This is a genomic window from Mycolicibacterium parafortuitum (assembly GCF_002086815.1).
Classification (GTDB): Bacteria; Actinomycetota; Actinomycetes; order Mycobacteriales; family Mycobacteriaceae; genus Mycobacterium; species Mycobacterium parafortuitum.
On the sequence record NZ_MVID01000007.1, the window covers coordinates 1 to 57,671 of the forward strand.

At 68.2% G+C, this 57,671-nt stretch carries 36 protein-coding genes (1 of these 36 running past the window's edge); 22 read left to right on the plus strand and 14 right to left on the minus strand.

Going from position 1 to position 57,671, the window contains the following annotated elements:
* Nucleotides 1–223: 223 nt before the first annotated feature.
* Nucleotides 224–1,048 carry an alpha/beta fold hydrolase gene (locus BST38_RS10385; RefSeq protein WP_083143217.1) on the minus strand — a complete coding sequence of 275 codons (825 nt, stop codon included), beginning with the start codon at nt 1,046–1,048 and terminating at the stop codon, nt 224–226.
* Between the two features lie 37 nt (nt 1,049–1,085).
* Nucleotides 1,086–2,261 carry an ankyrin repeat domain-containing protein gene (locus BST38_RS10390; protein WP_083143218.1) on the minus strand — a complete coding sequence of 392 codons (1,176 nt, stop codon included), beginning with the start codon at nt 2,259–2,261 and terminating at the stop codon, nt 1,086–1,088.
* Between the two features lie 169 nt (nt 2,262–2,430).
* On the opposite strand from BST38_RS10390, the gene BST38_RS10395 reads away from it, so the two are divergent.
* The 5 genes from BST38_RS10395 to BST38_RS10415 are packed head-to-tail and all read left to right on the plus strand — an operon-like array spanning nt 2,431 to nt 6,494.
* Complete coding sequence (locus BST38_RS10395) at nt 2,431–2,739, plus strand: hypothetical protein (protein ID WP_083143219.1); 309 nt, start codon at nt 2,431–2,433, stop codon at nt 2,737–2,739.
* 15 nt (nt 2,740–2,754) lie between these two features.
* Nucleotides 2,755–3,567 carry a siderophore-interacting protein gene (locus BST38_RS10400; RefSeq protein WP_083143220.1) on the plus strand — a complete coding sequence of 271 codons (813 nt, stop codon included), beginning with the start codon at nt 2,755–2,757 and terminating at the stop codon, nt 3,565–3,567.
* 4 nt (nt 3,568–3,571) lie between these two features.
* Complete coding sequence (locus BST38_RS10405; protein ID WP_083143221.1) at nt 3,572–4,621, plus strand: iron chelate uptake ABC transporter family permease subunit; 1,050 nt, start codon at nt 3,572–3,574, stop codon at nt 4,619–4,621.
* On the plus strand, nt 4,618–5,670 hold the full coding sequence (locus tag BST38_RS10410) for a FecCD family ABC transporter permease (RefSeq protein WP_083143222.1): 1,053 nt from the start codon (nt 4,618–4,620) through the stop codon (nt 5,668–5,670). The genes BST38_RS10405 and BST38_RS10410 overlap by 4 nt, the downstream gene beginning before the upstream one ends.
* Nucleotides 5,671–5,687: 17 nt before the next feature.
* Nucleotides 5,688–6,494 (plus strand): ABC transporter ATP-binding protein, encoded by an 807-nt coding sequence (locus tag BST38_RS10415; RefSeq protein ID WP_110781717.1) that lies wholly within the window; start codon nt 5,688–5,690, stop codon nt 6,492–6,494.
* Here BST38_RS10415 and BST38_RS10420 read toward each other — a convergent pair.
* On the minus strand, nt 6,478–7,422 hold the full coding sequence (locus BST38_RS10420; RefSeq protein WP_083143224.1) for a methionyl-tRNA formyltransferase: 945 nt from the start codon (nt 7,420–7,422) through the stop codon (nt 6,478–6,480). The two genes, BST38_RS10415 and BST38_RS10420, sit on opposite strands and share 17 nt — an antisense overlap.
* 137 nt (nt 7,423–7,559) lie before the next feature.
* On the opposite strand from BST38_RS10420, the gene BST38_RS10425 reads away from it, so the two are divergent.
* The 4 genes from BST38_RS10425 to BST38_RS10440 are packed head-to-tail and all read left to right on the plus strand — an operon-like array spanning nt 7,560 to nt 34,006.
* Nucleotides 7,560–7,808, plus strand: a complete 249-nt coding sequence (locus BST38_RS10425) for an MbtH family protein (RefSeq protein ID WP_083143225.1) — start codon at nt 7,560–7,562, stop codon at nt 7,806–7,808.
* Nucleotides 7,805–9,526: an ABC transporter ATP-binding protein gene (locus BST38_RS10430; protein WP_083143226.1), complete on the plus strand. Its 1,722-nt coding sequence runs from the start codon at nt 7,805–7,807 to the stop codon at nt 9,524–9,526. Before BST38_RS10425 ends, BST38_RS10430 begins: the two co-directional genes overlap by 4 nt.
* Nucleotides 9,523–11,307 carry an ABC transporter ATP-binding protein gene (locus BST38_RS10435; protein ID WP_083143227.1) on the plus strand — a complete coding sequence of 595 codons (1,785 nt, stop codon included), beginning with the start codon at nt 9,523–9,525 and terminating at the stop codon, nt 11,305–11,307. Before BST38_RS10430 ends, BST38_RS10435 begins: the two co-directional genes overlap by 4 nt.
* A 34-nt stretch (nt 11,308–11,341) precedes the next feature.
* The gene (locus tag BST38_RS10440) at nt 11,342–34,006 is read left to right on the plus strand and encodes a non-ribosomal peptide synthase/polyketide synthase (protein WP_083143228.1); all 22,665 of its coding nucleotides are present in this window, start codon (nt 11,342–11,344) and stop codon (nt 34,004–34,006) included.
* 59 nt (nt 34,007–34,065) lie between these two features.
* Here the strand turns inward: BST38_RS10440 and BST38_RS10445 are convergent, their stop codons facing one another.
* Nucleotides 34,066–34,926: an iron-siderophore ABC transporter substrate-binding protein gene (locus BST38_RS10445; RefSeq protein ID WP_237160735.1), complete on the minus strand. Its 861-nt coding sequence runs from the start codon at nt 34,924–34,926 to the stop codon at nt 34,066–34,068.
* Nucleotides 34,927–35,371: 445 nt separating this feature from the next.
* Between BST38_RS10445 and panD the strand changes: the two genes are divergently transcribed.
* A complete protein-coding gene (gene panD / locus BST38_RS10450; RefSeq protein ID WP_083143229.1) occupies nt 35,372–35,779 on the plus strand; it encodes an aspartate 1-decarboxylase in 408 nt (135 codons plus the stop codon).
* The gene (locus tag BST38_RS10455; RefSeq protein WP_083143230.1) at nt 35,779–37,077 is read left to right on the plus strand and encodes a lysine N(6)-hydroxylase/L-ornithine N(5)-oxygenase family protein; all 1,299 of its coding nucleotides are present in this window, start codon (nt 35,779–35,781) and stop codon (nt 37,075–37,077) included. Before panD ends, BST38_RS10455 begins: the two co-directional genes overlap by 1 nt.
* A 17-nt stretch (nt 37,078–37,094) precedes the next feature.
* On the opposite strand, the gene BST38_RS10460 is transcribed toward BST38_RS10455, so the two are convergent.
* Both BST38_RS10460 and BST38_RS10465 read right to left on the minus strand, forming a co-directional pair.
* Nucleotides 37,095–37,931: an acyl-CoA thioesterase domain-containing protein gene (locus BST38_RS10460; protein ID WP_083143231.1), complete on the minus strand. Its 837-nt coding sequence runs from the start codon at nt 37,929–37,931 to the stop codon at nt 37,095–37,097.
* A gap of 42 nt (nt 37,932–37,973) precedes the next feature.
* Nucleotides 37,974–38,456 carry a TspO/MBR family protein gene (locus BST38_RS10465; RefSeq protein WP_083143232.1) on the minus strand — a complete coding sequence of 161 codons (483 nt, stop codon included), beginning with the start codon at nt 38,454–38,456 and terminating at the stop codon, nt 37,974–37,976.
* 131 nt (nt 38,457–38,587) lie between these two features.
* Here BST38_RS10465 and BST38_RS10470 point away from each other — a divergent pair, with 131 nt between their 5' ends.
* Entirely contained in the window at nt 38,588–39,763 is a 1,176-nt protein-coding gene (locus BST38_RS10470) for a DmpA family aminopeptidase (RefSeq protein ID WP_083143233.1), read from the plus strand.
* Nucleotides 39,764–39,802: 39 nt separating this feature from the next.
* Nucleotides 39,803–41,242, plus strand: a complete 1,440-nt coding sequence (locus BST38_RS10475; RefSeq protein ID WP_083143234.1) for an MFS transporter — start codon at nt 39,803–39,805, stop codon at nt 41,240–41,242.
* 15 nt (nt 41,243–41,257) lie between these two features.
* On the opposite strand, the gene BST38_RS10480 is transcribed toward BST38_RS10475, so the two are convergent.
* Nucleotides 41,258–41,689 carry a type II toxin-antitoxin system Rv0910 family toxin gene (locus BST38_RS10480; protein WP_083143235.1) on the minus strand — a complete coding sequence of 144 codons (432 nt, stop codon included), beginning with the start codon at nt 41,687–41,689 and terminating at the stop codon, nt 41,258–41,260.
* A 439-nt stretch (nt 41,690–42,128) separates the two neighbouring features.
* On the opposite strand from BST38_RS10480, the gene BST38_RS10485 reads away from it, so the two are divergent.
* The 4 genes from BST38_RS10485 (at nt 42,129) to BST38_RS10500 (ending at nt 46,147) form a co-directional block, all read left to right on the plus strand.
* Nucleotides 42,129–43,157: an ABC transporter ATP-binding protein gene (locus tag BST38_RS10485; RefSeq protein ID WP_420872572.1), complete on the plus strand. Its 1,029-nt coding sequence runs from the start codon at nt 42,129–42,131 to the stop codon at nt 43,155–43,157.
* Nucleotides 43,158–43,231: 74 nt separating this feature from the next.
* The gene (locus tag BST38_RS10490) at nt 43,232–44,413 is read left to right on the plus strand and encodes a polyamine ABC transporter substrate-binding protein (RefSeq protein ID WP_083143236.1); all 1,182 of its coding nucleotides are present in this window, start codon (nt 43,232–43,234) and stop codon (nt 44,411–44,413) included.
* Nucleotides 44,414–44,417: 4 nt separating this feature from the next.
* Nucleotides 44,418–45,293 carry an ABC transporter permease gene (locus BST38_RS10495; protein ID WP_083143237.1) on the plus strand — a complete coding sequence of 292 codons (876 nt, stop codon included), beginning with the start codon at nt 44,418–44,420 and terminating at the stop codon, nt 45,291–45,293.
* Nucleotides 45,290–46,147 (plus strand): ABC transporter permease, encoded by an 858-nt coding sequence (locus BST38_RS10500; protein WP_083143238.1) that lies wholly within the window; start codon nt 45,290–45,292, stop codon nt 46,145–46,147. The genes BST38_RS10495 and BST38_RS10500 overlap by 4 nt, the downstream gene beginning before the upstream one ends.
* A gap of 72 nt (nt 46,148–46,219) precedes the next feature.
* On the opposite strand, the gene BST38_RS10505 is transcribed toward BST38_RS10500, so the two are convergent.
* Nucleotides 46,220–46,567, minus strand: a complete 348-nt coding sequence (locus BST38_RS10505) for a nitroreductase/quinone reductase family protein (RefSeq protein WP_083143239.1) — start codon at nt 46,565–46,567, stop codon at nt 46,220–46,222.
* A gap of 9 nt (nt 46,568–46,576) precedes the next feature.
* Nucleotides 46,577–47,440, minus strand: coding sequence for an EamA family transporter (locus BST38_RS10510; protein ID WP_083143240.1), 864 nt, complete (start codon nt 47,438–47,440; stop codon nt 46,577–46,579).
* A 141-nt stretch (nt 47,441–47,581) separates the two neighbouring features.
* Between BST38_RS10510 and BST38_RS10515 the strand changes: the two genes are divergently transcribed.
* The 5 genes from BST38_RS10515 to BST38_RS10535 all read left to right on the plus strand — a co-directional run bounded on the left by BST38_RS10515 (nt 47,582) and on the right by BST38_RS10535 (nt 52,992).
* Complete coding sequence (locus BST38_RS10515) at nt 47,582–48,775, plus strand: phosphotransferase (protein WP_113971654.1); 1,194 nt, start codon at nt 47,582–47,584, stop codon at nt 48,773–48,775.
* 3 nt (nt 48,776–48,778) lie between these two features.
* Complete coding sequence (locus tag BST38_RS10520; protein ID WP_083143242.1) at nt 48,779–49,423, plus strand: TetR/AcrR family transcriptional regulator; 645 nt, start codon at nt 48,779–48,781, stop codon at nt 49,421–49,423.
* A 39-nt stretch (nt 49,424–49,462) separates the two neighbouring features.
* Nucleotides 49,463–50,614, plus strand: coding sequence for an acyl-CoA dehydrogenase family protein (locus tag BST38_RS10525; protein ID WP_083143243.1), 1,152 nt, complete (start codon nt 49,463–49,465; stop codon nt 50,612–50,614).
* A 73-nt stretch (nt 50,615–50,687) separates the two neighbouring features.
* On the plus strand, nt 50,688–51,839 hold the full coding sequence (locus BST38_RS10530) for an acetyl-CoA C-acetyltransferase (protein WP_083143244.1): 1,152 nt from the start codon (nt 50,688–50,690) through the stop codon (nt 51,837–51,839).
* Nucleotides 51,840–51,843: 4 nt separating this feature from the next.
* Nucleotides 51,844–52,992: an acyl-CoA dehydrogenase family protein gene (locus tag BST38_RS10535; RefSeq protein WP_083143245.1), complete on the plus strand. Its 1,149-nt coding sequence runs from the start codon at nt 51,844–51,846 to the stop codon at nt 52,990–52,992.
* A gap of 75 nt (nt 52,993–53,067) precedes the next feature.
* On the opposite strand, the gene BST38_RS10540 is transcribed toward BST38_RS10535, so the two are convergent.
* The 5 genes in view from BST38_RS10540 to BST38_RS10560 are tightly spaced (at most 15 nt apart) and all read right to left on the minus strand, a layout consistent with a single transcriptional unit that may run on beyond the window.
* Nucleotides 53,068–54,633 carry an FAD-dependent oxidoreductase gene (locus BST38_RS10540; RefSeq protein WP_083143246.1) on the minus strand — a complete coding sequence of 522 codons (1,566 nt, stop codon included), beginning with the start codon at nt 54,631–54,633 and terminating at the stop codon, nt 53,068–53,070.
* 15 nt (nt 54,634–54,648) lie between these two features.
* Complete coding sequence (locus tag BST38_RS10545; RefSeq protein ID WP_083143247.1) at nt 54,649–54,840, minus strand: ferredoxin; 192 nt, start codon at nt 54,838–54,840, stop codon at nt 54,649–54,651.
* A complete protein-coding gene (locus BST38_RS10550) occupies nt 54,840–56,228 on the minus strand; it encodes an aldehyde dehydrogenase family protein (protein WP_083143248.1) in 1,389 nt (462 codons plus the stop codon). Before BST38_RS10550 ends, BST38_RS10545 begins: the two co-directional genes overlap by 1 nt.
* Nucleotides 56,229–56,231: 3 nt before the next feature.
* Nucleotides 56,232–57,023, minus strand: a complete 792-nt coding sequence (locus tag BST38_RS10555) for a coniferyl-alcohol dehydrogenase (RefSeq protein ID WP_083143249.1) — start codon at nt 57,021–57,023, stop codon at nt 56,232–56,234.
* Between the two features lie 13 nt (nt 57,024–57,036).
* Nucleotides 57,037–57,671, minus strand: partial view of a cytochrome P450 gene (locus BST38_RS10560; protein WP_083143250.1) — the 3' portion only. Its footprint extends 628 nt past the window's final position; 635 of the gene's 1,263 nt are visible here — the last part of the coding sequence; its start codon lies beyond the right edge, outside the window — the gene reads right to left on this strand; its stop codon occupies nt 57,037–57,039.

A 57,671-nucleotide genomic window follows, 5' to 3' on the forward strand; every position in this document is an offset into this window, starting at 1 on the left:
CGGTCACTACCGAAATCGTTGAGCCTCACCCAAAACACCCTCTGAGCAGGCAAAAACGCCCACTAAAACCCTAGGAGCGCCACACTAGTTCGAACCACCGACAAGCGCTGACTACGCAATGGGACAGCTGAGACACACCGAGACCCGAGAAACCCAAGTGGCAGAAGAAAATTCAGAGGCCCGCTGCCATCTCCGCGAGTTCGCGTCTGTTCGCCAGCGAACGTCAGGAGCGCAGGAACTCGAGGATGTCGGCATTGATCACGTCGGCGTGCGTCGTCGGCATTCCGTGCGGGAAGCCCTTGTAGGTCTTGAGGATTCCGTTCGGCAGCAGCTCGGCGGACCGCGGACCGGCGGCCGCGTAGGGCACGATCTGATCGTCGTCTCCGTGCATCACCAACACCGGCAACTGGATGTTCTTCAGATCCTCGGTGAAGTCGGTTTGCGAGAACGCGACGATCCCGTCGTAGTGCGCCTTCGCTCCACCCTGCATACCCTGCCGCCACCAGTTCGCGATGATCCCCTCGACTGGTTCGACGCCGTCGCGGTTGAACCCGTAGAACGGCCCTTCGGGAAGCTCGCGGAAGAACCCGGCGCGGTTGGTCGCTACCGATTCCTGGAAACCGTCGAACACCGACTTCGGCAGCCCGCCCGGATTGCTCTCGGTCTGGACCATCAACGGCGGCACCGCGGCGATCAGCACCGCCTTGGCTACGCGACTCTCACCGTGCCGCGCCAGGTACCGCACCACCTCCCCACCGCCGGTGGAGTGCCCGATGTGGACGGCGTCGCGGAGGTCGAGGTGCTCTACCACCGCGGCGAGATCGTCTGCGTAATGGTCCATGTCGTGTCCGTCGGCGACCTGACTGGACCGGCCGTGACCCCTGCGATCGGGCGCCACGACGCGGTACCCCTGCGCAAGGAAGAACATCAGCTGGGCGTCCCAGTCGTCAGACGACAGTGGCCAGCCGTGGCTGAAGACGATCGGCTGTCCCGATCCCCAGTCCTTGTAGAAGATCTCGACGCCGTCTTTGGTGATGATGGTGGGCATGGCCGGAGAGTACTCCGAAACCGGCGCCCCGGCTGGCTCAACGGATCACAGACCTCAACAGCTCGGCCGCTTCGGTCTGATACGCATATTCGGCCCAACCCTGGGCTGTTGCATGGAATCTCATATCGACGAGCGACGGGTTCGCACCGCGGTCGAGTAACCGCCGGATCAGCTCGAGGTCGCCGTCCCACGCCGCGTGGTGCAACGGGGTTGCACCCTGCTCGTCGAAAGCGTTGACGTCATCGGGGATTCGTGGCAGCACCGGCGTGACCCCCGACGTGTCGACTCCGTTTCGGGCCAGCAGATCCAGACGCCGCACGAAGCCGTGTTCGGCCGCCCAGTCCACCTGCCGCCGCCACATCTGCGCCCTGGATTCCATGGCTTCGGCGAGCTTGCGCTCCCAGGGACTCGGTCCGGCGTCGGCCAGCCCGTACGCGAACAGCAGCTCTAGATGAGAGTCATCGGGGCGGAACATTCGGTTGTACAGCCCCTGGTGGTCGACGGGGTGGGCGCCGCGGCGCAGCAGCAACTCAGCCAGCTTGTTCGCCGCCGGATGCCGAGGTTGCCGACGCGGCCCCAGCTCGCCCTCCCCCAACACTCCGGTCAGCGCGGTGAACGGCGTCGCCATGCCCCGCCACAGATAGCCGGCATTCGGGTCGGCGCCGGCGTCGAGCAGAACCGTTGCCGCAGCGCACATCTGACCGGTTGTTGATTCGCTCCGCAAGCGTCGCTCAGCCGCGGCCGGCGCAACCCGCGTGTAGCACAGATAGAGCAGGGGCGGCCACCCGTACGGGCCGCCCGTCGCATTCGCCGTGATGCCGCGATCGAGGTGACGTGCCAACGCTTCTGGATCGCCGGCGGCCGCGGCGGCCCATATGTGCGCGTCGACCAGATCCGGCTCTTCCTCCAGGCTCTGCGCGGCCGACTCCCACCGTGGTGGTGCATCGCGGTCGGTGTACTGCAGCACGGCCAGCGCGCAGAACCGGTCCGCGTCGGCAAGTCTCGTCTCGGGTACGGCCGACGGGTCGACCGCGAGGTCCGCGACGAGATCCAGATACCGCACCAGTGCGGGCCATCCGGGGAACCCGTACTGCCGCGCGATCCTCAGCTGAGCGACGTGCAGCGGGAGCCGTTCGGTGGATGCGCGCTGAAGGGCTCGCGCTTCCCTCCGCAGGTGCTCCAAGGACGGATTGTCGGGCAGGGTGCTGGCCATGACGGCCTCCTCTCGTACGCCCGGCGTCCGCGGATCGGGCCGAGAAGAGGTCGGCGGCGAGGATCGAGCACAGGGAGGCTGAGCCTCTTCGAGCGGACGTCGGGCGGTCCTGCGCGCCCGCGGTGAGTCTAGCGCTTTTTCCCGCCCACCCAGCGGTACGATCCCGATCGTGTGGACCGTTCGAGTGGTGGCGTCTGGCGGGTTGGCCCTGTTGACCCTGGGCCTGGCCGCCCTGCCTCAGTCCCAGGAGGCCTCGGCCGATGTGTGCGGCTCCGTCGGCGGGCGCCACGTCTCGGTGAACGCGTGCGGCAACGTCGCCGACGCCATCGCCCCCTGGGTTCCGCCGCCTGCCGCGTACGCGCCGCTGCCGGAGGACTACGAAGCTGCTCCTCCTCCACCGCCTCCGCCTCCCCCGCCACCGAATGTCAGCGTGTGCGCGAACGTCGGAAGAAGGATCTCCGTCAGCGGGTGTGTTTAGGCTAACCTCGCCCAGGTGTCGTTCTCGTATGCCTCTGTCGTCGAGACCACCCACCTCAGCCGCCGTCTGAAACGGATCGTGCTCGACGTCGAAGCGCCGGATGTGCTGAACGTCAGGGTCGCGGGTGATTCCGCGGTAGGGGTGTATTTCGAGGCAGATGACCATCCCGAGGGCGAGGGCCGGAACTATTCGGTGCGTCACCAGGACGGGGCGCGGGTCACGCTCGACGTGGTGCTGCACTCTCGTGGCCCCGGAACCGACTGGGCCGCGACTGCCGCCGCCGGCGATCGGGTCGTGCTCGACCACGCACGCTCGTGGTACCGGCCTCCGGCTGACAGCGACTGGCAGCTACTCGTCAGCGACCTCTCAGGTTTGCCCGCGACCGCCCGCATCATCGAGGAGCTCCCCGCCGAGGCCACCGCGACGGTGATCGTCGAGGTCGCCGCGCCGGAGGATCTCGGCTATCTTCCCCGCCGTCCGAACGCCACGGTTCACGGCATCGTGGGTAGCGGAAACGGCCATGCCCCAAGCACACTCATGCACGCCGTACGCGAACTCGACCTCCCGGTCGGCCGCGGCTATTGCTGGTTCGCCGGTGAGGCCGCCGAATCCAGGGCCATACGCAAGTACCTGCGCAGCCTCGGCTGGACGATCGACCAGTACGACGTCACCGGTTACTGGCGGTTCGACTCGGAAACCTGGGACGCGCGGTTCGCCGAGGTCGAAGACGACGTGCTCGCGGTCTACGAAAGCGCGCTGACCGAAGGCAAGAGCGACAAGCTGGCCTTCGAGGAGTTCGACGAGGCCTGCGAGCGGATGGGTCTCTGACTCGGTGACGACCCAGACCCCACTCTCGCCGAGCCCCGAGTCGTCGGCGCGGTATCCGGTGCATCGCGGCAAGCTGATCGGGCTCGTCACGGCGACGGGCTTGCTGGCGGTGGTGTGCATCGCCAGCCTCGCCGTCGGAACCGAGAACGTCTCGCTGGGCACGGTGTGGTCGGCGGTGACCGATTACCGCGACGTGGGCGATGAGTGGATCGTGCACGAACTCCGTATCCCGCGAACGGTGCTCGGACTGCTGGTGGGCCTCGCACTCGGGTTGTCCGGAACCCTGATCCAGGCTGTCGGGCGCAACCCCCTCGCCGACGCGGAGATCCTCGGGATCAACTCCGGCGCTTCACTGTTCGTGGTCAGCGCGATCGCGTTGCTCGGGCTCACCGGGATCTGGACCTACATCTGGTTCGCGTTCGCCGGTGCGCTGTTCGCCATGGCCGTCGTGTACCTCGTGGGAATGTCGGGGCGAGCGGCAGTCACCCCGGTGCGGGTCCTGCTCGCCGGCGTGGCAGTCGGGGCGGTGCTGGAGGGTATCGGCTTCGCGATCCGGCTGCGCCATCCCCGCGCGTTCGACAACATGCGGTTCTGGGAGGCCGGGGCGCTTGACGGCCGGCCGCTCGATGTGGCGCTGGCGATCGGGCCGTTCATCGCGGTGGGCGCGGTGCTCTGCCTGGTGGTGTCGCGATCGCTGAACATCACCTCGTTCGGGGACGACCTGGCGAAGAGTCTCGGTGGCAACGTGGTCCGGACCCAGCTGTTGAGCCTGGTCGCGGTGACGCTGCTGGCCGGTGCGGCGACCGCGGGCGCGGGGCCGATCGGGTTCATCGGACTGATGGTGCCGCACGCGGTACGGCGCTTCACCGGGCCGGACTGGCGGTGGATTCTCGGCTACGCGGTGGTGGTGTCGCCCGCACTGCTGCTGGCGGCCGACATCGTCGGACGTGTCGTCATCCGGCCATCCGAGCTGCCCGCCGGCATCGTCACAGCCTTCATCGGCGCCCCCGTGCTGGTTTGGCTCATCCGCCGCCGCGGAACGGACCGCACATGAGCGCGCCCACGGTCCGGTTCGGTCAGCGGCAGTGCGTCATACGCTTCGGCGGGGTGGCGGTGCGCGCATCCCTGCGCGCGGTCGTCGTGGTGGCCGGGCTGACCGCCTCAGCCGCCGTCCTTGCCGTCCTGGCAATAGGTTTCGGCAAGTACCACGTCGTACCGAGAGATGTCCTGGGAGTGCTGGCGGGGGTCAACACGTCGTTCGACCGCGTGGTGATCCTTGAGTGGCGGATGCCGCGGATGCTGATGGCACTGCTCGTCGGGGCGGCGTTCGGGGTATCCGGGGCGATCTTCCAGGCGCTGACCCGCAACCCCCTGGGCAGCCCCGACATCATCGGGATCAATGCCGGCGCCTACACCGGGGCCTTGGCGATCATGGCGACCGTCGGGGGCGGCTACTACGCCGTCGCGGGCGGTGCGCTGGCGGGCGGGCTGGTGACCGCCGTCCTGGTCTACGCATTGTCCTATCGCAACGGGATCGCCGGTTACCGGCTCATCGTGGTCGGTATCGCGGTCAGCGCGGTGCTGAACTCGGTCAACCAGTGGATCGTCATCAAACTCGACCACCACACGGCCGTCACCGCCGCGGTGTGGCAGCAGGGGTCGCTGTCCGGAATGACGTGGTCGCAGGTGGTTCCAATGGCGATCTGCCTGGTGGCGCTGGCCGCCGCGCTACTCGCACTGGGCCCGCAGCTGCCGGTCCTGCAGCTCGGTGACGACGCGGCGGGGGCCCTCGGTGTGCACCCCGACCGGGCGCGGCTGGGCTATCTGGTCGTCGGCGTCGGACTCGTCGCGCTGGCGTGCGCGGCCGCCGGACCGATCGCATTCATCGCGCTGGCCGCACCGCAGCTCGCCCGCCGATTGACCGCGAGTCCAGGTGTCGCCCTGGTACCCGCCGCGGTGATGGGTGCGGTGCTGCTACTGGTCTGCGATGTCCTCGCCGCGAGAATGTTCGGCGACAACGCGATCCCTGTCGGTCCGGTGACGGTGTCGCTGGGCGGCAGCTACCTCGTCTACCTGTTGGTCACCCAGGCGCGCCGCCGCTGATGCACAGAGAGCAACCGATGCCCACCACCCGTCTGCAGGCCTCCTCGTTGTCCATCGCCTATGACGACACGACTATCGTCAAAGAGCTTTCCGTCGCCGTCGCGGACGGACGCATCACCGTAATCGTCGGCCCCAACGCGTGCGGGAAGTCGACGTTGCTGCGCGGCCTGGCCCGGTTACTGAAACCCATTGCCGGGCAGGTGATTCTCGACGGCACCGACATCGCCACACTTCACACGAAGGAGGTGGCACGGCGGCTGGGGCTGCTCCCCCAGACCTCGATCGCCCCAGAGGGCATCAGTGTGGCCGATCTGATCTCGCGCGGACGCTTCCCGCACCAGAAGCTGTTGCGGCAGTGGTCGACCGACGACCAGGCGGCGGTGGCCGAGGCGATGGCGTGCACCGGGGTCACCGAGCTGGCGGACCGGCTCGTCGACGAGCTGTCCGGTGGCCAGCGCCAACGGGTCTGGGTCGCGATGGTGCTGGCGCAGCAGACCCCGCTGCTGCTGCTCGACGAACCGACGACCTATCTCGACATCGCGCACCAGGTCGAGCTCCTCGACCTGTTCGCGATGCTCAATCGCGAACGCGGTCACACCGTGGTCGCGGTGCTCCACGACCTCAACCACGCCTGCCGCTACGCCGACGAGATCGTCGTGATGAAGTCAGGACACATTGTCGCGCAGGGCAATCCGGATGACGTCGTCACCGCCGAGCTGATCGAGGACGTGTACGGGCTGCGCTGCCAGATCATCGACGACCCCGAAACGGGAACTCCGCTGATCATCCCGCGCGCCTCGCCACACCTCACGGTTCGGCGGTGAGGTAGCCGCCGCCGCGGCCGAAGAAGTCCATCGCGCGGTGATCCACACCATCCTCGGTGCGCACGACGTCGAGCACCAGGCCGTGCGACCGACCCCGGTACGCATCGGCGCCGGCGACGATCACCATGCCGCCGTCTTCCTCGATGAACACCCGACCCGGCGTGCCTCCGTACCGGCAGCGTGAGACGTGAGCCGAGATCAACCGCAGTTTCTCGCCGCGGAAGTAGGTGTACGCATTCGGATACGGGTCCGACAACGCCCGGATGAACCGCTCGATGTCGGCGGCGGGCCAGTTCCAGTCGACGACGCCGTCCCGGTCGGATCGCTTGTGAAAAAATGTCCGCTTGGTCAGATCCTGCGGTACCGGTCGCGCCGTCCCGTACTCCAACCCGTCGAGAGCCTGCTCCAGCACCTCGGGGACGAGATCGAGGGTGTCGTACACCAGGCTCGTCCCGGTGCTCTGCGGCGTGATCGCCACCGAACGCTGCACCAGGATCGCACCGGTGTCGAGTTCGTCGTCCATCAGGTGTGCGGTCAGTCCGGTTCGACTCGCCCCGCTGATCAACGACCAGATCACCGGCGAGAAACCGGTGAACTCGGGCAGCAGGGAATCGTGCAGGTTGACCGTGCCGAGACGAGGAATGCTGAAGAGTTCCTGTGGAAGTCTTGTGCGCCAATTGTTGGCGACCATCACGTCGGGTGCCAAATTGACGATGCGGTCGGCCAATTCGCGCGAGGGCTGTTTGGCGAGGAACACCTCGATCCCCTCTTCGCGTGCGTAGTCCTCGACCGAATCATCCCAAATCGACTCGTACACATGATCACTCGCGGGATGAGTGACCACCAGACATACGTCGTGCCGGGACTTGACCAACGCTTCCAGAGTTCGGTGTCCCCATGTCTGATAACCGAACATCACCACGCGCACAGCAACCTCCCAGGTAAAAAGCTAGCCCACTATGGTTAGCCTTTCCTTTGATAGCATGCCTTTCGGTCGTGGCGGGGCCCCAACATATCTCGCGGGCGCCGGCCGTGAACAGACCCGACATCTCCGGGAGGAGCGTTTTGTCCAGCAATCCTTTTGACGAACAGGACGGCCGCTTTCTGGTGCTGGTGAACGACGAGGAACAGTACTCACTGTGGCCGACGTTCGCCGAGATACCGACTGGCTGGCAAACAGTTTTCGGCGGGCCGGACGGCACCGACCGAGACAGCGCGTTGAACTACGTCGAACAACACTGGACCGATATGCGTCCGCGCTCGTTGCGTGAACAGATGGATCATGCTGGTGCCGATGCGATTTCGTCGAGTTGAGCGCGACAGTCTCTGACGACAGCGTCAACTGGACCGGCACCAGAGTTCTGCACCGCGCGCTGACACGCAACCGGCGCTGCCTCGGTGCGGGCTCAACACTCATTGCTGCGCACCAACTCTGCGAAGTATCGGTGCCGGTGCTGATCGGCGTGATCGTCGATCGCGCAGTTGCCACCGGATCGGTTCGGGCGATCCTGATCTGGATCGCTGCGCTCGCCGCGCTGTTCATCGTGCTGACCGTCGTGTACCGCTTCGGGGCACGGATGCTGATGGCGGCGATAGCGGCCGAAGGACACCTGCTGCGTGTCGAGCTGAGCCGCAAGATCCTCGACCCGCTCGGCATCGACACGAACTACAAAGCAGGTGAACTGCTTTCCATTTCGTCGACGGATGCGGATGAGACCGCCTATCTGCTCGACTACGTCCCGCGCCTGGTCGGTGCCGTGGTCGCGACGATCGCGTGCGGCGCCCTGTTGCTCACCATCGACCTGCCTTTGGGTCTGATGGTCCTGGTCGGGGTTCCGATCGTGATGGCCGCACTGCAGCTCACTGCTCCGCTGATCGCCGCACGGGTGGAGAACCAGCAGGCCGAGATCGGCAGGGCAACGGCGCTCGCGACAGATCTGATCAGCGGTCACCGGCCGCTGCAGGGCATCGGCGCGCAACACAACGCCGCCGCGCGATACCGGGTGGCCAGCCGCCGTTCGTTGAGCGCGACATTGCGCGCGGCGCGACTGGAAAGCGCCCACGCCGGTGCCGCGGCCGCTGCCGGCGCCCTCGCAGCGATGGCCGTCGCGGTCGCCGCGGCGTACTTCGCGATCCGTGGCGACCTCACGCTCGGCCAACTGATCACCGTGATCGGCCTCGCGCAGTTCCTCGCCGAACCGTTCGAGGTTCTGGCGATCCTGCCGAGTTCGGTCGCCGAGGCACGCGCATCGGCCAATCGCGTCGCGACCGTGCTGGCCGCGCCGACGCGCCACCGCGCGGAAATTCCCGCCACCGCCGGCAGGTCCGCACGCGGATCGCTGACGGTACGTGACGCCACGCATGCGGGCCTGGACGGTCTGTCCCTCGACGTCCGTCCCGGAGAGTTCCTGGCAGTGCTGGCCACCGACTCGCGAGACGCGACGGCGCTGATGGATCTGCTCTCCGGTACCCAACGCACCGAAGACACCGGCTCGGTAATGGTGAACGGTCGCCGAATCGGGGCTCTCGATTACGGCACCCGACGTGCCACACTGCTCGTCGAGCACCATCACGGTGACCTGTTCAGCGGATCGCTGACCTCCAACCTCGCGATCTCCGGTGCCGACGACGCGGCGGTGCGCCGCGCCCTCGAGGCGTCCTGCGCCCTCGACGTGGTAGCGCTCTACGAGGACGGACTCGACCATCCGGTGCTGGAGCGCGGCGCGAGCCTGTCCGGTGGGCAGCGCCAGCGCTGGACACTGGCGCGCGCGCTGGCCGCCGATCCCGACGTGCTCGTACTGCACGACCCGACCACCGCTGTCGACGCGGTCACCGAACAGGCCATTGCCGACGGGATCCGCGGGCTTCGCAGCGCCGCCGGACGGACGACGGTCGTGCTGACCAGCAGTCCGGCCCTGCTGGCGGCCGCCGACCGTGTCGTACTGGTCAGCGGCGGACGGGTGGCCGGCGAAGGTACCCACCGGCGCCTGGTCGACATGCACTCGGGCTATCGCGAGTTGGTGACGCGATGACGATCAGTGAATCCGTCACGCCACCGGTACTTCCCGTCGCGTCGATGCGGCGGTCCTGGTCCTGGCTTACCGGCGATCTGCGCAGCCGCCGCGCCCAGACCACCGTGACTGTGCTGGTCGGGCTGGCCGCCGCCGGCGCCGCGACCGTACCCATCTACCTGCTCGGTTCGCTCGTCGACCGGGTGGACGCGAAGAGCTCCGCGGACAGCCTGGTCGGTCTTGCCGTCGTGATCGGTGTGGCCGCGGTGATCGGCGGATTGGGTACCGGCCTGGCCCGGTACCTGATCACCCGGCTCGGCGAACATGTGGTCGCCGATCTGCGTGAGGACGTCCTGCACACCGCGCTGCACCTGCCTGCCACCACGGTCGAGGAGAGCGGCCGTGGCGATCTGTTGTCCCGCGTCGGCGCGGACGTCGCCGCGGTCGCCAAGGCGGTGTCGCAGGTCTTACCGGACATGCTCAACGCATTCTTTCTCGGCCTCGTGACGCTGATCGGAATGGCCAGCCTCGACTGGCGGCTCGGACTCGCCGGTGCGCTGTGCATCCCGGCCTATGCGGCCGGGCTGTGGTGGTATCTGCCGCGCTCGGCGCCGGTGTACGCCGAGCAGCGCGTCGCACTCGCGAACCGGGCCCAGGCGACCGTGGAGTCGATCCAGGGGGCCCGCACCATCGATGCATACGAAGTCCACGCCCACCACCTCGCCGGCATCGAGCGGGCCTCCGGGCGCGCTCGCGATCTCGAGGTCGGTGTGTTCACCCTGTTCACCCGCCTGGTCGGAAGGGTGAACAGGGCCGAATTCATCGGCCTGTCAGCAACATTGGCCGTCGGCTTCCTGCTCGTACGCGCAGACGCCGTGACCATCGGGCAGGTCACCGCCGCCGCATTGATGTTCCACCGGTTGTTCAACCCGATCGGCATGATGATGTACAACTTCGACGAGATCCAGGCCGGCGCCGCGTGCCTGGCCCGTCTTGTCGGGGTCGTAGACCTTCGCCCGTCCGCCGAGCCGGAGCACGTCGATGTGCCCGGCCTGACCCGCATCCCTGCCGACGCCGGCGTCGAGGTCAGGAACGTCTCGTTCTCCTACGGCACGGGACCTGAAGTGCTGCATGACGTCTCGCTGTCGATTCCGGAGGGCACCCGATGTGCGCTGGTGGGCACCACCGGAGCGGGCAAGACCACGCTGGCGGCCGTGGTGGCGGGTCTGTATGTGCCCGACCGGGGGCACAGTTACCTCGGCGGTGTTCCGGTCGCCGACATCCCCGATACCGAATTGCGCCGCTGGGTCGCCACGGTGACCCAGGAGGTGCATGTGTTCTCCGGTCCGCTGCTCGACGACCTGCGGCTGGCGGCGCCGGACGCCGACCGTGATCAGGTCTGGGCGGCACTGGAACGGGTCGGCGCACGCGAGTGGGTTTCAGCGCTCGACGATGGCCTCGACACCTTGGTCGGTGAGCAGGGTGTGGCGCTGACGGCAGCACAGGCCCAGCACATTGCGCTCGCCCGCCTCGTGCTCGCCGACCCGCGCGTCGTGGTGCTCGACGAGGCGACTGCCGAAGCCGGCAGTGCCAGCGCCGCCGAACTGGAGCGGGCCGCGCTGGCGGCGACCTCAGGACGCACGACGCTTGTGGTCGCCCACCGGCTGACGCAAGCCGCCACCGCCGATCAGATCGTCGTGATGGACGACGGCCGAATCTCCGAGCGCGGCACCCATTCCGAACTCGTCGAGCTCGGCGGACGGTACGCGCGGCTCTGGGACGCATGGAGCGCGCACAGCTGACGCGCACCCCTATACGAAAGAGGATTGTCGGTACGTGACCGCGAATTCACTGGACATCGCCGGGCTGCTCGAGGAGTGGAACGACCGCTCGACACCGGACACCACGTCGACGGTACCCGAACTGTTCGCCGCGCAATGCGCGAGGACCCCGGACGCCGTCGCCGTCGTCGACGGTGACCGGCAGATGACCTATCACGAGCTCGCCGAGCGGGTGAACCAACTGGCCCAGGCGATCAGCCGGACGAGTGCGGACGCCGAGTCGGTGCTGGCGGTCGGGCTGCCACGCTCGGCCGAGATGGTCGTCTGCGTGCTGGCCTCGATGGTCGCCGGCGCGGCGTTCGTGCCGCTCGACCCGGCCTGGCCCGCCCACCGGCGCCGACAGGTGCTGACCGACTCCAGGGCGCGGGCGGCGTTCGTCTCGTCGCCGGACAGTAGCGACTGGGGCGTCGACACCTCGGTCGTGGACCTGCGGGACTGGCGCTTCGGCGACGAGCCCGCAGTCGCGCCTCCCGTGGCGGTACGACCGGCACAGCTTGCCTATGTGATCTTCACGTCGGGTTCGACGGGTAAGCCCAAGGGCGCGATGATCCGGCACGACGCGATCGCCGAGCGGTTGGTGTGGCAACGAGACCATATCCTGCACTTCGGCGACACCGACGCATCGCTGTTCAAAGCGCCACTGTCGTTCGACATCTCGGTCAATGAGATCCTGCTTCCGCTGATTTGCGGGGGTCGTGTGGTGGTGGCCCGGCCCGATGGTGAGAAGGACCCCGAGTATCTACTCGCTCTCATCCGCGATCAGCGGGTCACGTTCGTCTACCTGGTCTCCTCGATGCTCGACACCCTGCTCGAACTGGACCGCCTGACCCCATCCGGTCAGAGTTCGCTGACCTCACTGCGGCACGTTTGGTGCGGCGGAGAGGTGTTGACTCCCAATCTGTTCGCCCGGTTCCGCGACCGACTGTCCACCACGCTCTATCACGGATATGGCCCTGCGGAGGCCACCATCGGTGTCTCGCACGTGATCTACCGGGACTCCGCGGAACGGATCGCGACCTCGATCGGGCGGCCGAATCCGCACACCCAGCTCTACGTGCTCGACGAAGCGCTGCGCCCGGTGCCACCGGGTGTCGGTGGTGAGCTCTACGCCGCCGGTTTCCTGCTCGGCCGCGGCTACGTGAACGCCGCGCCGCTGACGGCGGCACGGTTCGTCGCGAATCCCTTCGACGACAACGGGTCCCGCATGTACCGCACCGGGGATCTGGCCCGCTGGAGTGAAGACGGTTCGCTGGAGTTCCTCGGCCGCGCCGACAACCAGGTCAAGATCCGCGGGCGGCGGATCGAACTCGAGGAGATCGAATCACAGCTCTGCGAGCATCCCGCGGTGCGCCGGGCGGTGGTCACCGTGCACCGCCAGGGCGGCGCGGATCAGCTCGTCGGCTACATCGTCGCGGCGGACGGTATCGACAACGGTGCCGAACTGCATGCCCAGGTCGCGGACTGGGCGCGCTCCCGGCTCCCCGACTACATGGTGCCCTCGCTGTTCGCCGGAATCTCCCGGATCCCGTTGACGGCCAACGGCAAGACCGACCGCCGCGCGCTGCCCACTCCGGGCGCCGCGACCGCGGCCGGCCGCGGCCGGGCACCGCGCACTCCGCGCGAGATCGTGCTGGCCCGTGCCTTCGCCGACGCCCTCGATCTCGACGCCGTCGGAGCCGACGACGACTTCTTCAGCCTCGGCGGCGACAGCATCGTCGCGATCCGGGTGGTCAGCAGGGTCCGTTCGGCCGGCTACGGACTGCGGCCGCGGGACATGTTCGCCCACCGTACGGTCGAAGCGCTGGCACCACTGCTCGTCGAGGCGTCGCCGATCGACGCGCAACCGGTCGACCCCGTCGGCCCGGTCCCCGCCACCCCGATCCTGCACTGGCTCGACGAGATCGCCGGACTGCCCGGCGCATCCGTGCTGGGCGGCTTCTACCAGGGCATGACGCTGGTGACGCCCGGCGACCTGACTCGTTTCGCGTTGCGCGACATCATCGACGCGGTCATGTCCCGCCATCACCTGCTGTGGGCATCCACGACCGGAGCTGCGTCTGCACTCGACATCCCGAAGACCGCCCCCCGGATCCCGCTGCTGACCGGCGAACCCGGTGAGGATGTCGAATCCATGCGCGACCGCCTGCTGCGGCTGCTCGATCCCGCCGCCGGCGCGATGCTGGCCGCGGGCTGGCTGCGTGCCGCGAATCGCCTCGTGGTGGTCGCCCACCACATCGTCGTCGACGGTGTATCGCTGCGGATCCTGGCCGAGGACGTCGCCACTGCGCACCGCCAGCTGTGCCGGACAGGTGCGATCGCGCTGCCCGAACCCCGTACGCCGTGGCGGTCCTGGGCCACCCAGCTCTCCGACGCGGCGGGCCGCGGCGCGTTCGACGGTGACCGGGAGTACTGGGAGCACACCTGCGGCATCGTCGAACCGCGCTGGGGCAACCGGCCTCTGGAGCCCGCACGCGACACGGTCGCCACCGAGGCGAGGCTCACCGTGGAACTGCCTCCGACGGTTTCGGAGCAACTGCTCACCGAGGTCCCCGACCGCATCCACGGTCATGTCAACGATGCGATGGTGGCGGCGCTGTACCTGGCTCTGCGGAACTGGCTCGACGAGCGCGGAATCTCCTGCGCAGAAGGCCTTCTCGTCGAGATGGAAGGTCACGGCCGCGAGGCCCACACGGTCGGCGATATCGACCTGTCCGAGACCGTGGGCTGGTTCACCACGCTCTACCCCGTCGCGCTGCGCGACGACGCGTTCGATCACCGTGCGGCACTGACAGACGGCTCGGCGCTGGCCGCAGCGGTCCGGTCGGTCAAGGACCAGCTGCGGGCGGTGCCGTCGCACGGTATCGGCTACGGTGCGCTGCGGTACCTGACAAACACAGACGGCCGGCTCGATGCCGCGCCGCAGGTGCTGTTCAACTACCTCGGCCGCTTCGACACCACGGACCGGCCCTGGGCGTTCGCCGACACCGGCGCGGCTGTGCTGGAGGGCCGCGACCCGGGGATGCCGCTGCCTCGACTGTTGGAGATCAACGCCGAAGCCGCGGACACCGGTACGGGCCCCGTCCTGCGCGCGACGTTCAGCTGGCCTTCGGGTGCCGTCGCGGAGGCCGAGGTCGCGACGTTGGCGCAGCGCTGGACCGAGCTGATGACGACCATCGCCGGCTGCGACGACGTCCGCGGGCACAGCCCTTCCGATTTCCCCTCGGTGGCATTGGATGCCGCCGATGTCGGCGAGCTGGAAAGCCGGTACCCCGGCCTGACGGACGTAATACCGCTGACTCCGGCGCAGCACGGCATCTACTTCCATTCGACGTTCAACCGGCGCACCGACCCGTATGTCGTGCAGCAGGTCGTCGACATCCACGGGTCGCTCGACGTCGAGCGGTTCCAGCGGGCCACCGAGATCGTGGCGTCTCGGCACCGGTCGCTGTCGGCTGCGTTCACCACCGTCACCGACGGCACGCCGATCGCCGTACACGCGGCGGTGGCAGCCCCCGACTTCGACGTGGTCGACGCTCGCGGGATGTCGGCCGAGCTCGCCGAGGCCGCGGTGGCCCGGCACGCCGAACGGGAGCGCAGGCGACCCTTCGATCTGGCCGCGCCGCCGCTGACTCGCTACACCCTGGTGCGTCGCGACGACCGGTACACGATGATCCAGACGGTTCATCACATCGTCGCCGACGGCTGGTCGGTGCCGCTGGTTCTCGATGACCTGCTGATCGCATACTCCGGTGCCGACTTCGACGGTCCCGCCGCACGATTCGTCGATTTCGTGCAATGGCTGAGATCCCGCGACGAGGACGCCGACGGTGCGGCGTGGGCATCGCTGCTGACCGGCGTGGACGCACCGACACTGCTGGCGCCGCTGGACGGTCTCCGCGGCGGCGGCCACGGGTTCGGCCGAAGGACTTCATCCCCGATCGCACGTGCGGCACTGTCCGAGCGCGCCGCTGCGGCCCGTGTCACGGTCAGCACGATGCTGCACACCGCGTGGGCGTTGACACTGGGCCGGTTGACCGGGCGCAACGACGTCGTTTTCGGCACCGTCGTCTCCGGGCGGTCCGGCGATCTCGCCGGCCTCGACCGGATGGTCGGACTTCTCGTGAACACGATTCCGATCCGGGTCCGATGGGATCATGGCGACGCGATCTCGACGGTGGCCGCGCACCTGGCCGAGGCCGAGTCGGCGGTCCTCGATCATCACCACCTGCCGCTCACCGAAGCGCACCGGATCGCCGGCCTGGACATGTTGTTCGATTCCCTGGTGGTGATCGAGAACCTCGGGGCCACCACGCATTCCACCACTGACCTGCACCTCGGCGAGATCGAGGTGGTCGAGGCTCCGCACTATCCGATCTCGGTGATGATCACCGTTCGCGACACCGTGAGCGTCACCGTCACCAACGACCGGGAGCACGTCTCGGACGTGTTCGCCGACACGGTCATCCGCACGTTCGCCGACGTGCTCAGCACGATCGCCACGGACCCGGGGGCGCGTTACGCACAGCTGCACATCGCCAAGTCGGTTGCGGCCGAACCCGTCGCCGGCACGACGGTCACCGACGTGATCGGGTCCGCCATCTCCGCGCACCGCGACCTGCCGGCGCTACTCACCGACAACGGGGCGCTGACGTTCGCCGAACTCGACCGGCGCGCCGCGGGGCTCGCCCGCCGACTGGCGGACTCCGGTGTCGGCCGCGGCGACGTCGTCGGCCTCGGCATGACCCGGTCGGCCGATCTGGTGGCGGGACTGTGGGCGGTCGTGATGGCCGGCGCGGCCTATCTGCCGCTGGACCTGTCCTACCCGCGTGCGCGGCTGGAGTACATGCTCGCTCACGCCCGACCACGCGCGGTGCTGGTCGACCGCCATGGCCGCGATGTGCTGACCGGTGGGCTGCCCGCCACCACATCCGTCGTCGACACCGACGAATCCGATTCCACTGATCCCGGTCTCACACCGGTCGCCGTCTCGCCGCTCGATGCGGTGTCGGTGCTCTTCACGTCCGGCTCGACCGGAGAACCGAAGGCCGTGGTCGGTACGCACGGCGCACTGTCCAACCGGCTCGCCTGGGCGGTCCGGGACTGGCCCGCCCCGACCCGGCTGGCCAAGAGCTCCCTGTCGTTCATCGACGGAACCACTCAAATGCTCGCCGGGCTCGCCGCGGGTGCGGCCACGGTGCTGGCAGGCGACGACGCGGTCCGCGACGGCGGACGCCTGGCCGCGCTCACCGCCGGCCATCGGGTCACCCAACTCGTCGCAGTGCCGTCGTTGGCGGCCGCGCTGGCCGACGAGCATCCCGGCCAGCTGGGCACGCTGCGGCGCTGGATCGTCAGCGGGGAAGCGCTCACCCCGGGACATCTCGCGGCGCTGCGCACCGCGTGCCCGGACGCCGAGGTCGTGAACTCGTACGGGTCCTCGGAGGTGACCGGCGACGTCCTGGCCGGTGCGCAACAGCAGACACCGGTCACCCTCGGGCATCCTGTGCCCGGCGCCGCGATCCGGATCCTCGGGGACCACCTCGCCGACCTCCCCGACGGTGTGATCGGCGAGATCTACGTCGGCGGAGCCCAACTGGCCCGCGGCTACCTGGACCGGCCCGGCCAGACCGCGACACGATTCGTCGCCACCGCGGACGGCCGGCGGATGTATCGCACCGGCGATCTGGGCGCCAGAATGCCCGACGGACAGGTCGTCTTCGCCGGCCGGTGCGACGACCAATTGAAGGTCAACGGTTACCGAATCGAGCCCGGCGAGATCGAGGCGGTACTGCGCGCGAGGCCCGGGGTGTCGGAAGCCTGCGTGATCGCCCACGGCGCGGCACTGGTGGCCTTCGTGGTCACCGACGGCACCGACCCCGACGATCTGATGTCGGCGCTGGCCGCCGAGCTGCCGCGCCACCTCGTCCCGCGCACACTGGTCACCGTCGACGCGATACCGCTGCTGCCCAACGGCAAACGCGATACCACGGTATTGCGGTTCCTCCTCACCGAGGAGTGCGGTGACGGCGGTTTTCTCGCGCCATCCGATGCCCGGCAGCAACGTGTCGCCGATCTGATGGCCGACGTTCTCGGCGTGCCACGCGTCGGTGCCGAAGCGGACTTCTTCAGCCGCGGCGGCGACAGCATCTCGGCGATCCGGCTCGCCAGCCGGCTGGCGCGCGCCGGGCTGCACGTGACGACCGAGGACGTGTTCCGCGGCCGCACACCGGTCGGGATCGCGGCGGCGGCCGACACCGTGGCGACCGGCGAATCCGGCCGGCCCCGGATCCCCCGCTTCGGCACCGTGACGCTGTCCGACGCGACGCTGCAGAAGATCACGAAGACCGAGAGCATCGAGGACATCTGGGCCATGTCGCCGTTGCAGAAGGGCGTCTACTACCAGAGCGCCCTCGGCGACGCGGCGACCGCGACGTATCTCGCGCAGAACACGTTCGATCTCGACCGCCGCGTCAACATCGCCGCGCTCCAGCACGCATTCACCTCGATGCTGCGGCGCCATCCCCAGCTGCGGGCGGGCTTCCGCACCGTCGAGCACGTCGAGGACACCCCGCCGGCGGGCGCCACCGACCTCGTCCAGGTGGTCATCACCGACCCGCCGTCGGCGATCACCGTCGTGGACCTCGCCGACGGATCCCACCGTGACCCGAGCGCAGAGGCCGCGCGCATCGCCCGGACCGACCGCAGCACCCCGTTCGAGGTGGCGACTCCACCGCTGCTGCGGCTCACCGTGATCCGGCTGCCGGGCTGCCGGGACCGGATCCTGTTGACCTACCACTTCCTGTTGTTCGACGGCTGGTCACGGGAACTCTTCCTGCGGGAGTTGTTCTCTCTGTACGCATCCCACCTCACAGGAAGCGGTGCCGCCGGCGCGGTCGAACCGCACGGCGAAGTCGTGACGCGGTATCTGCGCTGGGTGGACGAGATCGGTCAGGACGGGGCCACACAGGCTTGGGCCTCGCTGCTCGCGGGGCTCTCCGAGCCGACCCTGGCCAGCGGCGTAACCCCCGGTCATCCCGACGCGGCCGCGGATACCGAGCCGGGACGCATCGTCGTGACCGTGCCCGAGCGGATCACCTCGCAATTGCACGTCGTCGCGACCGAACTGGGTGTCACCCTGAATTCGGTGGTGACCGCGGCGGTCGCGCTGGTGACCGGTTACCACGCCGGGACCACGGATGCCGTGCTGGGTACCACGGTCGCGGGCCGACCCGGCGAGATCAGCGGTATCGACGAGACGATCGGGCTGTTCCTGAACACCGTGCCTGTGCGGGTGGATCTGTCCCCGACGAGGACGGCCGCCACCGCGATACGTGCGATCGCCGAGCAGCGCGTGGCGATGATGCGCCACGACCACCTCGGCCTCGGCCAGATCCACCGGACCGCCGGCGACACCGGCGATGCGCTGTTCGACACCCTGCTGGTGCTGCAGAACTTCCTCGGCGACGACACATTCGCCGATATGGAGGCCGAGCACGGCATCATCGGTGTCGACTACCACGACACCACGCATTTCCCGCTGACCTGGGTGCTGACACCCGGACGAGAACTGACCGTCAAACTCGAGCACCGCGTGGTCGGCGAAACCCGCGCGCAGGAGATGGTCGCCCAACTGCTCACCACGTTGCAGACCGTCGCCGAGGCGCCCGACATCTCGCTGGGCGCGGTCGGATTGGCCGGCCGAACGCGCGTGGAAGCGCTGGAGCGGCGATGGTCGGCGACCGCACGGCCGGTCGACGACATCACCATCGCCGAACTCCTGGCCCAGCAGGCCGACCGTACCCCCGAGCAGATCGCCCTGGTGTTCGGCGCCGAACGGCTGACCTACCGTGAGTTCGACGACCGGGTCAGCCGGCTGGCCCGGTACCTCCGCTGCTACGGAGCGGCGGCCGAGACGTTCGTCGCACTGGCGTTACCGCGTTCCATCGACATGGTGGTCGCGCTGTTCGCCGTGCTGAGGGCCGGCGCGGCCTACCTGCCGCTGGAACTCGACTTGCCGGCCGAGCGGCTGCGCACGATCGTCGCCGACGCGAATCCCGTCCTGCTGGTGACCACCGCGGCCAATGCCGAGCTGGCCGGGTGCGGGCAGCGGCACGGCGCAGCCGTGATCACCCTCGACGACCCACGCACCGCGGACGCGGTCGCCGCCACCGCGGCAGAGCCGCTGAGCGAAGAGGAACTCGGTGTGTTCGCGTCCGGGGCGCGGCGGCTGCAGCATCCCGCGTATCTGATCTACACCTCGGGCTCGACCGGGACACCGAAGGGCGTTCTGACCGGATACGCGGGGCTGACCAACATGTACTTCAACCACCGGGAGGCGATCTTCGCGCCGACGGTGCGCCGTGCGGGCGGCAGAACGCTGAACATCGCCCACACCGTGTCGTTCTCGTTCGACATGTCGTGGGAGGAGTTGTTCTGGCTCGTCGACGGGCATCGTGTGCACATCTGCGACGAGGAGCTGCGCCGTGACGCGCCCGCGCTGGTCGAGTACTGCGCGACGCGGCACATCGACGTGGTCAATGTGACACCGACCTACGCCCATCACCTGCTCGATGCGGGTCTGCTCGACGGGCACACCCCGGCGCTGGTGCTGCTCGGCGGCGAGGCCGTCAGCGAGCACGTGTGGACGGTGCTGCGTGACCACCCTGACACCGCCGGGTACAACCTCTACGGACCCACCGAGTACACCATCAACACCCTCGGTGGCGGCACCGAGGACAGCGCCACCCCGACGGTGGGACAACCGATCTGGAACACCCGCGGCTACATCCTGGACGTCGCGCTGCGGCCGGTGCCCGACGGCGCGGTCGGTGAGCTCTACATCGCGGGCACCGGTCTGGCGCGTGGCTACCACCGCAGGCCCGGTCTGACGGCCACCTCGATGGTCGCCGACCCGTTCGTCCCAGGTGGCCGCATGTATCGCACAGGAGATCTTGTGCGCCGTCGCGCCGGCAAGTCCGGGCTGCTGGACTACCTCGGCCGCGCCGACGACCAGGTCAAGATCCGCGGTTACCGAGTCGAGCTCGGCGAGATCGAGTCGGTACTCGCCGGCGCTGACGGCGTACACCGGTGCGCGGTCGTGGTCCGCACCGGTTCCGGCCTACCGCCGGTGAAATCGCTTGCCGCCTACGTGGTTCCGACTGCTGTCGCGGACTCCGTGAACACGATGGACACGACACGCTTCGTCGCCGCGCTGCGCGACCATCTCGCCGCGCGGTTACCGGGTTACATGGTGCCGACGCGGTACGGCGTGGTCACCGAACTGCCCCTGACGATCAACGGCAAGCTCGACGTGGCCAGGCTGCCCGAACCCGTTGCCGTGACCACCGGTACCGCGCGAGCACCACGCACCGAACGCGAGGCGCTGCTGCTCGGCATCGTGTCGTCCGTCCTCGGCATCGACGACATCGGCGTGGATGACGACTTCTTCACCCTCGGCGGCGACAGCATCTCGTCGATCGCGGTGTGCGGGCGGGCCCGCAAGGCCGGTCTGCGCATCACCCCCCGCGAGGTGTTCCGGAGGAGGACTGTCGCCGCTGTCGCGGCATTCGCCGACACGGCGGCACCGGAGTCCGTGTCCGCGCCCGACTCGGGAGTCGGGCCGATCGCCGGCACCCCGATGCTGGCCGAGACGATGGCGGCCGCGACACCCTTGTCGAACTTCTACCAGTCGATGGTGTTGAGCACCCCGGCGGAGCTGACCGAAACCCAGCTCAGCGACCTGCTGGCCGCGCTACTGGACGCACACCCGATGCTGCGGGCGAGAACGCAGGACCGCGACGGCGGATGGACGCTGACAGTGCCGGCCGCGACCACCCCTGCGGCCCAGGTGCTGACCCGCATCGCGGGCACACTGACCGAGACGACCCTCCAGCGGGCCACCGAGGCCTCCGCCGCGGAACTCGACCCGGCCGACGGTGTCATGGTGCGGGCCGTGTGGTACGACTCCCCCGGCGCCGCAGGACAATTGCTGCTGGTGATCCACCACCTGGTCGTCGACGGCGTGTCCTGGCGCATCCTGATCCAGGATCTGGCGCGAGCGTGGCAACGCATGACCGCAGGCGACCCCGCACACGTCGACCAGGTCCCGACCTCGTTCCGCACCTGGGCGGAAGCACTGACGAGCACCGATCGGTTCGCCACCGAAACGCAGTACTGGAACGACGTGTTGGCGACGCCCGACCCAGCTCTCGGTGTCCGCGCGGCAGATCCCGGTCGGGACACCGCCGCGACAGTCCGCGAACACACCTTCTCGCTGCCCGCCGCGGTGGGCACCGCATTGTTGTCCTCGGTTCCCGCATCCTTCCACGGCGGCGTCAACGACGTGCTGCTGTCGACATTCGCACTGGCACTGCACAAGTGGCGTGCCGACCGCGGCCGCGGCGAGGGCAGCGCAGCGCTGCTGAACCTCGAAGGCCACGGCCGCGAGGCCGACCTGGTGCCCGGCCACCTCGATCTGAGTCGCACGGTGGGATGGTTCACCGCGATCTACCCGGTCCGCGTGGACCCGGGGGTGCTGTCGTGGGACGAGGTGCTGGGCGCGGGGCCTGGACTGGCCCGCGCAGTGAAGGCGGTCAAGGAACAGCTGCGCGCGGTTCCCCACCGCGGCCTGGGTTACGGTGTGCTGCGCCACCTCGACGGTTCCGCACCGGTGCGGGGCCGCGCCCCGCAGATCCTGTTCAACTATCTGGGCCGCTTCTCCGGACGCACCGGGCGTGGCTGGGAGGCGGCATCCGGGCTCGGCACCCTGCGCGAAGGGGTCGCCCCCGCCAATCCCGCAGGCACGCTGGAGATCAACGCACTGGCCGAGGACGGCCCCGACGGCACCGTGCTGACCGCGACACTGTCCTGGCCCCAGGGGCTGTTCCCCGGCTCCGAGATCGACGAACTCGCCACGCTGTGGCGTGACGCGCTCGACGCGCTGACCCGGTGCTCGGCGCTGCCGGGTCACACCCCGTCCGACTTCGCCCTGGTTCGGCTCTCGCAGAACGACATCGACACGCTCGCACAGGACGGCCCCGTCGAGGACGTGCTGCCGCTGATGCCGCTGCAGCAGGGCATGTACTTCCACAGCGTGTACGGCGAAGGCGTCGACACCTACCGGGTCCAGCAGATCGCCGGGCTCAGCGGCCCGCTCGACCCGGCCGCGCTGGGCCGCAGCATCGATGCCGTCGTGCAGCGGCACCAGGCGCTGCGCGCGGGCTTCCGGGAGCTCGAGGACGGCACGCTGGCCCAGGTCATCCGGGCACAGGTGGATGTCGAGTTCGCGGTCGCACACGGTGCGCTCGATGAGGTTGCCGGTGAACAACTCTCACGGCCATTCGACCTCGCCGACGCACCGCTGGTGCGATACACGCTGGTGTCGCTCAGCACCACCGAGCACCGGCTGATCCAGACGATGCACCACATCGTCGCCGACGGGTGGTCCTACCCGCTGATCTTCGGCGACATCATCAAGCACTACAACGTCATGCACCACAACGTCCGCGAGAGCACGAGCACCGCACTTCCCCCCGCCGCCGTCACACTGCGCGACCACATCGAATCGACACTCGGCGGCAATCGCGAATCGGCGCGGCGCGCCTGGGCGGACGCCCTCGACGGTGTCGAGCCGACACTGTTGTACGGCAACGGTGTTCGAGGCGCCGCCAAGCACCGCAGTCACGTGCGACGGCTGCCCGCCGGCCTGACCGCTGAGCTTGCCCGAAGAGCACGCGAATGCGGTATCACCATGTCCACCGCGCTGCACGGCGCGTGGGCACTGGTCCTTGGCCGGCTGCTCAACCGCACGACCGTGGTCTTCGGCTCGACGGTGTCCGGCCGCGGCGGCGACCTCGCCGGGGTGCAATCCCTGGTCGGTCTGCTTATCAATACCATCCCGGTGCCGGTGTCGTGGACACCGCGTTCGTCGGTCGGTGCCGTTTTCGCCGAGCTGCAGGACCAGCAGGGCGCTCTGCTCGATGCCCAGCAGGTCGGGCTGACCGAGCTCTCCCGGCTGGCCGGGGTGCGGGAGTTCTTCGACACCCTGGTGGTGGTCGAGAACTTCCCCGCGACCGCGACCACGGAGGACACCGACGCGCTGTCGTTCCACGGTTTCACCGGCACCGACGCCCCACACTATCCGCTGTCTGTTGTCGCCTATCTCGACGAGCGGCTCGTCGTCGAGATCAAATACGACGCCGGCGTGCTCGGCGACGACGACGCCGCCAGGTACGCCGAGAGGATCGAGCACGTCCTGCGCACGTTCGCCGAGAACCCCGAGGTGCCGACGGGTTCGGTGGACATCCGTACCGCTGCCGAGCGGGCCTTCGCGCCGGGCGGCGTCTGGTCCGGCCCCGACGTCACCTTGGGTGAGGCGTTCTCCGCCGCGGTGCGCCGCAACCCCGCCGCAGTCGCGGTCACCGCGGGTTCTTCGTCGCTGACCTACGCCGAACTCGACGACCGCTCCGCCGCCCTGGCACATGCGCTTGCCGCAGCCGGAGTGCGATCCGAGTCCCGGGTAGCGGTGGCGCTGCCCCGGTCGGTCGACCTGATCGTCGGCCTGCTCGCGGTCGTCAGGGCCGGCGGTACCTACGTGCCGCTCGACCTCGACTCCCCCGCGGCGCGGCTGCGGCACATCGTGGCCGACAGCGCCCCGGTGTGCGTGCTGACCGACCACCCTGACCGAGTTCGCGATGTCGCGGCGTCCGTGCTGCTGATAGGTGAAGCGGCACAGGCTGATTCAACAGGTCGCGGGCTGCCCGCGGTCGATCCCGACCAGGCCGCCTACGTGATCTACACGTCCGGCTCGACCGGTGCGCCCAAGGGGGTCGCGGTCAGCCACCGCAACGTGGCGGCGCTGTTCGCCGGCACCGCGGAGGTCTTCGAATTCGGCCCCGGCGACGTGTGGACGATGTTCCATTCCGCCGCGTTCGACTTCTCGGTGTGGGAGCTGTGGGGCGCGCTGCTGCACGGCGGCCGGCTCGTGGTCGTCGACGCGGCCGACGCGCGGGATCCGGAACGCTTCGCGCGGCTGCTGGAATCCGAACGGGTCACGGTGCTCAACCAGACGCCGTCGGCGTTCTACCCGTTGGTCGACGCCGACCGCCGACTGCAGCCCGCGCTGTGCCTGCGCTACGTCGTCTTCGGCGGCGAGGCACTCGACCCCGGCCGGCTCACGGACTGGTTCGACCGGTATGGCGACACACCGGATTCGCCGCGCCTGGTCAACATGTACGGCATCACCGAAACGTGTGTGCATGTCTCGCATCGGGCGCTGTCGCGCAAAGACGCCGAAGGCGCCCGGGGCAGTGCGGTCGGCGGACCCCTCCCGGGTTTGCGGATCCATCTGCTCGATGAGCGACTGCAGCCGGTACCGGCGGGGGTTGTCGGCGAGATGTACATCGCCGGTGGGCAACTCGCTCGTGGCTACCTCGGGCGAGCCGGCCTGACGGCGTCGCGGTTCGTCGCGAACCCGTTCGACGGTGCCGGCGAACGGCTCTACCGCAGCGGCGACACCGCGATGTGGACTGCCGACGGCGACCTCGTCTACGTCGGCCGCTCCGACCAGCAGGTCAAGGTGCGCGGGTATCGCATCGAACTCGGCGAGGTGGAATCCGCACTCGCCGCGCTCAACGGCATCAGCAATGCCGCCGCTGCCGCGCGCAGCGACGACACCGGCCGTACCAGGCTGATCGGGTACCTGGTGACCGACACCTCGTTCGACGTGGCGCAGGTCCGCGCGCGGCTGGCCGAACGGCTGCCGGACTACATGGTGCCGTCGGCGTTCGTCGCACTGGACGCGCTCCCGCTGACGGTCAACGGCAAGCTCGACCGCGACCGGCTCCCCGATCCGGCAGATGTCGTCACCGCAGAGGACGGTGCACCGCCCGCCGCGACAGGCGTCGCCGCCGAGATCGCGGCGCTGTGCACCGAGATCCTGCGGGTTCCGGTCGGTGTCGACGACGATTTCTTCACGCTGGGCGGCGACAGCATCGTCGCGATCCAGCTGGTGAACAGGGCACGGCGAGCCGGGCACCGGATCACCCCGCAGCAGGTCTTCGTGGCCAGGACACCGGCGGCGCTCGCCGCTGTCGCGTCCGCCGGTCAGGACCGCCCCGTTCAGGAGGTCCGCGATCCCGGTGCCGAACCCGGCGAGGTTCCGCCGACCCCGATCGTGGCCCGGCTCGCCGAACTCGGCGGCACGATCCGCCGGTTCAACCAGGCGGAGCTGGTGTTGACCCCGGCAGGTCTGAGACCCGAGCACCTCGACGCCGCGATCACCGCCGTGGTGCACCGCCACGATGCGCTGCGGCTCCGATTGGTGCGCCCGGTCCCGAGCCTGTGGACGCTGGAGACCGTGGCGGAACAACCGGCGTCGGTGTTGCGGGTGGACGCCGCGGATCTCGGCGACGACGAGCTGGCCGAGACGATCGCCGTGGCGTCTGACGCGGCCGCCGACCGGCTCGACCCGGAGACCGGACAAGTCCTGCAGGCCGTGTGGTTCGATCGCGGAGACACCGCGCGCGGCCGGCTGCTGCTGGTCGTGCATCACCTCGCTGTCGACGCGGTGTCCTGGCGCATCCTGCTCGACGACCTCGCCGAGGCCTGTGAGCAGGCCGCCGCCGGGACGGCCCGTGCACTGCCCGCGGTGCCGACGTCCTACCGCACATATGCGCGTGCCGTCACCGAGAACGCCCAACAGGCTGCTCGGCTCGCCGAATTCGAGCATTGGACGGCAACTCTGGCCCCGGGCGCCGAACTCGATCCGTCCCGTGCCGCGATCGGACTGACCGTGGGGGAGACACGCGACCACGAGATCGCCCTCGACGTCGACGAGACCGCTCCGTTGCTGACCACCGTCCCTGCGATGGCCAACGCCGATGTCACCGAGACCCTGATCGCCGCACTGCATCTCGCGGTCGGGCGCTGGCGGGCGGGACACGGGGTCGATCCCGCCTCACCGCTGGTACTCGACCTCGAGCGGCACGGCCGAGCCCGCTGGGGAGAAGACCTCGATCTGTCGCGCACGGTGGGCTGGTTCACCGCCATCGCGCCGGTACGGCTCGATCTGAGCGCTGCGCCCGGTGATCTCGTCGGCACGCTGGCCGAGGTCAAGGAGACGCTGCGCGCGGTACCCGACGGCGGCGTCGGGTACGGGCAGCTGCGCTACTGCAATCCGCGCACGGCCTCGGCGCTGGGCAGGCTGCCCGCGCCGCAGCTGCTGTTCAACTACCTCGGCCGGTGGAGTTCCGGCGCTGAAGCCGACTGGCACAGCGCCCCAGAGGAACGCGCGCTTCGGACCGCACCGGATCCGGACCTCGGCACGCCGTATCTGCTCGAGATCAACGCGCACTGCGACGACACCGCGGACGGCCCGCGGCTGCGTGCGGTGCTCACCTACGCAGACGAGGGAATGACCGACGACTCCGTCGCGAACCTCGCCGGGCACTGGACCGCCGTGTTGCGTGAGTTCGGCGAGCTCGCAGCAGAATCCGCCACCACTGTGCTGACCCCGTCGGACGCACCGCTGGTGAGGCTGACCCAGCGGCAGATCGATACCGTCGTGGCCGGTGTCCCCGCGCGCGTCGAGACGATCTGGCCGCTGTCCCCACTGCAGCAGGGGGTCTACTTCCAGGCGCGGTACTCCCCCGCCGCGGTCTACATCGTCCAGAACGTGTTCGACTTCGCCGAACCGATCGACACCGAGGCGCTACGGGCCGCGTACTCCGCGGTGATGCAGCGCAATCCGGTGCTGCGGTCCGCATTCTGGGCCGACGGCGTCCCGGCGCCGGTCGCGGCGATCGCCCTCGACCCGGTGTGCGACCCCGAGATCGTGGACCTGACCGGCGTTTCCGCATCTGCTATCGAGGAGCAGTTGGCCCGCGTCACCGCCGAGGAGCGGCTGCGCACCTTCGACCTGGCGACCCCACCGCTGGCCCGGTTCACCGTGGTACGCACCGGCACCGGAGCCGAACGCCTGATCTTCAGTTACCACTTCCTGCTGCTGGACGGCTGGTCCCGCGAGCAACTGCTGCGCGAACTGTTCGCCTACTACGCGGCAGTCCGATCCGGCGAGACGGCCGACCTGCCCGCTCCGCGCGCCGCGTTCACCGACTACCTGCGCTGGCTTTCGGGTCGGGACACCGAGAGCTCCGCGCGGCGGTGGGCCGATACCTTGTCCGGGCTGGTGGCACCGACGCTGCTGGTGCCGGCAGCGGTCGGCACCGAGCCGACGCTGGCGATGCGGCGCGAGTTCGTGCTCTCCGAGACCGACACCGCCGCACTGGGCCGCACCGCACGGTCGGCCGGGGTCACCCTCAACGCGCTGATGAGCACCGCGCTGGCACTCGTCCTCGGCTACGAAACGGGCAGTGACGACGTCGTATTCGGTTCGACGGTGGCAGGCCGGCCCACCGAGATCGACGGTATCGACGAGGTGATCGGCCTGTTCCTGAACACCGTGCCGACCCGGGTGCGGCTACACGCCGGCCGGCCCGCCGTCGATGCGATGCGGGCGGTCCAGAACGACCGTCTCGACCTGATGGACCATGAGTACCTGGGTCTCGGAGACATCCAACGAGCCGCGGCAGCTGCGGGCAGCGATGCGCTGACCAGCTCCGGTCCACTGTTCGACAGCCTGTATGTGCTGCAGAATTTCCTGGACGACGACACGTTCACCGACCTGGAATCCGAGCACGGCATCGTCGGCCACGATTCGGTCGACGCGTCACACTATCCGCTGACCTGGGTGGCATCCCCGGGTAAACGGTTGTGGGTCAAGCTCGAGTACCGCCCCGACGTGGTCGACCGCGACCGCGCCGAACGGCTACTCCACCGGCTGCGCCAAGTGCTGCTGCACCTGGCTGCCGGCGGGGGCAGCGAACCCCTCGGCGCCACGCCGCTGGCGCTGGACCGCGAAAGGACCGCAGCGCAGGCCCGTACCGACGCGACCCGGCACCCGCTGCCGCAGGCCGCGGTGACCGATCTGCTCGCCGGACGCGCCGAGCGCTCCCCCGGACTCACCGCCCTGGTATGCGGTACCGAGCACGTCGACTACCGCGAACTGCAAACCCGGATCAACCGGCTCGCCTGGATGCTGCGTCACCGCGGCATCGGTACCGGGCACACCGTGGCGCTGGCCATCCCCCGCTCGATCGACACCGTGGTCGCGCTTTTCGCGGTGCTGCGAGCCGGTGCGGCGTATCTACCGCTGGAGCTGGACTACCCGGACGAGCGGCTTGCCGTGACGCTCGACGACGCCCGACCGGCCGCCGTGCTGACGACCACGGCCGTCGCGGCACGGATCCGACCGCTGACCCCGCGGCACTGCTCGGTGATCGCGCTCGACGCCGTCGAGACCGTCGCCGAATACGGTGCGGCACGGCCGGATTGGGACGGATTCCGTCCCGCCCCCGGCGATCCGGCCTACGTGATCTACACCTCCGGCTCCACCGGGCGACCGAAGGGTGTCGTGACACCGCACCGCGGCCTGACCAACATGCACCTGAACCATTTCGACGCGATCTTCGCCCCGGCGATCGACAAGGCCGGTGGCCGGCGGCTGCGGATCGCGCACACCGTGTCGTTCTCGTTCGACATGTCGTGGGAGGAGCTGCTCTGGCTGGTCGAAGGCCACGAGGTGCACATCTGCGATGAGAACCTCCGCCGCGACGCCTCCGCACTCGTCACCTACTGCCATGACCGCCGGATCGATGTCGTCAACGTCACCCCGACCTACGCCGGTGTGCTGTTCGAGCAGGGATTGCTCGACCCGGACGCGCATCCGCCGGTGCTGGTGCTGCTCGGCGGCGAGGCGGTGTCGAACGCGGTGTGGTCAAGGCTTCGGGACAGCGAGACCAGCTACGGCTACAACCTCTACGGGCCGACCGAGTACACCATCAACACGCTCGGGTGCGGCACCGATGACAGCGTCACACCTACAGTGGGGCAACCCATCTGGAACACCGCCGCCCATATTCTCGACCCCTGGCTGCGTCCCGTCCCGGACGGCACCCCCGGCGAGCTGTACGTCGCGGGCGCCGGTCTGGCCCATGGATATCTGCGCAGCCCGGATCTGACGGCGGCCCGATTCGTCGCCAACCCGTTCCACGATCCGTCCACCGGCTTCGACTCGCGCATGTACCGCACCGGGGACATCGTGGCGCGCCGCGCCGACGGCAATCTGGAGTTCCTCGGCCGCTCTGACGACCAGGTCAAGATCCGCGGATACCGCGTGGAGTTGGGGGACATCGAAACAGCGCTGGGCGCCCATCCGTTCGTCGCGCAGGCTGCGGTCATCGCGCGGCCCGACCCGCACGTCGCCGGTGGCCGGCGTCTGGTCGGCTTCGTGGTTCCGGCGCTGCCTGAGCACGAAACCGTGGTCGACGAACTCCGCGCCCATCTGAAGGCCGTCCTCCCCGCCTTTATGGTGCCCTCGGCGATCACAGTCCTCGATCGCCTGCCGTTGACCGACAACGGCAAGCTCGACGTCAGGGCGCTGCCCGAGGTGACCGCCGACGACCTCGGCGACTGTGGGCGCGCACCCCACACGGACACCGAACACGCGCTGTGCGCTCTGTTCTCCGAGATCCTCGCCGTCGAGGTCACCGGGGTCGGCGCGGATTTCTTTGCCCTCGGCGGGCATTCGCTGTCGAGCATCAAGCTGATCAACGGTGTCAGGGCGACGCTGGGCACCGAGCTGTCGCTACGCGACGTGTTCGACAACTCGACGGTGGCCCAACTCGCGGACCTCCTCGACGCCGGGACCGACAGCGTCACCGCCTCACCCGCCCGCCTCGCGTTGACCGCGCGACCGCGGCCGGCCACGGTACCGGTATCCCCGGCACAGGAGCGCATGCTGATCCTCGACCGTCTCGGCGGCCCCGGTACCGCGTACAACTATCCGCTGGTGTTCACCACGGCGGACGAGCTGGATGTGGCCGCGCTGTCGGAGGCACTCGGCGATGTGGTGTCCCGGCACGAAGCGCTGCGCACCGTGTTCGGCATGCACCGCGGCGGGTTCACCCAACAGGTCCTGCACGAGGACACCCCGGTGCCGCTGGACGTAGTCGATTGCGTATCCGCCGAGGTGGATGCCCGCGTCGACCGCGCTGTGCGGCACCGCTTCGATCTGTCGTCGCAGATTCCGTTGCGGGCGAGAGTTTTCCGTCATGACCGCGGGCACACCGTGGCGCTGCTGCTGCACCACATCGCGACCGACGAGTGGTCGGATGGGCCGTTCCTGCGTGACCTCGAGCGCGCCTATGCGGCACGTGAGCGCGGCGCCGCCCCGGCGTTCGATGCGCTGCCCGTCCAGTACGCCGACTATGCGCTGTGGCAGCGCGAGCGGCTCACCGATACCAGGCGGCAGCGGCTCGACTTCTGGCACCGAGCCATGGCCGATGCGCCCGACGAGATGTTCCTTCCGACCGACCGGCCGCGGCCGTCCGTACCGTCCGGTGTCGGCGGTGTCGTGCAGCACCGGCTGACGCCCGAGACCGCGGAGGCCCTGCGCGGGCTGGCCCGGGACGGCCAGGCAAGCATGCTGATGGTGCTGCACGCGGCCGCGGCGGTGCTGTTGCACCGATTGGGTGCGGGCCCGGACATCGTCGTCGGGACGCCGGTGGCCGGGCGTGACGAGGCGGTGCTCGCCGACGTGGTCGGATTGTTCGTCAACACAGTGGCGCTGCGCGTGGACGCGTCGGGCAACCCCGGCTTCGCCGATCTGCTCGCCCGCGTCCGCGACGCCGACCTGGCCGCGTTTTCTCACGCGGATCTGCCGTTCGACCATGTCGTGGATGCCCTGAACCCGCCGCGACGTCCCGGCCGCAATCCGTTGTTCAACGTGTTCGTCGGATACCACCGACGCGACGGCGATGACGGATCTCTGTTCGGCCACGCCGTCGAGTGGCACGAACCGACCACGCGCACGGCGATGTTCGACCTCGGCTTCACCCTCACAGACGGCGGTGACGGTGCGGCACTGACTTTGACGACCGAGTACAGCGGCGATCTGTTCGACGTGTCCTCGGTGCGCACGCTCACCGGGAGGCTCGCCGCCGTGCTCGACGCGGCCGCCGCGGACGCGACGGTTCGGGTCGGCGACGTCCCGGTGCTCACCGGCACCGAACGCGATTCGGTTGTCGGCGAACGCAACCGAACCGATCACACGGTCGGTCCGGATACGCTGGGCGTCCTCGTGTCGGCGCAGGCGCGACGGACCCCGAATGCCGAAGCGGTGCGGTTCGGTGACGACCGCCTGACCTACGCCGCGCTGGACGGTTGGTCCGACCGGCTGGCGACGCGGCTCTGCGACCAGGGTTGCGGGGCGGGTTCTGTCGTCGGCGTGAGCCTGCCACGCTCGGTCGAGCTCGTGGTGGCTCTGGTCGCGGCCGCCAAGGCGGGTGCGGCCTTCCTGCCTCTCGACCCGGAGTACCCGCCCGACCGGCTGCGGTACATGATCACCGATGCCGCCCTCAGCGTCGTCCTCGATGACGCGGACGCCATCCGGGCGGCCCGGTCCGGTGAGCGCCACGCGCTGCCCGCGGTCGATCCGGCGGCGTGGGCGTACGTGCTGTACACCTCCGGCTCGACCGGCACTCCGAAGGGCGTCGCCGTGCCGCATGCCGGCATCGTGAACCGGATCGCATGGCTGCAGCACGCGTACCCGCTGCACAGCGCCGACCGGATGCTGGTGAAGACACCGATCAGTTTCGACACCTCGGTGTGGGAACTGTTCTGGCCGCTCAGTGTCGGGGCCGCACTGGTGGTCGCCGACCCCGGCGGGCACCGCGACCCGCGGTATCTGACCCGGACGATCCGGGAGCACGCGGTGACGGCGGTCGACTTCGTACCGTCGATGCTGGAGTTGTTCCTCGACGATCCGCACGCGAGTACCTGCACGTCGCTGACCCGCGTCACCGTCGGCGGTGAGGCGCTCACCGACGAGATCGCCGGACGGTTCGCCCGCACCTTCCCCGGGGTCCCGCTGCACAACCTCTACGGACCCACCGAAGCCTCGGTCGATGTGCTCGGCTGGACGGCCGACGGCGGCGCGGTGTCGCTGGGCACACCGGGTTGGAACGTACGTGCCTACGTACTCGACGAGTACCTTCAGCCCGTCCCGGACGGTGTCCCGGGCGAGCTGCATCTGGCCGGTATCCAGCTCGCCGACGGCTATCTGGGCCGGTTCGGGCTGACCGCACAACGATTCGTCGCCGACCCGTTCGGCGCCGGCACCCGGATGTATCGCACCGGTGACATGGTCCGCTGGCGGCGTACCGGCACGGCGCCGGCGACGCTGGAGTACCTGGGACGCACCGACGAGCAGATCAAACTGCGCGGTGTGCGCATCGAACCCGGCGAGATCGAGGCGGTGCTGTGCGGACATCCGACGGTCGGGTCGGCAAAGGTGCTGGTCCACCGCGACCGATTGGTGGCATACGTGGTGCCGGGACCCGAGGGCTTCGATACGGCACGGGACACCGAGTCGCTGCGCAGGCACGCCTCGGCTGCGCTGCCGAGCCACATGGTGCCGTCGGCGTTCGTCGCACTCGACAGGTTCCCGCTGACGCCCAGCGGCAAGCTGGACCGCCGCGCGCTACCGGAACCGTCGCCGGCCGCGGTATCAGGGAGGCCGCCCACCACCGATGCGCAGAGGCGGCTCTGCGACCTGTTCGGGGAGATCCTCGCAGTACGGGTCGACGACATCGACGCGGATTTCTTCACCCTCGGCGGGCATTCGCTGCTGCTGGTCCGGCTGGCGACCGGGATCCGCCACCGATTCGGCGTCCAGATACCGGTCACCGAGTTGATCGCCGCGCCGGCGGTCGCCGATATCGCGGAGCGCCTGTCCGACGGCCCGGATGCAGCTGCCGGTCAGATCGCAGACGGCCTCGCCCCGGTGCTGACGCTGCGCGGCTCGGGTGACCGGCCGCCGCTGTTCTGCCTGCCCCCGGCCAGCGGGCTCGGATGGCAGTTCGCCGGCCTGAAACAGCACCTTCCCGACGCGATCCCGATCTACGCGCTGCAGTCGACGACCTTCGCCGGTGCCCCCCAACCCGACGACATCGCTGATCTGGCGACCGAGTTCGCCGACCGGATCACCGAGATCGCCCCCGCCGGCCCGATCCGACTGCTGGGCTGGTCCTTCGGGGGTTCGGTGGCGATACTCACCGCGCAGGTGCTGCGCAGCCGGGGCGTCGAGGTCGAGTTCGTCGGCATGCTCGACACGCGCACCGACACGACCGAGGATCCCGGGGCATTCCACGCTGAAACAGTTCTCGGCGCGTTGCTGCGCGAGATGGGTTTCGCCGTGGAGCCCGGCGCCCCGATGACCGTCGAGCAGGCCGTCGACCTGGTGAAGGGCTCCGAGGATGCGATCACGGTCCTCGACGACGAGCAGATCGCGGTCGTGGTCGAGAACTACGTCGCCGCCGAACGCCTCACCGCCTCCGCCGATTACGGTTGCTACGACGGTGACGTGTGGTTCGTCGACGCCGGACGTCTGGAGATGGATTTCGACGGCGTCGCATCGAAGGGCTGGCGTACCCATGTCGGCGGCGTCCTCGAGGTGGTTCGTCTCGACTGCAGGCACTCCGAGTTGATGGATCGTCCGGTTCTTGAGGTGTTGGGACCGCTTCTGGCAGAACAGCTTCAGCGGTGATCAGCGCGAGATACGCCGATGCCCCGCCGGTGCACCGGCGGGGCATCGGCCGTGGTGTGTCAGGCGTTCGACAGGTCCGCGACGGGTCGGCCGTTGAGGGCGTTACTCAGTTGCGGGGTCAGCACATCGAGTGCGTACAGCAGCGCATCCGGCCCGCTGTAGGTCAGTGCGCCACTGAGATTCGATTCGAACGTGGTGTACAACGTACGATCCTGCTGTACGACACCGAGGCGTGCGAACGCCGGCGACGCCAGCATCTGCTCCTTGGTGGCGCCGTTGACGAAGAGCACGTCACGGTCGAGCAGAGCGAGCTTCTCCTCGCTGACGTCCCCGTCGACCTCCTGGGTCTGAAAGCCCAGCGCGGTGAACAACGAGCGCCGGGGGTCGTTCTCCGGCAGCAGCCAGTGTCCGCCGTTCTCCGGGCCGAAGTCCACCACCAGGGTCTTACCGTCGAACTCTGGATTCTGCTGCCGCGCTTGGTCGATGCGTCCCTGCACCTTCGAGACGAGTTCCTTGGCCTCGTCCTCTTTTCCGAGCGCTTTGCCGGTGGTGAGCAGCTGGACATCCCATGGCGTCTCCTCGTCGGCGTAATCACCCGACTGGATGACGGTCGGGGCGATCTGGGAGAGCCGGTCGTAGGTCTCCCGGTCGATGGACTCGTAGATCGCGAAGATCAGGTCGGGCTTCTGCGCCGCGATCGCCTCGAAATCGATCTCGTCGGCACCCCAGGTCGTCACGCCCTTCCCGTCGGTGGCCGCCTTGACCCATGGGTAATCGTTGTACTCCTCGAAGAACTCTCGGGTACTGACGGGAACCACACCGAAAGGCAGGACGAAATCCTGGTCGGTCCATCCGACGGTCACGACCCGACTCGGGTTCTCCGGCACCTCTGTCTCGCCGAACTTGTGGGAGATGGTCACCGTATCGACCTGCGGGCCGCTGGATTGTCCAGAGCCACAGGCAACCACGAGCCCGACGGCCAGACACATCGTCGCCACCAGCGCCGCGCTGCGGGTCCATCCCGGACGCGACAGCCGCCTCCGGTCGCATCGTCTCCGCCAATGATGTTTGTTCACAAGCGCAATCCCTTCAGTAGGCGCCGTTGCCCACCAAACATTAGCTTAGGCTCGGCATACTTGCGAAGGTCCGCGCACACCTCGCCGCAGACAGGAGACTCACAGCGACTTCCCAGAACTGCTGCGGCACAAAGACTCTCGTGCCACTTTCACAGGAGACGAAGGGCTTGCGCTCATTCGAATATAAGTTAGCCTTCGCTAAGCCACATCAGCGATGCCGTTCTGTCGGTGAGCACGACCCAGCGCCCCAGAAGGACAAGCCCAGAAGGCAACGAGCCAGGGAGGCCGGATGCAGCGAACACTGCTCGGAGGAAAGATCCACAGGGCCACGGTGACCCAAGCCGATCTGCACTACGTGGGATCGATCACCGTCGACGCCGAGTTGATGACTTCGGCCGGCATCATCGAGGGCGAGCAGGTGCATGTCGTCGACATCACCACCGGGGCCCGCATCATCACCTACGCCATCACCGGCGCCCCGGGCAGCGGAGTCATTGGAATCAACGGTGCTGCGGCCCATCTGATTTCGCCCGGGAATCTGGTGATCGTCATGTCGTTCCTGCAGATCGAGGAATCACAGACACATCACCACCTGCCGAAGGTGGTTCACGTCGACAGCGCCAACCGAATCGTCGCGCTGGGCTCCGATCCGTCCGAGCCGGTACCGGGGGCGGCCGACCAGATGGCAGGAGCCTGATGACCAACAGCGACACGCGAACCGCCAACGGACATCAGCCGGTCCTGGACCTCGTGGGTGTCGGCTTCGGCCCGTCCAACCTCGCTCTGGCGGTGGCCCTGAGGGAGTACAACGAGAACGCCAGCCACCCGATCACGGCTGAGTTCGTAGAGGTCAAGCCGGAATTCGGTTGGCATACCGGCATGCTGCTTCCCGGTACGACGATGCAGATCTCGTTCCTGAAGGATCTCGCGACGCAGCGGAACCCCAAGAGCGAGTACACGTTCCTGAACTACCTCACCGAACGCGGCAGGCTTACCGAGTTCATCAATTTCAAGACGTTCTTCCCCACCCGCCTCGAATTCCACGACTACCTGGCCTGGGCTGCCGACAAGGTCGGTGCGACAGTGCGATACGGATCCCGGGTGGCCTCGGTACGAGAAGTTGACGGGATCTTCGAGATCGAGGTCACCGGCGGCGGGGAAGCCCGGCTGCGCGCTCGCAACGTGGTGATCGCCGGCGGTCTGGAGGCCCAGCTGCCGCCCGGGGTCACCAAATCGGCGCGTCAGATCCACAACCACAACTTCCTGCACGACCTCGCACGCCTGCCGAGCCGCGACCACAACCGCTTCGTCGTGGTCGGCGCCGGACAGAGCGCCGCCGAGGTGTGCGCCTATCTGCACGACCAGCCGGGTGTGGAGGTGCACGGCGTATTCGCGAAGTACGGGTACAGCCCCGCTGACGACAGCCCCTTCGCCAACCGCGTGTTCGATCCCGACGCCGTCGACGACTTCTACTCGGCAGCACCGGGTGTACGACGTCGGCTCATCGACTACCACCGCAGCACCAACTACTCGGCGGTGGACCTTCCGCTGATCGAAGACCTGTACGCACGGGAATACGCCGAACGCGTCGCCGATCAGCGCAGGCTCTTCCTGCGGGGCGCGTCCAGCGTCCACGCCACCGAGGAATACGACACCGGGGTGAGCGTCGATATCGTGCATCACCCCAGCGGCACCGTCGACCGGATCGACTGCGACGCGGTCATCTACGCGACCGGGTTCGCCCCTGCCTCGCTGCAGCGGATTCTCGGCGATCTGTATACCGATGTCGTGCACCACGACGGCCACCCGGCGGTCTCCCGCGACTATCGCCTGGTGCTGGACCCACCCACTGTCGGCTCCCTCTACATCCAGGGCAACACCGAACACACCCACGGGTTGACGTCGTCGTTGCTCTCGAACATCGCCGTCCGCAGCGGCGAGATCCTGGAGTCGATCGACGCGGGCAGGCTGGCACCGGTGCGCGTCGCCGGATGAGCGCTGCTCGTAGTTGGTTACTCGTAGTTGATATTGCCCAGGCCGAAGTCGCGGGTCGAGAAGTCGATCTGTGCGGCCGGATTGGCGATCGCGGTGGTCAGTCCCGCGCCGAAGGGCCCCTGGCTGTCGAACAGTGTCGCGGTCCCGACGGCAAGTCCGTCGGCGGCGTGATGGGAGTTGGCCTGCAGACCGATCCAGTCGTCGACCGGCAACCGGGACAACGCCACCGTCAGATCACCGTTGATGTACCCGACGCCGTCGGTGCCGAGGTTGGTCACCAGGCTGGTGGCCTCGGCGACCATCGCGGTGCGCACGAACGGCGAGTTGTCCTCGTCGGCAACCACTCTGATGCCGTCGTTGAAGAACCGCTTGCGCGACGCGTTCTGATGCGCGGCCGGTGATCGGGTCCAGCCGACGGCGTCGCTGAAGACGTAAGGCGGAACCGTGCCGTCAGGCTCGGGATGCTGTGGGAACGCCTGCTCCGAGCGCCACAACGTTCCTGGCGGCGGGGTGGACGGCCGGTACTGCACCAGGGTCGCTTTGGCCACCGCCTGACCGTGCTGGATCACCACGCATTCGGCGCTGCGAACCCTGCGGCCGTCGCGGATCACTTCGACGTCGAGCGTGGTGCGTGCGTTGCGCGCGGCCCGGAACAGATCGACCGTCAGGCGTACGGGCCGGAAGTCCGGTGATCCGCACGCGGTCTCGAGCGCGCGGGCGACCAGGCCGACGACCGCGGGACCGTTGAGGTGGTCCTCGCCCCAGTGGCTCTGCGCGTAGCGCGTGGGCAGGAAGCCGTCGGTATCAGGGGTGAAGTGCGCCGCGACCTCGGCGGCACCGGCTGTTTGCTGCACCCCACCAGTAGACCGTGCCCACTCCCGGAGTGTGGCGCCGGGTTACCGGTTCAGCCACCAGATCCGGGTCGAGAGCACCGTGGCGAAGCCGCACCAGAGCGGGTAGGCCGCGAGGGCGGCGCCGGCCGCCGGGTGCACCGAGCCGGCCCGGCGCGCCAGGTCGGCGCTGCTGACCGCGAGCGCACCGGCCACCACGGCCGCGGGACCGAGCTTGCGACGGTTGAAGAACACCCAACTCCAGCTGGCGTTGAGCGCAAGGTTCAGCGCCAGCGCGCGGGAGTAGGCGCGGGCCGCGGCGGCGTCGCCGCGCTCCTCCAACCCGTCGATGGTCTTCGCGGACACGCCGCTGATGTCGGCGTACAACAGGTTCCACACGATCGGGAACGCCGCCGGTGGCGGCTGGAAGCTGGGCTTCCGTAGCCGCCGGTACCACGACGACTGCACCGCGGGCCTGGTCGCCAGGCCTCCGATGACACCGGTGGCGATTGATCCGCCCGCCGTCTTGGCGAGGGTCGAGAAACGCATCTGGGTCCTTTCCACACATCCGGACCCTGGCGGGGTCCGGACTCCCCCATACCCAGTTATCCACTTCGCGAACCAACTGCCCGAAAATGATTGTGCGCCAGGACGGCTCGCGTACCGCACGTTTGCGGGCCATGATTCATGGTGTGACCGATGATCTCGCCACCCACACCCCCGACGGCCGACCACGCGCCCGTGGAGCGGGGGTGCCGCTGGACGGCGACCCCGGACCGCTGAATGCGCTGACCGACGTCGCCGGGATCGAAGTCGGTGTGACCACCCTGATCGACGGCGACGGTCCGCTGGTCGTCGGCCAGGGGCCGGTGCGCACCGGCGTCACGGCGATCCTGCCGCGGGGCCGCGGCGGGATCGGAGAGCCCTGCGCGGCGGGGTGGTACTCGCTAAACGGCAACGGCGAAATGACGGGGACCACCTGGATCGACGAGGTCGGAGCGTTCACCCTGCCGGTGGTGTTGTCGAACACCCATGCCGTGGGCGCCTGCCACACCGGGGTCGTGCAATGGGCCAACCGCGTCGCGCCGCGATTGGCCCGGCAGTGGCTGCTGCCGGTGTGCACCGAGACGTGGGACGGCTATCTCAACGACATCAACGGTGGCCACGTTCGCCCCGAACACGTCGAGGCCGCTCTGGACGCGGCCCGCGGCGGGCCGGTGCCGGAAGGGTCCGTCGGCGGCGGCACCGGAATGAACTGCTACGACTTCAAGGGCGGCAACGGGACCGCGTCGCGGCTGGTGCCCTTCGGATCTCACACCTACACCGTCGCGGCGTTCGTCCAGGCGAACTTCGGCGACAGGGCCGAACTGACGATCGCGGGCCACCGCGTCGGCCCCGCCCTGCTGGACGACAATCCCCTCGCCGGCGACTGGTTCGCCCGCGACATCGCCGCCCCGCCCGGCGCCGGTTCGGTCATCGCGGTGATCGCCACCGACGCACCGCTACTGCCGGGTCAGTGCAAAGCGCTCGCGCGCCGGGTGCCGTTGGGACTCGCGCGCACCGGGACCACCGGCAGCCATTTCTCCGGCGACATCTTCCTGGCGTTCTCCACCGCCGACGTCCCGGGCCTCGCCAGCGCGTTCCCGCTCGGACCGGCGGGCGACGACGAGATCGGCTCGATCGCGTTTCTGCCGTGGGGCCGGATGGATGCGCTGTACACCGCGGTCGTGCAGGCCGTCGAGGAGGCGGTGCTCAACGCACTGGTGGTCAACGTCGACATGGTGGGGCGCGACGGCCACCGGACGCCGCGGCTGCCCCTCGACCGATTGGCCGCGCTGCTCGGGCGAGGGACATAATCGCAGAGAACTGAAGATGAGCTAACGATCGGAGCGCTTGTGCAGCGGACGGTCCGACGGCCGCGTCTGCTGGTGATCGGGCTCAGCGTGGTCGTGCTGACAGTCGCGGTGCTGCAGACCGCGGTCGTGCCGGTGCTCGGCGTGATCGCCGAACAACTGAACGCGTCGACCGTGGCGGTCAGTTGGGCGGTGACGGCCAACCTGCTTGCCGCCGCGGCCGCCACCCCGCTGATCGGCCGCCTCGCCGACCTGTACCGCAAGAAACGGGTGCTGCTGGCCGTGCTCGCGGTGGTCCTGGCCGGCTCGGTGCTGGCCGCGGTCACCGCATCGCTGCCGCTGCTGATCCTGGCCCGGGTGCTGCAGGCCGCGTCGTTCGCGCTGTACCCGATCTGCATCGCGATCCTGCGCGAGGAACTTCCGCCCGACCGGATGGTGTCGGCGATGGCGGTGCTGTCGGGCATGTTGGGCTTCGGCGGCGGCGCCGGGCTCGTGGTGGTCGGGTTGCTGATGAGCGGTGATGCCGGCTATCACCGGGTGTTCGTGCTCACCACCGCGTTCACCGTCGCCGTCATCGTGATCGTGCTGACCCTGGTGCCGAACCGGCCCCGCAGCTCGTCGGGGTCCGTCGACTGGCTCGGCGCGGCAGGACTGGCGCTCGGGCTCTCGGCGCTGCTGTTGGCGATCACGCAGGCGAACTCCTGGGGGTGGCTCTCGGTACGGACCCTGACGTGCCTGGGCGGCGGCGTCGCGGTGCTCGGCGCCTGGTGGCTCTGGGAGAAGCGGGCGCCGCGCCCACTGGTATCGATCGCGATGCTGGCGCGCCGGTCGATGCTGTTCACCAATCTGGCCACGATCTTCGTCGGGATGGGGCTGTACTTCGCGTTCCTGGGCCTGACCCAGTTCGTCCAGGTCGACCGCGACGTCGCGGGCTACGGCTTCGGGGCGTCGGTGTTGGAGGCCAGCGTGATCTACCTGCTGCCCGGTGCGGTGACGGGGTTTGTCATCGCGCTGATCAGCGGCCGGTTCATCGACCGCTACGGTGCCCGGCCGGTGCTCGTGATCGCCGCGCTGGTGGGTATCGCCGGATTCCTGCTGATCGCGTTCGTGCACTCGGAGCCATGGCAGGTGATCATCGCCAACATCCTGGCCAACGCGTACATCAGCCTCGGCTACGGCGCGCTGCCCGCACTGGTGGTCGGCGACAGCGAGGCGGGCGAAACCGGCGTCGCCACCGGGATGAACGCGATCGCCCGCACCGTCGGGAGTTCGACCGCCGCGGCGGTGGTGGCCGTGCTGCTGGCGCGCACCACGGCCGCGGGGACGCCGATGGAGAGCAGCTTCACGATCATCTTTCTCGGCGGCGCGGGCACGGCCGTCCTCGCGATGGTGCTGATCGCGGTGTCACGGCCGCGGAAACGTGCCGTCGAGTCGGACGAGGCACGCTACGAATCTCGCGCGATGAACCACGAATGGGGCTGACCGGCGGGCGACGATCTAGCGCAGGGATGCGAGGTTACGCACCGAGCGGTCCACGTCGCCCTTGATCACGCGTGCGACGACGTGGCCGACCGGGGTCGACAGCAGGCCGCCGGACAGGTCGGCAACCACCCCGAACGACGATCCGTCCTCGCCTCGCGGCTCGACCTGCATGGACAGCGAGATGCAGACCCCGCCGCGGCCGTTGCCGACAAGCTCGATCTCCTTGGGCTCGTCGTACCGCGTGACCCGCCAGTGGATCACGTTGCGGAATCCCTTGACCCTGATCAGCGAGGACACCTGCGTGTCGACCTCGATCTCCGCGGGCACCTCGCTCTTCCACCCGCCGAAGATCGTCAGCCATTCGTCGAAGCGCTTCAGATCGGAAGCCAGCTCCCACGCGCTCTCGGGGCTCAGATCGGACGTCACGGATACATCGACACTCGCCATGCTGTTCTCACTACCCCACCCGATCAGCGCCGTAAACGGCACCGGAACGCACCGGGGAGCTGCAAAACTGCAGAGTGCGACGTCACAACTGCCGGCCGGGACGCGGTCAGGCAACAGGATCGCGCGTGTCTCGACGCGGATTCTCTCGAGAACGGGCATGCCGGACGGCGGAATCCATTGTCTGAATGTAAATTCGTTGCGGAATCACTTGCGAACCCCCGTCCGATCGGCGATTGTTTTACCCACAGCCGGGGGCAGTACTGAGGAGGATGGGCACCTGACCCGCTCACACACGGCCACGAGCCAGGGGATCGGACACGACGTCGGCCGCGCCAAGGGCGGGCCGGTCATCGAGATCGACCACGTCACGAAGCGCTTCGGGGATTACGTCGCAGTCGCCGACGCCGACTTCTCGATCGCCTCCGGCGAGTTCTTCTCGATGCTCGGGCCCTCCGGATGCGGCAAGACCACAACGCTGCGCATGATCGCCGGATTCGAGACCCCTACCGAAGGAGCGATCCGCCTCGAGGGCGCGGACGTGTCGAAGACGCCCCCGAACAAGCGCAACGTCAACACCGTGTTCCAGCACTACGCACTGTTTCCGCACATGACGGTGTGGGACAACGTCGCCTATGGACCGCGTAGCAAGAAGCTGGGCAAGGGCGAGATCCGCAAACGCGTCGACGAACTCCTCGACATCGTGCGGCTGTCGGACTTCGCCGAACGCCGGCCCGCTCAGCTTTCCGGCGGTCAGCAGCAGCGAGTCGCACTGGCCCGGGCCCTGGTGAACTACCCCAGCGCCCTGCTGCTCGACGAACCGCTCGGCGCACTGGATCTGAAACTGCGCCACGTCATGCAGTTCGAGCTCAAGCGCATCCAACGCGAGATCGGCATCACGTTCATCTACGTGACCCACGATCAGGAGGAGGCGCTGACGATGAGTGACCGCATCGCGGTCATGAACGCCGGCAACGTCGAGCAGATCGGCACCCCGACGGAGATCTACGACCGCCCCTCGACGGTTTTCGTAGCGAGCTTCATCGGCCAGGCCAACCTCTGGTCGGGCCGCCAGACCGGGCGGGCCAACCGGGACTTCGTCGAGATCGACGTCCTGGGTTCCACCCTCAAGGCACGCCCTGGCGAGACCGCGATCGAACCCGGCGGGCAGGCCACGCTGATGGTGCGCCCCGAGCGGGTCCGCGTCACGATGGACGCCCCGACCGGTGACGTGGCAGGGGTACGCGCCAAGGTCTCCGATCTGACGTTCCAGGGCCCGGTGGTCCGGCTGTCCCTGGTGGCACCGGACGAGTCGACCGTGATCGCCCACGTCGGCCCCGAACAGAATCTGCCACTGCTGCGCCCCGGCGACGAGGTGTACGTCAGCTGGACTCCCGACGCGTCGCTGGTTCTGCCCGGCGCTGACATCCCGACCACAGAGGATCTCGAGGAGATGCTCGACGACTCGTAAGTCCGACCACAGGGCCGATCGGGCCCGCGCGACCCCACCCAACTCCTCGGAGCCAACGAAAGGCACGCACCGTCATGTCTCCCGAAATCGATCCCACCCTGCTCGCCCGGATGACCGCCAGCCGCACCTCGCGGCGGCGCTTCATCGGTGGAAGTGCCGCTGCCGCTGCAGGTTTGACCCTCGGCGCGTCCTTCCTCGCGGCCTGCGGATCGTCGGACTCCGGAAGTTCGAGCAGCACCGAGGAGGGCGGTCCGGCCAGCGGCACCCTGCGGATCTCGAACTGGCCGCTGTACATGGCCGACGGTTTCGTCGCCGCCTTCCAGACCGCGTCGGGCATCACGGTCGATTACAAAGAGGACTACAACGACAACGAGCAGTGGTTCGCCAAGGTCAAGGAACCGCTGTCGCGCAAGCAGGACATCGGTGCCGACCTGGTGGTTCCGACGGAGTTCATGGCCATCCGGTTGCACCAGCTCGGCTGGCTCAACGACATCAGCGACGAGGGTGTGCCGAACAAGAAGAACCTGCGGCCCGACCTCATGGACAGCAGCGTCGACCCGGGCCGCAAGTACAGCGCCCCGTACATGTCCGGGCTCGTCGGCCTGGCCTACAACCGTGCCGCCACCGGCCGTGACATCACGAGCATCAACGATCTGTGGGACCCGGCGTTCAAGGGCCGCGTGAGCCTGTTCACCGACACGCAGGACGGCCTCGGCATGCTGATGCTGTCCCAGGGCAATTCTCCGGAGAACCCGACCACCGAAACCGTGCAGCAGGCCATCGATCTGGTCCGCGAGCAGAACGACCGCGGTCAGATCCGCCGGTTCACCGGCAACGACTACGCCGACGACCTCGCCGCGGGCAACATCGCCATCGCGCAGGCCTATTCGGGTGACGTCGTGCAGCTGCAGGCCGACAACCCGGATCTGCAGTTCATCGTGCCGGATTCGGGCGGCACCACCTTCCTCGACACCATGGTGCTGCCGTACACCACGCAGAACCAGAAGGCCGCCGAGGCGTGGATCGACTACGTCTACGACCGCGCCAACTACGCGAAGCTGGTCGCTTACACCCAGTTCGTGCCGGTGCTGTCGGAGATGACCGAAGAGCTCGAGAAGGTCGATCCCGAAGCTGCCAGCAACCCGCTGATCAACCCGCCGGTCGAGGTGCTGAACCGGTGCAAGAGCTGGGCCGCGCTGACCGACGAGCAGACGCAGGAATTCAACACCGCCTACGCGGCCGTGACCGGCGGCTGACGAGATGGCAGGTGTTGCCTCCAGCAGCCGTCAGCGGAGCAAAGTCGCTCCGTATCTGATGGTTCTGCCGGCACTGGTATACCTCGCGATCTTCTTCGTGGTGCCGTTCTTCTCGCTGGCGCGGACGTCGTTGTCGGAGACCGGCGGCTCGGTGTTCATGCCGACGCTGACGTTCGCCTGGGACTTCGGCAACTACGTCGACGCCTTCTCGCTGTACCGCGACCAGATCCTGCGGTCGTTCGGTTATGCGTTCGTCGCGACGGTGCTGTGCCTTCTGCTCGCGTTCCCGCTGGCCTACGTCATCGCGTTCAAGGCGGGCCGGTTCAAGAACCTGATCCTCGGCCTGGTCATCCTGCCGTTCTTCGTCACGTTCCTGATCCGCACGATCGCGTGGAAGACGATCCTGGCCGACGAGGGCTGGGTGGTGCAGGCGCTGGGCACCATCGGTCTGCTGCCCGAGGAAGGCCGGCTGCTGTCGACGAGCTGGGCGGTGATCGGCGGGCTGACCTACAACTGGATCATCTTCATGATCCTGCCGCTCTACGTCAGCCTGGAGAAGATCGATCCGCGCCTGCTCGAGGCGTCGAAGGACCTGTACTCGTCGACGACACGGGCCTTCCGCAAGGTCATCCTGCCGTTGTCGATGCCGGGCGTGCTGGCCGGCAGCATGCTGGTGTTCATCCCCGCCGTCGGTGACTTCATCAATGCCGACTATCTGGGCAGTACCCAGACGACGATGATCGGCAACGTCATCCAGAAACAGTTCCTGGTGGTCAAGGACTATCCCGCGGCGGCCGCGCTGAGCCTCGGGCTGATGCTCACGATCCTGGTCGGGGTGCTGATGTACACCAGGGCGCTCGGTACGGAGGACCTGGTATGACGACACAGGCCGGCGCCGCGATCGCCACCGCGGCGCAGCAGGACCCGGTGCCGAAAAAGGTTCGGATCGGCCCCAACTGGGGCGACCTGTTGTTGCGGGTCGCCGCCGGACTGGTACTTCTGTACCTGTTCCTGCCGATCTTCGTGATCGTGTTGTTCTCGTTCAACGATCCCAAGGGCAAGTTCAACTACAGCTGGCAGGGGTTCACGCTCGACAACTGGCTGGACCCGTTCAAGTACCCCGCGCTGACGTCGGCGCTGAAGCTCAGCCTGAACGTGGCCGCGGTGTCGACGGCGGTGGCGGTGGTGCTGGGCACCCTGGTCGCGATCGCGCTGGTGCGGCAGCGCTGGCGCGGTCAACGCGCGGTCGACACATTCCTGATCCTGCCTCTGACCGCACCCGAGGTGGTCATGGGTGCGGCACTGCTGACGTTGTTCCTCGACTTCAACACCGCCGCCGGCTACACGACGATCGTGTTGTCGCACATCGCGTTCGAGGTCAGCTTCATCGCGATGACGGTGCGGGCGCGGGTCCGCGGCTTCGACTGGACACTGGAGGATGCGTCGCTGGATCTGGGCGCGAGCCCGACGCGGACGTTCTTCAAGGTGACCCTGCCGCTGATCGTTCCTGGCATCGTCGCGGCGGCGATGCTGTCCTTCGCGCTGTCGCTGGACGACTTCATCATCACCTACTTCGTCAGCGGTTCCGAGGTCACCTACCCGCTCTACGTCAACGCGGCGGTCAAGGCTGCCGTGCCACCGCAGATCAACGTGCTGGCCACCGCGATCCTGGTGGTGAGCCTGGTGCTGCTCGCCGCGGGAACGCTGTACCGGCGCAAGAAGATCGACGCCTGAGTTCGGAACCCCGAATGTGGGCCCTGTGCACGGGATCGGCCCGATCCGCGTACACAGGGCCCACATTCGCGTCTACAGGGTGACGGTGACCGTGACGCGGCCCTGCTCGTCGCGCTGAGCAACGGCATGGCCGGTGCGGTCGGCTCCGTCGAAGTTGCGCAACGTCAGCGGTGCGCCGTCGCCGGTGAAGTTGCGCCACCACGTCTTGTTGTCCGGAGCGAGCACGCGGATGACGATCCGGTTCCCCGAGCGCTGGTAGTTGACCGGTGTCTCGAAGACCTGGCCGGTACGTCGGCCGGTGTAGCGGATGACGACGATGCGGCGACGCACCAGCGGTCCGACGATCGGCGCGTTCATCAGCCGCGCGGCGCCCGAGTTGACCACGCCGACCACGGGCGAGTTGAAGATTCCTTTGGCCATGCAACAACGCTAGACGCCTACCGGGGTTGCGGCGGGCCGCGCACCGGTCCGGGCGGCACCGATCCCGGCGGTGACCACCAGGCAGATGCCGACCAGGCCGAGGGCGGCAGGCACCTGGGCGAGCACGAGGAAGCCCAGCAGCATGGCGAACGCCGGCTCGAGCGCCATCAGCGTGCCGAACGCCGCCGTCGTGAGCCGTCGCAGCGCAAGCAGTTCCAGCGCGAACGGCACCACCGGCAGCAGGATCGCCAACCCCAGACCGACCAGCACGATGTGCGGCGACAGCCGCTCGACCACCGAGGGTCCCACCACGAGTGTGGCGACCAGACCCGCGACCGGCATCGACACCGCCAACCCGGTGATCCCGGCGACCTCGTCGCCGACCTTCTGCGTCAGCAGGATGTAGATCCCCCAGCACGCGGCCGCACCGAGCGCGTACCCGACGCCGACCGGATCGACGGTGCCGGCCCACGGTTCGGTGAGCAGCAGAACCCCGAGCGCGGCCAGGGGCGGCCAAGCCCAGCGACCCCTGCCGTGCCCGCGAGCGACCGCGACACCGAGCGGCCCCAGGAACTCCAGCGCGCTGGCCGTCCCCAGCGGGATGCGGTCGAGGGCGGCCATGAACAACACGGTGATCCCGGCGGTGACCGCCCCGAGCACCACGCACACCAGGAAGCTGTTCCTGGTGAACGCCGACCGCTTCGGCCGGACGATGACCAGGAACAGAATTCCGGCCCACACCAGGCGCAGCCATGCCACTCCTTCGACACCGATGTCGTCGATCAACGTCACCGCGACAGCGAGCCCGAGTTGCACGCACACCATCGCGGCAACCGCCATCAGGGCACCGTTGCGGGTCTGGTCTGCCGCCATGGGTGCATTCAACGGCACATCGAACGTTGCGGTCCACGTGTTTTCGCATGACATACCGTTCATGAATTGCGAACGATTGATCGGCCTCCAAGCATCTACACGTCTGTTAATTTTGATCCCGCTGAACAGGGTGAGGTGAACATGGCGCTGGCGCAGAACCTGGAGCTGATCTCCACGGTCGGTCGTATCGGAGTGGCCATCGCATGGGAACGAGTCGGCCCCCGGCCTGTTCCCGTCGACGCGTCCCATGTGCCGGTTTCGGCCGAGGCGATCACACCGGACTGGCTCACCGAGGTCCTGTGCCGCGACCTGCCCGGCGCCGCGGTCACCGACGTCCGTACCGAAGGTGGCGACGACGGCACGAGCACCCGGCGCTACCTCGCCCTGGCCTACAACGCGGCCGGCGAGTCCGCCGGACTCCCCCACCGGATCTTCACGAAGTCGACGGCGAGCTTCGGCTCCCGTCTGCTGCTCGGCGTGACCGGCATCGTGCGCGGTGAGGCCGCGTTCTACAACTACGCCCGGCCGTCGCTGACCCTGCGCAGCCCGACCGCGTACTTCGCCGGATTCGACGCCGACTCGTTCCGGTCCCTGGTCCTTCTGGAGGACCTGACGCAACGGCAATGGACCTTCCCCGACCCGATGGACAACCCCGTGGACCGAGCCGACGCGGAGGACATCGTCTCCGAGATCGCGGCTTATCACAGTGCGTTCTGGGACAGCCCGCGCTTCGACGCCGATCTGCGCGAGCTCGAACCCACCCCGCAGTGGCGCGAGAACGTCAACCGCAAGGTGGGGTTCGCCAAGAGGATGATGACCGGCCTGGAACGAGCCAAAGACGTCCTTCCCGGCGTCCTGTATTCACAGCGCGAGGAGATCTGTCCGGCCTTGACGGAGTCGCTCGCGCTGCACACGGGCGCCCCGCAGACGTTGTTGCATCAGGATCTTCATCTCGGCAACTGGTTGCGTGACGACACCGGGCGCATGGGCCTCTACGACTGGCAGTGCGTCGCACGCGGCCATTGGGCACTCGACGTCGCCTACGCTCTCGGCGGCTGTCTCGACGTCGACGACCGGCGCGACTGGGAGGAGGATCTGTTGCGGCTCTACCTGGAACGTCTCGCGGACGGCGGCGTGCAGACTCCCCCGTCCTTCGACGCCGCCTGGCTGGCCTACCGGCAACAGACGTTGCACGGGCTGACGTTGGGACTGTTCGCGCTCGGCGGCAACAGGTTCGAGCCCGAACTGCAGCCGCGGGGGTACACGCTCTGCGCCATCGACCGACTCGCCCAGCAGGTCTGCGATCTCGACTCACTGACCGCACTGGCCGTCTGACCGATGGCCACGCGAAAGGGCGCGCCGGACAGGGGCGCGTCCGGTGACGTATCGCCGGAATCGAAGTCGGCGCAGACGCGCAACCGCATCCGCAACGCGGCGGCGCACGTGCTGTCCTCCAAAGGCTATGCCGGACTGCGCCTCACCGACGTCGCTGCGGCCGCCGAGGTGCAGGCGCCGGCCATCTACTACTACTTCTCCTCGCGCGACCAGTTGATCGAAGAAGTCATGTGGTCCGGAATCGCCGACATGCATGAGCATGTGGCTGCCGTATTAGACGGATTACCATCAGGCACAACAGCTCTGGATCGACTCCTTGCCGCCGCGGAGGCGCATCTGCGCCACGCGTTGGAGATCTCGGACTACACCACTGCCTCGATCCGCAACGCCGGGCAGGTACCGATCGAGATTCGCAAGCGCCAGATCCTCGAGGAGGAACGCTACGGCGAGCTCTGGCGCAAGCTTGTCAACGACATGGCGCGCGAAGGGCAACTGCGCGAGGAACTCGATCTCTACATCGCGCAGATGCTGGTGCTCGGTGCGTTGAATTGGGCAGTCGAGTGGTGGCATCCGCGCCGGGGGTCGATCGAAGCCGTCGTCGCGAACGCTCAGTCGGTGATCCGGCACGGGCTCGCGGTAAGCGCATAGATTTTAACTGGGAATAGATTCCTGCCCTATGCTGTGCGCATGACGATGCTCAGCGACGAAGAGGCCTTTCTGATCGCCACCGTGCGGCAGTTCATCGACCGCGAAGTGAAGCCGACCGTCCAGGAAGTCGAGCACGCCAACGAGTACCCGGAACGCTGGATCGAGCAGATGAAGCAGATCGGCATCTACGGGCTTGCCGTACCTGAGGAGTTGGGCGGCTCCCCTGTGTCGATGCCGTGCTACGCCCAGGTCACCCAGGAACTGGCCCGCGGCTGGATGAGTCTCGCCGGAGCCATGGGCGGGCACACCGTGGTGGCGAAGCTGCTGACCCTGTTCGGCACCGACGAACAGAAGCAGACCTACCTGCCGCGGATGGCCACCGGCGAGGTGCGGGCCACGATGGCCCTCACCGAGCCGGGCGGCGGCTCCGACCTGCAGGCCATGACCACCGTCGCCAAGACCGACGGGTCCGACCTGGTGATCTCCGGGGCCAAGACCTGGATCTCGAATGCGCGCCGCTCTCAGCTGATCGCGCTGCTGTGCAAGACCGATCCGAACGCGACACCCAAACACAAGGGGATCTCGATCGTGCTCGTCGAGCACGGTCCGGGCCTGACGGTCTCCCGGGATCTACCCAAGCTCGGCTACAAGGGCGTGGAGTCGTGCGAGTTGGCCTTCGACAACTACCGAATCCCGGCGTCGGCCATCCTCGGAGCGACCCCTGGAAAGGGGTTCGCGCAGATGATGAAAGGCCTGGAGACCGGGCGCATCCAGGTAGCCTCCCGCGCCCTCGGTGTGGCGACGGCGGCACTGGAGGACTCGCTGGCCTACGCCCAGCAGCGGGAGAGTTTCGGACAGCCCATCTGGAAGCACCAGTCGATCGGCAACTACCTCGCCGACATGGCGACGAAGCTCACCGCCGCACGCCAGCTCACCTGGTACGCCGCCGAGCGCTACGACAGCGGTGACCGCTGCGACATGGAAGCCGGCATGGCGAAACTGTTCGCGTCCGAAGTCGCCATGGAGATCGCGCTGAACGCGGTGCGGATCCACGGCGGCTACGGGTACTCCACCGAGTACGACGTCGAGCGGTACTTCCGGGACGCCCCGCTGATGATCGTCGGTGAGGGCACCAACGAGATCCAACGCAACGTGATCGCCGCACAATTGGTAAACCGCGGCGGGCTCTGACGGGCGCCGCGGCCGTACCGGGGGCCACCGAACCCTGCGTTGATAGTTTTGATTCTATGTTAAATTAATGGCTATGACTGAGGCTTACATCATCGATGCCGTCCGCACCCCCGTGGGCAAGCGCAAGGGTGGACTGTCCGCCGTCCATCCCGCCGATATGGCGGCGCACGTCATCAAGACGCTGGTGGGTCGCCACGACATCGACCCGGCTGCGATCGACGATGTGATCCTCGGTTGCCTCGACAACATCGGCTCGCAGGCCGGCGACATCGCGCGGACCGCAGCCCTGGCGGCCGGCCTGCCCGAGTCGGTGCCCGGGGTCACGATCGACCGGCAGTGCGGATCGGCCCAGCAGGCTGTGCATTTCGCCGCGCAGGGCGTGATGAGCGGCACGTCCGATCTGATCGTCGCCGGCGGCGTGCAGAAGATGAGCCAGTACCCGATCCTGTCCGCGTTCGCCGCCGGTGAGCCGTTCGGCTCGGCCGATCCCTGGACCGGATGCGAGGGCTGGCAGGCCCGCTACGGCGATCAGGAGATCTCCCAGTTCCGAGGCGCGGAAATGATTGCCGCACAATGGAAACTGTCGCGCGAGGACAACGAGAAGTTCGCACTGGAGAGCCATCGGCGCGCGCTGGCGGCCATCGCCGGCGGCTACTTCGATCGTGAGATCACCCCGTTCGCGAACGCCACCGTCGACGAGGGACCGCGCGCGGACACCTCACTGGAGAAAATGGCGACGCTGCCCACGCTGGTGGAAAACGGGGTGCTGACCGCCGCGGTGGCCAGCCAGATCTCCGACGGGGCCGCCGCGCTGCTGATCGCCTCCGCCGATGCCGTCGAGCGCTTCAACCTGAAGCCTCGGGCCCGCATCCACCACATGTCGGTGCGCGGTGCGGACCCGGTGATGATGCTGACCGCGCCGATCCCCGCCACCCAGCACGCCCTCAAACGGGCCGGTATGACGATCGACGACATCGACGTCGTCGAGATCAACGAGGCGTTCGCACCGGTGGTTCTGGCCTGGCTGGCCGACATCGGGGCCGACGCGGCCCGGGTCAACCCGAACGGCGGTGCGATCGCACTCGGGCATCCCATCGGATGCACCGGCGCCCGCCTGATGACGTCGATGCTGCACGAGCTGGAGCGCACCGGGGGACGCTACGGCCTGCAGACGATGTGCGAGGGCGGCGGCCAGGCCAACGTCACCATCATCGAGCGGATCTGAGTCGATGATCCGCAGTTTGTACGAACCCGACCACGAGGCTTACCGCGAGACGGTTCGAGAGTTTCTGGCCCGCGAGGTCGTTCCCCACCACCAGGAATGGGACGAGGCGCGCTGGATCGACCGTGAGGTGTTCGCGCGCGCGGCGAAGGCGGGGATCTACGGTCTTCAGATCGGCGACCAGTACGGCGGTTCGGGCGAATCGGACTACCGCTACCGGATGGTCGTGTGCGAAGAGGTCGCCAAGATCAACGCGCTGTCCTTCGGGCTGACCGTCGCGCTGCAGGACGATCTGGTGCTGCACTACCTGCTGGACCTGACCAATGAGGAGCAGCGGCAGCGCTGGTTGCCCGGCTTCGCCTCCGGTGAGCTCATCGGCGCACTGGCCATGACCGAACCGGGCGCGGGCAGCGACCTGCGCGGCATCCGGACCACCGCCCGGCGCGACGGCGATCACTGGATCCTCAACGGGCAGAAGACATTCATCTCCAGCGGCATCATGGCCGACCTGGTGATCGTCGCCGCTCGGACCGGGACCAGCGGTGGGTCACGGGACCTGAGCCTGTTCGTGGTGGAGCGTGACACCCCCGGCTTCGAACGCGGCCGCAAGCTCGACAAGATCGGTCTTCCCGGCCAGGACACCGCCGAACTCTATTTCCGTGACGCCCAGGTCCCGGCCGCCAACCTGATGGGCGAAGAGGGACTGGGGCTGCAGTACCTGATGAGCCACCTACCCCGGGAACGGCTCGGAGTGGTCGCCAACGCCATCGCCACCACCCGCGCGATCTTCGACATGACGGTCGACTACTGCAATCAGCGCCATGCTTTCGGTGCGCCGCTGTCGGACAAACAGCATGTGCGCTTCGAGCTGGCGGAAATGGCCACCGAGATCGACATCGCGCAGTGCTACGCCGACCAGTCGGTGCTGGCGTACAACGCCGGAAAGCTCACCCCGGTCGACGCCGCCAAGGGCAAGTGGTATCTCAGCGAGCTGCAGAAACGCGTCCTCGACCGGTGCCTGCAGCTGCACGGCGGCTACGGCTACATGACCGAATACCCGGTCGCGCGCGCCTATCTGGACACCCGGGTGCAGACGATCTACGGCGGCACCACCGAGATCATGAAGGAGATCATCGGCCGCGACGTGGTGGCCTGATCCGATCTGAAAACGGGGCCGGCGCCGTCGATGACGGTGCCGGCCCCGACTTCGTCCCCCGCGTTCGTTGAGACGTCAGCCCTGCGCTGCGCTGACGAGGTCGTCGACCCGCACCAACTTTGTCCGCGGCCGATCTGACGCCGCCCCGCGGGCACGTTCGGCCGCGTCGATGGCCAGCCAGCCCTGCCAGTCGACGGCGCTCACCCCGCGTTCGGCGAGCACCGCCCCGATGTCACCGCCGGCGGTGCGCGCGAGACGGCCCGCGGCGAAGTCCGCCATCAGGTTCTCGACGGTCTCCTGCGCACAGGTCCGGTTGGTGCCGATGACGCCGCGTGGACCGCGCTTGATCCAGCCCGCGACGTACACGCCCGGGACCGGCGCAGCGCCGTCGAGGACCCGTCCGGCCTCGTTGGGGACACGCCCCGATTCGTCGTCGAACGGCACCCCGGCGACGGGTGCCCCGCGGTAACCGATCGAGCGCAGGACCAGCCCGGCCTCGATGTTCCCCGCAGTGGTGCGCAGGCCCGTCACGTGTGCGCCGCCCACAAGTTCCAGCGGCGCCTCCGAGAACCGCAGCACCACGTGGCGATTGCCCGGCGTCGCCGGCCGCGATGCGTATTCGGCGACCAGGTCGTACTTCAGCGCTCCGTCGAGATCGTCGTCGGGCCGGGCGCCGATCTCGCCCTCCACCACCACGTCGATGCCGGGCAGCTCACCGATGGCGATCAGCTCCCCCACCGAGAACGCGGCGACGGCCGCACCGCGGCGGCCCAGCAGCACGACCTCGCGCACCGCGCTCGACTCCAGCGCGCGCACCGCGTGGTCGGCGATGTCGGTGCGCGACAGATAGTCCGCGCCGGAGACCAGGACGCGGGCGGCGTCCAGCGCGACGTTGCCGTTGCCGATGATCACCACCCGCGGAGTGGACAGGTCGAAATCGTGGTCGGCATGGTCGGGATGCCCGTTGTACCAGGCCACGAAGTCGGCTGCGGCCGAGTGGCCCGGCAGGTGCTCCCCCGGGATCCCCAGCTCCCGGCTGCCGGACGCACCCACCGCGTAGATCACGGCGTGATGATGTTCGACGAGCTCGGCGTGGCTGATGTCGCTGCCCACCTCGACGTTGAGATAGCAGTCCAGCCGGTCACTGGCCAGAACCGGCTCGAACAGCGACACGATCTCCTTGGTGGCCTGGTGATCCGGAGCGACCCCGGACCGGATCAGGCCGAAAGGTGTTGGCAGCCGGTCGAACATAGTGACCTCGACACCGGGTGTGCGAAGCAGCTCCGCGGCCGCGTAACACGCCGCGGGACCGGTGCCGACGATCGCGACGCGCAGCGCGCCCCTGTCGACGGCGCGGGGTACCGTCGTGGGCGCGATGTTGCGTATCGCCAACGGCGCCCGGTCGAAGTACGCGGCGTTGATGTCGCGGAAGCGTGTCAGCCCGGCAGGCAGCTCGTCCTCGTGGTAGATCGCGCCGACGGGGCATTCGGCCACGCAGGCGCCACAGTCCACACAGGTCTGCGGGTCGATGTAGAGCATCGGTGTCGGGGCGTCACCGGCCACCGGCCGGATGCAGTCCACCGGGCACACCGGCACGCAGCTCGCGTCCGTGCAGCAGTTCTGGGTGATGACAAACGTCAACGTCGCACTCCTGGTTCAGTTCTCGACGGACAGCGCGCCTGTCGGGCAACTCGCGATCGCCTCTTCGACAGCACTGCGCAGGTTCTCCGGCGGCGTCTCGTCGATCACCTCGCCCAAGCCGTCGTCACCGACCGCGAACACCGCGTCGGCCAGCATCTCGCACATCCCGATTCCGGAGCACCTGGTCCGGTCGACATACACCTTCATCACAACAGCTTTCGCATGATCTTCAGTGCGCGGTCGGTGTACGGCGGATACATCAGCGGCGGGTCCGGCTTGGCGGGTTTGGCCAGCACCGCTCGGCGGTGGCTGAGCGTCTCGAACCCCCACCGGCCGTGGTAGGCGCCCATACCGCTGGCGCCGACACCGCCGAACGGCAGCTGCGGCACCAGACAGTGCATCGCGATGTGGTTGATCACCGCGCCGCCGGAGGGCACCGCGTCGATGATCTGCCTGCCGCGCTGCTGGGATCCGGTGAACACGTACAGCGCCAACGGTTTCGGTCGCGAGTTCACGAAGGTGATCGCATCGTCGACCGAATCCACTCGCAGCACAGGAAGAATCGGGCCGAAGATCTCGTCGTTCATCACCGGCTCGTCGGGCGCCGGGTCGGCGATCACCGTCGGCTCGATGCGCAGCCGCTGGGCATCCGACCGTCCGCCGGCGACTACGGCTCCCCGTGTGCCGGCGATCAGCGAGGTGAGCCGCTCGAATTGGCGCTGGTTCACGATCGGCAGCGCGGGATCCGCTTCCGCGGAACGGAACTGGGTGGTCGCCGCGACGGTCTTGCGGATCAGCTCGTCGGCGATCGTCTTGTCGGCCAGCACGTAGTCCGGCGCGATGCACGTCTGGCCGGAGTTGAGTAGCTTCACCCAGGCCAGACGGCGGGCCGTCACGTCGAGGTCGGCGTCGGCGGTCACGATCACCGGGCTCTTGCCGCCCAGCTCGAGGGTGACCGGCGTCAGTGTCGGGGCGGCCGCGGCCATGATCTTGCGGCCCACCTCGGTGCCGCCGGTGAACAGCGCGTGGTCGAAACCCTGGGCCAGCAGGTCCTGGGTGGTCTGTGCATCGCCCTCGACTACCCGGATCGCGTCACCGTCGAGGTACTGCGGCACCAGCCTGGCCAGCAGCGCCGAGGTGGCGGGCGCCAGTTCGGATGGCTTGATCACCGCGCAGTTGCCCGCCGCAACGGCGGCGACCAGCGGGCCGAGGCTCAGATACAGCGGGTAGTTCCACGGCCCGATCACCAGCACCACCCCGAGCGGGTCGTACTGGATCCAGCCCTTCCCGGGCAGCTGAGCCAGCGGCAGCGACTGCCTGCGGCGCCGCATCCACGTGCGCAGGTGCTTGCGGGCGTAGGCGGCCTCACCCTTCGTGGAGGCGATGTCGCCCAGCCACGCCTCGTGCGCCGACCGGCCCAGGTCCTCCGCCAGCGCCGCGGCGATCGCCGGTTCCTGTTCGGCGCAGAGGCGTTCGATGCCGGCGAGCTGGTCGAGCCGCCACTGCAGTGACTTGGTCCGCCCGGCGGCGAACACCGTCCGCAGGTCATGGACGACGGCGCCGGCCGTCGACGGGTTCTCGATATGCACTGTCATGGTTCAGATTTCCGGTGCGGGGACCACGCCGGCGCCCACAGCCCCGGAGATGCCGCCGTCGATCACCAGCGGATGGCCGTTGATCCACCGCGCCGCATCGGAGGCCAGGAACAGGATGCCGTCGGCGATGTCGTCCGGGTAGGCGTGCCGGCCCAGCAACTCCTTGACGCCGTCGAGGGTGTCCTTGCCCATCGACTCCTCGAAGTCGGCAAGGATGGGCGTCTCCACCGGCCCGGGTAGCACCGCGTTGATCCGGAACCCCATCTGGGCCAGTGCCATCCCCATCATCATGGTGTAGACGGTGGTGACCTCCTTGGAGAAGTTGTACGGGTTACCCTGCTGCGGGTTCTCCTTGAACCAGGCCATGCCCTCTTCGAAGGTGTCGGTCGCCAAGAGGTCACGGATGCTCTCGAGCCGCAGCGGCCAACCGAAGCCGGCGGTGGAGGACACGATGGTGATCGTGCCGCCGGGCACCAGCCGTTCGAAGAAAGCCTCGGACAGATGCCGGACCGCGAACGTGTTGACGGCCAGCACCAGGTCGGCCGGGGCGGTCCCGGGGATACCCGCGATGTTCATCAGGCCGTCGAACTCACCCTCGAGGGATTCCAGTGCTGCGTCGATGCTTCGGGGGTTGGCCAGGTCGACCGGGATGTGCGCGGTGACCGGCGCCGTCGGCTCGTTGCGGTCCAGCGAGTACACCGACGCCCCGGCGGCGAGGAGCTTGCGGGCGGTCGCATCGCCGATCCCGGAGGCGGCCCCGGTGACGACGTAGCGCTTACCGGCGAATTCGGACATGTGTTCAGAACTCCTAGTCGAGGGTGTAGGGCAGGGACTTCACCGCGGTGATGAAGTTGCCGGTCAGGTACTCGGGCTCACCGACCCGCAGGTTCGGAGCTCGCAGGATCAGCTCCCGGAAGATCGATTCCAGCTGCATCTTCGCCATGAACGCGCCCATGCAGTAATGCGGGCCGCCGCCGCCGAACCCGAGATGCGGGTTGGGTGAGCGGGTGATGTCGAACTCGTAGGGATTGTCGAACACCCGCTCATCGCGGTTGGCCGAGGAATACACCATCGCCACCCAGTCACCCTCGCGGATCTGGGCGCCGTGCAACTCGGTGTCCTGGGTCGCGGTACGCCGGAACGTCATGACCGGCGTGGTCCACCGGACGAACTCCTCCATCGCGACCTTGATGTGTCCGTCGAAGTCCTTCCGCAGCAGCGCTTTCTGCTCGGGGAACCGGTCCAGCGCGATCGTGGTGAAGGTGGTCGTGGTCTTGGTGGTGTCGTTGCCGGCCACCGACAGCAGCACGAAGTAGGGACCGAGTTCGTCGTCGGTGAGCCTGCGGCCGTCCACCTCGGCCTGCACCAGCGAGGTCATCAGATCGTTCTCGGGCTTCTCCCGTCGCGCCTGGGCGAGGCTGATACCGATGTCGAGCAGGCCCA

Excerpts from the sequence above, each read along its gene's own strand:
- BST38_RS10385 (WP_083143217.1), bottom strand. The coding sequence starts at position 1,048 with ATGCCCACCATCATCACCAAAGACGGCGTCGAGATCTTCTACAAGGAC.
- BST38_RS10390 (WP_083143218.1), bottom strand. The coding sequence starts at position 2,261 with ATGGCCAGCACCCTGCCCGACAATCCGTCCTTGGAGCACCTGCGGAGG.
- BST38_RS10410 (WP_083143222.1), top strand. The coding sequence starts at position 4,618 with ATGAGCGCGCCCACGGTCCGGTTCGGTCAGCGGCAGTGCGTCATACGC.
- BST38_RS10415 (WP_110781717.1), top strand. The coding sequence starts at position 5,688 with ATGCCCACCACCCGTCTGCAGGCCTCCTCGTTGTCCATCGCCTATGAC.
- BST38_RS10435 (WP_083143227.1), top strand. The coding sequence starts at position 9,523 with ATGACGATCAGTGAATCCGTCACGCCACCGGTACTTCCCGTCGCGTCG.
- panD (WP_083143229.1), top strand. The coding sequence starts at position 35,372 with ATGCAGCGAACACTGCTCGGAGGAAAGATCCACAGGGCCACGGTGACC.
- BST38_RS10455 (WP_083143230.1), top strand. The coding sequence starts at position 35,779 with ATGACCAACAGCGACACGCGAACCGCCAACGGACATCAGCCGGTCCTG.
- BST38_RS10465 (WP_083143232.1), bottom strand. The coding sequence starts at position 38,456 with ATGCGTTTCTCGACCCTCGCCAAGACGGCGGGCGGATCAATCGCCACC.
- BST38_RS10470 (WP_083143233.1), top strand. The coding sequence starts at position 38,588 with ATGATTCATGGTGTGACCGATGATCTCGCCACCCACACCCCCGACGGC.
- BST38_RS10480 (WP_083143235.1), bottom strand. The coding sequence starts at position 41,689 with ATGGCGAGTGTCGATGTATCCGTGACGTCCGATCTGAGCCCCGAGAGC.
- BST38_RS10485 (WP_420872572.1), top strand. The coding sequence starts at position 42,129 with ATGCTCGGGCCCTCCGGATGCGGCAAGACCACAACGCTGCGCATGATC.
- BST38_RS10490 (WP_083143236.1), top strand. The coding sequence starts at position 43,232 with ATGTCTCCCGAAATCGATCCCACCCTGCTCGCCCGGATGACCGCCAGC.
- BST38_RS10495 (WP_083143237.1), top strand. The coding sequence starts at position 44,418 with ATGGCAGGTGTTGCCTCCAGCAGCCGTCAGCGGAGCAAAGTCGCTCCG.
- BST38_RS10500 (WP_083143238.1), top strand. The coding sequence starts at position 45,290 with ATGACGACACAGGCCGGCGCCGCGATCGCCACCGCGGCGCAGCAGGAC.
- BST38_RS10505 (WP_083143239.1), bottom strand. The coding sequence starts at position 46,567 with ATGGCCAAAGGAATCTTCAACTCGCCCGTGGTCGGCGTGGTCAACTCG.
- BST38_RS10510 (WP_083143240.1), bottom strand. The coding sequence starts at position 47,440 with ATGGCGGCAGACCAGACCCGCAACGGTGCCCTGATGGCGGTTGCCGCG.
- BST38_RS10515 (WP_113971654.1), top strand. The coding sequence starts at position 47,582 with ATGGCGCTGGCGCAGAACCTGGAGCTGATCTCCACGGTCGGTCGTATC.
- BST38_RS10520 (WP_083143242.1), top strand. The coding sequence starts at position 48,779 with ATGGCCACGCGAAAGGGCGCGCCGGACAGGGGCGCGTCCGGTGACGTA.
- BST38_RS10525 (WP_083143243.1), top strand. The coding sequence starts at position 49,463 with ATGACGATGCTCAGCGACGAAGAGGCCTTTCTGATCGCCACCGTGCGG.
- BST38_RS10530 (WP_083143244.1), top strand. The coding sequence starts at position 50,688 with ATGACTGAGGCTTACATCATCGATGCCGTCCGCACCCCCGTGGGCAAG.
- BST38_RS10535 (WP_083143245.1), top strand. The coding sequence starts at position 51,844 with ATGATCCGCAGTTTGTACGAACCCGACCACGAGGCTTACCGCGAGACG.
- BST38_RS10545 (WP_083143247.1), bottom strand. The coding sequence starts at position 54,840 with ATGAAGGTGTATGTCGACCGGACCAGGTGCTCCGGAATCGGGATGTGC.
- BST38_RS10550 (WP_083143248.1), bottom strand. The coding sequence starts at position 56,228 with ATGACAGTGCATATCGAGAACCCGTCGACGGCCGGCGCCGTCGTCCAT.
- BST38_RS10555 (WP_083143249.1), bottom strand. The coding sequence starts at position 57,023 with ATGTCCGAATTCGCCGGTAAGCGCTACGTCGTCACCGGGGCCGCCTCC.